Genomic DNA, 57671 nt, shown 5'->3' with positions numbered 1-57671 from the left:
GGCGCCGACATTGCGGAAATGCTGGTCCTTCAGCGCCGCCTTGTCCGAGACGATCACCCCGACCGTCCGGCCCTCCGGCAGCAGGCTCAGCGCCAGCGGAATCTGCATCAGGCTGGAGGTGGCGATCGGCACCGGGCTGTGGCGCTTTAACTCCGGGTGGACGGCGGCGAGGAAGCCGCAGCTCGTGGTGATGCCGTCCACCCCCATCGCGACGAGGTCGTCGATCGCCTCAAAGAAGCGTGCCAGCATGGCGGAGGGGTCACCCTCGATCACATCCTGCGGGCGCACGCCGCGCACGACGCGGAACTGTACCGGGAACGGCCAGGTCGCGGCGTTGGCGATGTCGCCCGGCAGCCGCTCGAAGCGGGTGTCGAGCACCATGATGCCGATCATGGTGCCGTGGACCGGCCGGACGCGCGGCGTGGGGGAAGCGGTCATCGGCGCCCTCACGGGGTCTCGGCGCGGCGCGCGCTCGCCATGCCGGTCCAACGGTGGCAGGCGCCGCTGTCGATGCCGAACAGGTCGAGGGCGCGGCTCACCGAATGGTCGACCATCTCGGCGAGCGTATTGGGCAGGGCGTAGAAGGCCGGCACCGGCGGCATGACGATGGCGCCCATCTCGGTCAGCGCGGTCATGGTGCGCAGATGGCCGAGATGCAGCGGCGTCTCGCGCACCATCAGCACGAGCTTGCGGCGCTCCTTCAGCACCACGTCGGCGGCGCGGCTCATCAGGCTGGAGGTCACGCCGGTGGCGATCTCCGACATGGAGCGCACCGAGCAGGGCGCGATCAGCATGCCGAGCGTGCGGAACGAGCCGCTGGAGATCGAGGCCCCGACATCCGCCACATTGTGGACGACGCTCGCCTTCTCGGCGAGCGCGGCGGGGCTGAGGCCGAGCTCCTGCGAGATGGTGAGGTGCGCCGAGCGGGTGACGATGAGATGCGTCTCCACCCCGGCGGCTTCCAGCATCTCGATCGCGCGCACGCCGTAGACGGCGCCGGAGGCGCCGCTGATGCCGACGACGATGCGCGGACGCTCCGGCTTGTCCATCTGCCTCTCCACGGGTCAGGCGTTCGCGAACCAGTCGGCAAGGTTCACCTTGTCGGCGAGGCGGATCTTCTTGCGCTCGAACTCGGCCTTCCGGTGGAACGGCTTGGTGGCGTCGATCAGCAGCCGCCCCCAATGGTCCTTCTGCTCGTCGCGATAGAAGGACGGCGTCTCGGGGATGATGATCATGTCCTTGTCCGGCCGGCAGCGCGTGAGGATCGCCCACATCACGTCGTCCATGCTGTAGATGTCGACGTCCTCGTCGACGACCGTGATCACCTTGGCCCAGATCGGCTCGGCGCCGATGGTCGCCAGCATCACCTGCCGGGCATGCCCCTCGAATTGCGGGTCGATCTTGACGATGGCGTGGGTGACGAAGGGCTGGCAGGTCACGTCGAGGATGCCGGGCAGCGCGGCGCTGAGGCGCTGGTAGATGTTGGCGGAGACCGACAGCTCCAGCGTCAGCACCTCTTCCGCCGAGCCGCACAGGATGGAGTGGAACACCGCATCCTTGCGCACGGTGACGCCGAGCACCTCGAACACAGCGTTCGGCCCTTCGGGCACGTAATAGCCCATGAACTCGCCGAACGGGCCTTCCGGCCGGCGCTCATTGGGCAGGAAGCGCCCTTCGATGACGATCTCGGTGTCGGCCGGGACCTCCAGGTCGATATGTTTGCACTTGCGCATGGCGATCGGGCTGCCCTTCAGCCGCGCGGCGACCTCCAGCTCGTCGACGTCGTAGGGCAGGGGGGCGGCAGCGGTGAGGAAGGAGGTCGCCGGCGCGCCGATCAGCATCGCCGCCTCCAGCGGCTTGCCCATCTTCTCCGCCTTCTCGTGATAGATGGTCAGGTGATGGCGCGGGGCGAGGCGGCAGCGCAGCTCGTTGTCGCTCACATACATGGAGCGGTGATAGGAGAGGTTGCCCACCCCGGTCTCCGGGTCCTTGGCGATGAACATCGCCGAGGTGAAATAAGGCGCGGCGTCGCGGTCGGAATAGGTGATCAGCGGCAGCTCGGAGAGCTTCACCTCGGTCAGCCCGTCATCCTCGACGGCAACGAAGGGATCGCCCGATCCCTTGCCGAGACTGGCGAGGTTGCTCCACTGCCGGCAGAAGTCCTTGGCGTCGATGCCGATCACCTCGGCTAGCCGGTCGCGCGAACCGTAGACATTGGTGACCACCGGAAAGCGGGTGCCCTTCACCTTGTTGAACAGGATCGGCTTACCCCAGCGCTTCTGCGCGGCATGGGTGACCGCCGCGAGCTCATGGAACGGATCGATCTCCTTGTCGACCACCAGCAGGTCGCCGCGCTCGCGCAGGCGGGAGATATAGTCGCGCATAGGTCAGAACTCCGAAAAAGGGCAGGCCACTGGCGCGGCTTCAGCGCTTGCGCTGCGAGGGGCGCCAGGTGAGGAAGGCATTCTCGAACAGGGACACGGCGCCGATGCCGAGCGTCGTGAACAGGGTGATCGACAGCAGCGTCGCGAAGACGAGCGGCGTATCGAGGTTGAACTGGCCGGACAGGATCAGGTGCCCGATACCGCTATTGCCGCCGATGAACTCGCCGACGATCGAGCCGACCAGCGCCAGCGGGAACGCCACCTTCACCGCGTCGGTAATGTAGGGCACCGCGTTCATCAGCCGGACCTTGGTGAAGATCCGCCATTTCGAGCCGCCGGCGAGCGTCGACAGGTCGATGAGGTCGGCCTCGATCTCGCCGAGGCCGGTCACCGAATTCACGAAGATCGGGAACAGCGCCAGCAGGAAGGCGAGCAGCACCTTGGATTCGTAGCCAAGCCCGAACCAGATGACGAAGAGCGGCGCGATGGCGATCTTCGGGATGGAGTTGAAGGCGGCCAGAAGCGGCGTGACGATCGAGCCCAGCACCGGCACATAGATGATGAGCAGCGCCAGGAGCACGCCCACCACCAGCGCCAGCGCGAGGCCGGCAAGCGTGGTGAAGGCCGTCATCGCCAGACCGTGCATCTGCACGCTGAAGGTCTCGGCGAAACGCTGCCCGATGGCGCTCGGCAGCGGCAGCACATAGGGCGGTATGCCGGCCAGCGGCGCGCCATATTCCCAGACGAGCAGCAGCAGCGCGAAGCCGAGCAGGGGCTTCAGCACGGCGCCGAGGCGTTGGGCGAGGGTCTCGGTCATGGCGTCATTCCACCCATTGCGCCTCGATGCCGTCGCGCACGCGTTCCGACAGCTCAAGGAAACGCGGATCGCGCAGCGTGTCGGCATGGCGCGGCCGCGGCAGGTCGATCGGCACGACGTCGCGGATGCGGCCGGGACGCGGGGTCATCACCACCACCGTGTCGGACAGCAGCACCGCCTCGGTGATGGAGTGGGTGACGAACAGCACCGTGTTGCGGCTCTCGTTCCACAAGGTCTGCAGCGCGAAGCCCATGCGCTCGCGGGTGATGACGTCGAGCGCGCCGAACGGCTCGTCCATCAGGATCAGCGGCGGCTTCAGCAGCATGGCGCGGCAGATCGAGGCGCGCTGCTGCATGCCGCCGGAGAGCTCGTGCGGGTAGCTCTGCTCGAAGCCGGACAGGCCGGCGAGCTGCATCAGCTCCAGCGCCCTCTCGCGCCAGAGCGCGGGCTTGCGCCCGCCCATCTCGGCGACGAACAGAATGTTGTCGAGCGTGCGCCGCCACGGCAGCAGCACCGGCGACTGGAACACCATGCCGATGTCGCGGACCGGCCCCTTCACCGGCGCGCCGCGCACCGCGATGCTGCCCCCGGTCGGCGGCATCAGACCGGCGACGAGGCGCAGCAGGGTCGACTTGCCGCAACCGCTCGGCCCGACGATCGAGACGAAGCTGCCGTCCCCCAGCGTCAGCGACGCGTCCTCGACCGCGAGGGTGGTGCGGAAGCTTTTCGAGACGTTGCGGATTTCAACGGACATTGACGGCTCGCATCAGCGTGCGGCGCGACTGGGCTGCCGCGCCGCCGGTCGGGACGGGAGGCTCATTTGCCGAGCTGCACGAAGACCTGCGCCGGCGTCACGTCGGCCGTGAGCTTCAGCGCCGTCTTCACGAGGTCGATGGAGTGCTTCAGCCGCTCGTCGGTGGCGACGCCGTAGCCGTTCTTCGCGACATAGGGCGTCTGCATGGCCTGCAGCGCGCCGGCGAGCTGCGCCTTCACCGTGTCGAGCGACATGGTCGGGTTGTACTTGACCATGATCGCCGCTGCCTCGTCCGGATGGGCGATCGAGTACTCGACGGCCTTTTTCGTCGCGGCGGCGAAGCCAGCGGCTTCGGCCGGGTTCTTCTCGACCGCGTCGCGCGAACCGAGCAGCACGAAGCCGAACACGTCGTAACCCCATGCAGCGAAAGAAGCGAAACTTACCTTCTTGCCCTGCTGGTCAGCCGCCTTGACCAGCGCCGGCACGTCGCCGTCCGAGGTCGCGGTGAACATGTCGACCTGACCGGAGAGCAGCAGCGAGAAATAGACGCTCGGATCGGCCGCCTGCCACTCGATCTTCGCCGGGTCGAGCTTATGGGCGTCGAAGATAATGGGCAGGATGACGCGCACGCTATCGGTCTGCCCGGCGGCGAGCTTCTTGCCGATCACGTCGGCCGGGGTGGGCACCGGCGAGAGCGAGGCGAGGCCGTTGGTGGTGATGTCGGTGTAGACCGAGAAGGCCTTGACCTTGGCGCCCTTGGCGACGCCCTGCGTGACCGAGCCGAAGTCGGCCATGCCGAAATCGGCCTTGCCGCTGTCGACCGCGGTGATGACGAAGCCGCTGCCGGTCGCCGGCGCGATCGCCACATCGAGGCCGGCTTCCTTGTAGAAGCCCTTTTCGACACCGACAAAGAACGGAGCGTGGCGCCCGTTGAAGACGTAGTTCGTCAGGAAGGTCACCTTCTTCGGCTCAGCCGCCTGCGCACCCGCCGACGTCGCTCCCCACAGAACCGCCACGGCCGCCAGCGCGGCACCGAAATGCCTGATGTTCTTCATCTGTTTCTCCGTTCCCCGTCGGCGCCGTTTCCCGGTCGCTGCCCAATGAGTTGCGCAATGCGCAACAGTGTTCCAACTATTAGGCTTCAGTTGACTTCAATCCTTGTCAAGCTGAAATAGCGGTCGCCGGTCGGGGGGAATGCTTTGGATAACGGCACGATACAGAACCGGACCGAGCCGCTTTCGCCCGCCGAGGCCCCGCCGCGCTCGGGCACGATCGGCTCGGTGGAACACGCGATAGAGCTGCTGCGCTGCGTGGCGGAGGCCGGCGCCCCCCTGGGCACCAACGACCTCGCCCGCCGCATCGGACTGCACAAGAGCTCGACCTCGCGCCTCGCCGCGACGCTGGAGAAGGCGCGGCTGCTGCGGCGGGATCCCGCCACCGGCCGTTTCCTGCTGGGGCTCGGCCTGCTGGCGCTCGCCGCGCCGCTGTTCGCCGATTTCGCGGTGGCGGACGCGGTCGAGCCGATCCTCGCGCAGCTCGCCGCCCGCACCGGCGAGACCTGCAGCTTCAATGTCTGGGACGGCCGGGATTCGGTCTCGATCGCCCAGGTTCCGGGCTCGAATTCCGTGCGCGCCTTCTCGCTTCCCGGGCGCCGCAAGCCGGGCCACGCCACGGCGACCGGCAAGATCCTGCTCGCCCATCTCGGCGAGGAGGCGCTTTCGGCCTATTGCAGCGCGCCGCTCCACCGCTACACCGACGCCACCATCACCGACCCGAAGGCGCTCGCCGAGGATCTCGTCCGCGCGCGCCGGCAGCACTACGCCGTCAATGTAGGCGAATATGAAAGCGATGTTGGCGGCATTGCCGCGGCCGTGTTCGACGCCTCGGGCCGCCTGCTCGGCTGCGTCACCGCGACCGTGCCGCTCTATCGTTTCCCGCCCGAGCGGCGCGCGGCGCTTGGCGAGGCGGTGATCGCCTGCGCCGGTGAGATCGCCGGCCATCTCAGCATCCATCGCAAGGCATTCTGACAGCCGCCGCTGCGGCCCGGCCCGTCATCGGATGCGCCTCGGCGGCAGGCCGGGCGAGCGAACGGACGGCGCCGCCGTGGTGGTGGCCTCGTGCGAGCTGCGCAGGCGATAGCGGTCGCCCGGATAGAGGAAACGGCTGCGCGTCACCGGGGTATCGCCGCGCCAGGTCCGGCGGTCGAGCAGCAGGCAGGGCTGGCTCGCATCGATCTGCAGCAGGGCGCGGCTTTCCTCGTCCGGGCGGATGGCGCGGATGGTGTTGTCGACGAAGGTGACCTCGGTCTCGCGCAGCAGATAGGTGTGCGGGGTGATCCGGGTGAAGTCCTGATCGAGATAGGCCGGCGCCTCGTCCGCATTGACGAAGCGGTCCTCGAGCTGGATCGGCGTGCCGTCCTCCTTGTGCAGGATGCGCGAGTGGAAGACCGTGCCGCCTTCGGGCAGGGGCAGCAGGTTGGCGAGCGGGCTTCCGGGCTCCAGCGCGCAAAGTGATATCACTTCGCTCATATGCACGCCGCCGCCGTCCTCGATTTCCTCCGACACGTCGGGGAGCTCGAACACCGCGCATTGCATCTTCGGGCCGATGACAAAGGTGCCGCGCCCCTGAACCCGGATCAGCATTCCCTCGGTCTGAAGCTCGCGCAGCGCCCGCCGGACGGTGAGCCGGGATGCGCCGAACTCTTCCGCCAGCTCCTCCTCGCGCGGGACCTGGAAATCCGCCGGCCATTCCTCGGCGCGGATGCGCTTCTCGATCGCCGACTTGATCTGTCCGTACAGGGGCTGCGCAACGACGCCGGTCTCGCTCATGTGCCCTCGGGAGTCATGAAATGAATATCACTTTCCGAACGATATGCCGGTTCGAGCTGAGCTGTCCAGTCGCTGGAGGTCGAGATTGCTCCCGAAATGCGCTTGACAGCCCCTCATAATGATATCATTTTTCACGAAATAGATATCATTTTGCTGCCGAAAGACAGGTATTATGTACCAGCCACAGATGGTGGCTGGTGGCCGTCGTGTGGTTGCAGGGGTTGTGGGGAGAGTGTGTATGACACCGGGTACGGGCGCGCTGCCGAAGCTCGACATGTATATCGGCGGTGAACGGGTCGCGCCGGCGTCTGGCGAGTATTTCGAGACGGTCGATCCGTTCACGGCCAAGCCGTGGGCCCTGGTCGCCCGCGGCAGCGCCGCCGACGCCGACCGCGCCGTGCGCGTCGCCCATAAGGCCTTCGCCGAGGGTCCGTGGCGCCGGATGCATGCCTCAAAGCGCGGACGGATCATTCACCGTTTCGGCGAGCTGATCGAACAACACGCCGACGAACTCGCCGAGATCGAGGTGCGCGACAATGGTCGCCTGCTCGCCGAGATGCGCCACCAGATCCGCTACATCCCGAACTGGTACTACTATTACGCCGGACTCGCCGACAAGATCGAAGGCGCCGTGCATCCTTGCGACAAGCCGGCGCTCAGCTTTTCGCGCCACGAGCCGCTCGGCGTCTGCGTCGGCATCGTGCCGTGGAACGCGCCGCTGTTCCTGCTCTCGCTGAAGCTTCCGGCGGCGCTGGCGGCCGGCAACACTGTGGTGCTGAAGCCGGCCGAGCACACCTCCGCCACCGCGCTGAAGCTGATGGAGCTGGTCGAGAAGGCCGGCTTCCCGCCAGGGGTCATCAACGTCGTGACCGGCTACGGCAAGGAGGTCGGCGAGCCGCTGGTCACCCATCCGCTCACCCGCCATGTCGGCTTCACCGGCTCGACGGCGACCGGCGCGCATCTCTATTCGCTGGCGGCGAAGGACGTGAAGCGCGTCAGCCTGGAACTCGGCGGCAAGTCACCGAACATCGTCTTCGACGACGCCAATCTCGACAATGCGGTGCGCGGCGTGGTGGGCGGCATCTTCGGCGCGGTCGGCCAGACCTGCATCGCCGGCTCGCGCCTGCTGGTGCAGCGCAAGGTGCATGACGAATTCGTCGAGAAGCTCGCCACCTTCAGCACGTCGGCGCGCATTGGCGACCCGCGCAACGCGGCGACCCAGATCGGCCCGATCGCCAACCGCATGCAGTACGACAAGGTGCTCGGCTATATCGACATCGCCCGGCAGGAAGGCGCCGAGCTGGTCATCGGCGGCAAGCGGCCGGATGGCGCCGAGTGCTCCGAGGGCTTCTTCGTCGAGCCGACCATCTTCGCCGGCGTGAACAACGACATGCGGATCGCCCGCGAGGAGGTGTTCGGCCCGGTGCTCTCCACCATCGTCTTCGACGAGATGGAGGAGGCGGTTGCGATCGCCAACGACACCGAGTTCGGCCTCGCTGCCGGCCTGTGGACCGCCGACATGCGGCGCGCATTGCGCATGTCGGAGCTGCTCGAGGCGGGCAGCGTGTGGGTGAACACCTATCGCGACGTGTCCTACACGACCCCCTTCGGCGGCTACAAGAAGAGCGGCATCGGCCGCGAGAACGGTATCGAGGGCATCCGCGAATATCTGCAGACCAAGGCCGTGTGGCTCTCCACCGCCGAGGAAATCGCCAATCCGTTCGTCATCGGCTGAACGAGGCGCCGGACGGTCCTCCGTCCGCGCAGGGATCATGAGGCCAGCACATGGTGAGACGCTCATGTTGGTGAAGCGCAAGGGCGCCGAGATTCTTGCCGACGAGCTGGCGCTCAACGGCACGGACATCGTCTATCACGTGCCGGGCGAGAGCTTTCTCTACGCGCTCGACGCGCTGGCGGTGCGCCATCCCGGCATCCGCGCCATCTCCTGCCGCCACGAGAACGGCGCGGCGCAGATGGCCGAGGCCTACGGCAAGCTCACCGGCCGACCCGGTATCGCTTTCGTCACCCGCAGCCCCGGCGCCACCAATGCGGTGAACGGCGTCCATACGGCCTATCAGGACTCCTCGCCGATGATCCTGATCGTCGGCCAGGTGAAGCGCGCGCTGATGGAGCGCGAGGCCTTCATGGCCTACGACTTCCGCACCATGTTCGCGCCCACCACCAAATGGGTGGCGCAGATCGACGATGCGGCGCGCATTCCGGAGTTTGTGCAGCGCGCCTACCAGACCGCGATGACCGGCCGCATGGGCCCGGTGGTGCTGGTCGTCCCCGAGGACGTGCTGGAGGAGGAGGCGAGCGTGCCGGTGGGCAAGCGCTCGGTGCCCGCCCATGCCGGCGCGCCGTCGGCGGAGGACGTCGAGAGCATCTTCGCCATGCTCGCGAGCGCCGAGCGGCCGCTGCTCATCGTCGGCGGCTCGGGCTGGAGCGAGGCCGCGCGCGACGACATCCAGGCCTTCGCGGCCGCCAGCAACGTGCCGGTGGTCACCACCTTCCGCCGGCGCGACATCATCGACCACCGGCTGCCCTGCTATGTCGGCGAGATCGGCATCGGCTCCAATCCGGCCCTGCTCGCGCATATCAGGGACGCCGATTTCGTCCTCATGTGCAACGACGCGCTGAGCGACGTGAACACGATCGGCGCCGGCTACATGGAGGGCTTCACGCTCTTCAGCATCCCGGTGCCGAAGCAGAAATTCGTGCATGTCGCCAATAGCTTCGGCGAGCTCAACCGGGTCTTCCAGGTCGACCTCGCGCTGCTCGCCGACAATGGCGCCTTCTGCCGGGCGCTCGCCGCCCATGCGCCGGTGGAACATGCCGCCCGCGCCGGCTGGACGGCGGCGCTGCGCGCGACCTTCGAGGCCGAGACCCGCCCCGGCCCCTGTCCGGGCTCGATCGACTTGCCGAAGGTTATGAAATGGCTGCGTGAGCGGCTGCCGGAGGATGCCATCGTCACCAATGGCGTCGGTGCCTATGCCACTTGGAGCCAGCGCTATTTCGCTCATTACCGGCTGCACACCCAGCTCGGGCCGATCAGCGGCTCGATGGGCTACAGCCTGCCGGCGGCGATCTCCGCCAAGCTCGTGCATCCCGACCGGGTGGTGGTCGACTTCGTCGGCGACGGCTGCTTCCAGATGAGCTCGGAGGAGCTGATCACCGCCGTCCAGTACGAAGCCAACATCATCGTCGTGCTGTTCAACAACAACATGTACGGCACCATCCGCATCCATGAGGAGAACCGCCTCGATGGGCGGGTGAACGGCACCCAGTTGGTCAACCCGGACTTCTACGCGCTGGCGAAAGCCTATGGCGCGCATGCCGAGCGGGTGACCACCACCGAGGAGTTCGCCCCGGCCTTCGAGCGCTCGCTTGCCGCCGGCAGGCCGGCGCTGATCGAGCTGACCGTCGATCAGGAGGCGATCCACTCCCGCTATTCGCTGACCGACCTGCGCAATCGCCGCGAGGCGAGACGCTGAACGCCCCGGCAGAGGGCGGCAGGCCGGCAGCCGGATCAGCAGCAGTCTTCCCGCGAGAAGGGAGACGCCAATGCCGAGGGAAGAACCGTCCAAAGAGACATCCAAAGGGGAACGGATATGAAAACATCACTGCCAGCCTTGCTCCTCACCGGAGCGCTCGTCGCCTTCGCCGCGCCGGTTCACGCGCAGGACTGCACGCTCCGCGTCACCACCTGGGGCGGCAACTACCAGAAGACCTATGAGGCGGTCGCCAAGGGCTTCGAGGAAGCCAACAAGTGCAAGATCGAATGGGTGGTGGGCTCAAGCCCGGACCATCTGATCAAGTCGCGCCTCGGCCAGGTCGACGTGACCACCAACACCCTGCTCAATTCGATCGCCGGCGAGAAGGAAGGCCTGTGGCTCGAGCTCGACAAGAGCAAGATCCCGAACATGGCCAACCTCTATCCCAACGCCGTCTATTCGCCCTACACGATCTTCGCGAATGTCGGCGACTACGTGCTCGCCTACAACTCCGACAAGGTGAAGACCGCGCCGACCAGTTGGGAGGAGCTGTGGAAGCCGGAGTACAAGAACCATGTCGTCATCTACGGCATGCAGCACATTCCGACGCTCAGCCTGACGGTGCTCGAAGCCAACCAGAACGGCGGCAGCATCGACAATATCGAGCCCGGCCTGAAGAAGATGGCGGAGCTGTTCAAGAGCGGCAATCTGATCGGCGCGCTCGACGTCGAGAGTCAGATGGTCTCGCTGTTCCAGACCGAGGATGCGTGGATCGGCATGCTGGCCACCGGCCGCATGAAGGACCTGCTCGACAAGGGCGTGAAGAACGTCGCCTTCGCCCGGCCGCAGGAGGGCACCTTCCCGCTGATCACCAGCGTCAACGTGCCGAAGACCGCCAAGGACCCGGCGATGGCCTTCGCCTTCGTGAACTACATCCTCAGCCCCGAGGTGCAGCAGGCCTTCGCCACGCGCAACCTCTATGCGCCGACGGTGCAGAACGCCAAGATCCCGGATGACTTCGCCTACAAGGCCCTGCTGGTGCAGAACGAGCAGTTCAAGCGCCTCTTCCTCCCCGATCAGGAGAAGATCACCGCCAACAAGGCGAAGTGGCAGGAAGAGCTGAACAAGCTGACCAGCAAGTGAGACGACCGGTGGGCCAGGAGGTGGTGTCGACCTCCCGGCCCACCAGCCCAGATCTCGGGCCGGTATCACGGGCCGACTCGTCCGCGGACGCGTCTTCCGTGCGCCGCCGTCCGTGCCTGACTTTCCTGGAGACTCCTCGACGATGAACGATCCTGCCGGCAAAGCCATCGACGTCGAAGGCGTCTGCAAGCGATACGGCCATGCCAGCGCCGTGAACGACGTGTCCTTCGACGTGCGCCACGGCGAGTTCGTCTCGCTGCTCGGTCCCAGCGGCTGCGGCAAGACCACGACGCTGCGGATGATCGCCGGCTTCGTGATGGCCTCCGAAGGGCGCATCCGTATCAACGGGCGCGACGTCACCTATCTGCCGCCGGAAAAGCGCGAGGTCGGCTTCGTCTTCCAGAACTACGCGCTGTGGCCGCATATGACGGTGGCCGAGAACGTTGCCTTCGGCCTGAAGCTGCGCAAGCGCGACAAGGCGTTCATCCGCAACAAGGTGGAGGAGACGCTCGCCGTCACCGGCCTGTCCGGCTATGGCGGTCGGCTGCCGCGCCAGCTCTCCGGCGGGCAGCAGCAGCGCGTGGCGCTCGCCCGCGCGCTGGCGCTCGAGCCGCAATTGCTGCTCATGGACGAGCCGCTGAGCAATCTCGACCGCGCCTTGCGCGTCGCCATGCGCCGCGAGCTGAAGAAGCTGCAGCAGCGGCTCGACATGACGACGCTCTACGTGACCCACGACCAGGAGGAAGCCCTGTCCATGTCGGACCGGGTGGTGATCATGAGCGGGGGCGAGATCGCGCGCATCGCGCGTCCGTTCGAGATCTACGAGGACCCCCAGTCGGAGTTCGTCGCCGATTTCGTCGGCACCACCAATTTCTTCGACGGCGTGGTGAGCGAGGTCACCGACGGCGAGGCGACGGTGCGGGTCGGCGAGGCTCTAAGCTTGCGCGTCGGCAACCGGATCGCCGCCGCGCGCGGCAGCGCGGTGCGGGTGCTGTTGCGCCCGGAGCGCATCCGCATCCTTCCCGAGCGGCGCGAGGGTGCCAATATCCTCTCGGCGCGGGTCGACTTCATCGAATATTTCGGCCCTACCATGCGCTACACGGTGGTGCTGCCCGGCGGCGAGAGCCTCTATGTCGAGGCGCACGACATCCACGGCTCGGCCAGCATCGGCGAGACGGTGTGGCTCAGCATCGAGCCGGACCATTTCCGCCTCATCGACCGCAAGGGAGCGCCGGGGTCATGAGGTCGCGCAGCGCCGCCCTCCTTCTCGCGCCCGCGGTCGTGGCGCTGACGATCTTCGTGCTGTTCCCGCTGATGTGGGTGGTACGCACCAGCTTCAACCACACGATGGACGGCGCCTATATGGTGTCGGCCTTCACCTTCGAGAACTATGTCCGCTTCTTCGGCTCGGGCTGGTACCTGATCAACACGCTGTGGTTCTCGATCCGCGTCGCGGTCGTGACCATCCTGATCTCGGTGCTGCTCGGCTATCCGGTGGCGCTCTACATCGCCGGCACGCGCGGCCTGCAGCGCAGCGCGCTGGTGACCATGGTGCTCTCGCCGCTGCTGATCGGTCTCGTCACCCTCGTCTATGGCTGGATCGTCATCTTCCGCGGCGGCGGCCTGCTCAACTCGCTGATGATCGCGCTGCGCGTCTATGACGAGCCGGTCCGCTACATGTGGGACCTCAAGGGCGTCGTCATCCTGCTGGTCTATATCGGCATGCCCTATATCGTGCTGTCGCTGCTCGACAGCATCGAGCGCATCAACCCATCCTTCGTGGAGGCGGCGCGCAATGTGGGTGCCAGCCGCTGGCGCGCCTTCTGGAGCGTGACGTTCCCGCTGACGATGCCCGGCCTCTATGCCGGGCTGGTCATCGTCTTCACGCTGAACTTTTCCGCCTTCGCCGTGCCGCTGATGGTGGGCGCTACCGACACCCAGATGATCGGCCTCGTCATCTATCGCGAGGCTCTGCTCAACAACGACTTGCCCTTCGCCTCCAGCCTCTCGGTGATCATGATCGCCGCCAATGCGACGATCCTCATCGGCATGTCCTTCCTGTTCGGCAGGCTGATCCTCAACCGGCTGGAAGCGAAGAGATGAGGGCGCCCGCCATGCAACGTCTCGACCTCGGCACCGCGGGCCTCAGGCTGTTCACCTATGCGGCGATGGCCTTCCTGTTCTTCCCGATCCTCATCACCCTCGTGGTGTCGGTGAATCCGCGCGAATTCATCCTGCCGCCCTCCGGCTTCACGCTGGAGTGGTTCAGGGCGGCCTGGACGTCGGAGACCTTCGTGCGGGGCATGGGCGTGAGCCTGACGCTGGGCGTCGTCGCCTCGCTGATCGCCAATCTCCTCGCTCTGCTCGCGGTGCTGGCGATGGTGCGCTACGACTTCCGCGGCAAGGCGCTGATCAACCTGCTGATCATGTCTCCGCTCTTGATCCCGACGACGATCTTCAGCCTAGCGCTCTACGTCTATTTCGTGCAGCTCGGCTTCGGTGGCGGCATCCCGGCGCTGGTCATCGGCCATGCCATCCATGTGTTGCCCTTCGCCGCCCGCATCCTCACCGCCAGCATGCAGAACTTCGACACCTCGCTGGAAGAGGCGGCGCGCAATGTCGGCGCCGGGCCGGTGCGCACCATGGTCTCGATCACCCTGCCGGTGATGAAGACCGGCCTCATCTCCAGCTTCGTGCTGTGCTTCGTACTCTCCTGGAACGACTTCCCGATCTCGGTGTTCCTCGCCCCGCCGGGCTGGACGCCGCTGCCGGTCGAGCTGTTCACCTACATCAAGTTCCAGTACGACGCGGTGGGCGCCGCGCTCGCCTCCTCGCTGATCCTGATCTCCGGCGCGGCGATGGTCATCATCGACCGGATGGCGGGGCTGCGGCGGGTGCTCAAGGGCTGAGCCGTCGCACGGCGTCAGGCCGCCAGCGGAAGCTGGATCAGGATGCGTCCGCCCGCGCCGGAATCGGGCGGGCCGAGGCCGATCTCGCCCCGATGCGCCTGCACGATGGACCGGCACATGGCGAGGCCGAGCCCCATGCCGTGCGGCTTGGTGGTGAAGAACGGATCGAAGGCGCGTTCGGCGGCGTCCCCGGAGAAGCCCGGGCCGGTGTCGGTCACCTCGATGGCGACGCCGCCCTCTTTCCGGAAGGTGCGCACCGACAGCCGGCGCTCGCCCGGCGCCGCCTGCATGGCCTGGATCGCGTTGTTCATGACGTTGATGAGTACCTGCTGAAGCAGGATGCGATCGCCCTCGATACGGGCGTCCGGAGCGTCCAGCGATGCCGTCAGCCTGACGCCGTGGCTGACGATCTCGCCGTTCACCATGCGCAGCGCATCCGCGACGAGCGGGTCGAGCGCCAGCACCGCACGCTCGGGCTCGACCTTGGCGAGCAGCGTGCGGACGCGGCGCACCACCTCGGAGGCGCGGTGCGCCGAGGCCGCCGCCTCGTTCAGCGACGCGCGCACCTCGTCGAGATCGGGCGGATCGCGGTCCATCCAGCGTTGCGCGGCGGCGGCGTGCGTCGTGATGGCGGCGAGCGGCTGGTTGATCTCGTGGGCGATCGAGGCCGAAACCTCGCCGACCGTTGCGGCGCGCAGCGCATGGTCGAGCTGCGCGCGCGTGCGGTCCAGCGCCTGCTGGACCTTCACGCGCTCGGAGATATCCAGCACGCTCGCCTGCACGCGGTCCAGCGAATCCTCGGGCGGGAAATTGAAGGCGACGATCACCCGCAGCGTCTCGCCCTTGAGCGTGCGGATCGTCGCTTCGTTCTGATAGCTCGGCGCTCCGCTGGCGAGGGCGATTAGGAATTCGCTGAAACCGTTGTCGCTTTCCAGAAGGAACTCGTCGAGCCGGGTGAAGAAGGCCTCCTTCGACGGCGCGCCCATGAGCTTCAGCGCGGTGCGGTTGACGTCTGTGACGTGGATCATGCCGCGCATCCGGCGGACGAACTCAGGATGCTCCGCCAGGTAGGTCTCGACGTTGATGCCGCGCCCCGCCAGTTCGTCGAGCGCTGCCTTCACGGGCCGCAGATCATGCTCCCAGATGGCGACCGCCAGCGTCTCGAAGATGGTCCGGAATCGCCCTTCGCTCTGCCGCAGCGCCCGGTTCGAGGCCCGGCGCGACAGGGTCAGGAAGGTCGTCGCGAGGATCGCGGCCAGGCTGAAGGTGAGCCGCAGCGTGGACTCGATGTGCCAGCCCGTGCCGTGGACGTAGACATAGCTGAGGACGGTGAGCGCGACGCAGCCCAGCGCGCAGACCCGGATCATCCGCTCGGACGCGATGTCGCCGATGATGATGAGCACCAGCACGTAGAGCACCGCGACGGCGCTTCCGAGCATGGTGAAGCTATCGACGGCGAAGATCGCCACGGTCAGCAAGGCGGCCGCGAGGTAGCGGTATTTTAGGGCAAGGGCCATGTGTGCCGGCATCGCAGCGTCTTCTTCCGTTCCATCGGCTTGGGAGCCGCGAAGATAGAGAGAGGAGACAGCGTATGCCATTAGCGCAAGGTCAAGGTGATGAGGAGATCGCCGGTGTTCACGAGAGGGTAGCGTCGCGAGGCGTCTTCGCCGGCCGGGCCGCCCGGATGGCGAAGACGCGCCGGTTCCGTTCGGCTCCGGCTTGCGCGGGTCCGCTTCAGTGGTTCGAGCGGGTCGCCTCGTAGAGGAACCAACTGCGCCGCTCCGCCTCGTCGATCCACACCTCGATGAGGCTGGTCGACGCGACGTCGTTGTATTGCTCGCACACGCCATGCGCGGCGCGCAGGAAGCCGGTGAGCCGGCGGTTGTCCTCGGCGAGCTCAGCGAGCATGTCGGGCGCAGTCACATAGTCGGCGTCGTTGTCGGCGAGGCGCTGAAGACGCGAGATGTGGCCGATCGAGCGCAGCGTCGTGCCGCCCACCTTGCGCGCCCGCTCGGCGATGGCGTCGGTGGTGGCGAAGATCTGGTCGCCCTGCTCGTCGAGCATGAGGTGATAGTCGCGGAAATGCGGCCCGGAGAGGTGCCAGTGGAAATTCTTCGTCTTCAGATACAGCGCGAACATGTCGGCCAGCAGCCCGGTCAGCGCCGCGGCGATGTCGCGGGTGGCGTCGGCGCCGAGGTCGGTGGGGGTGCGCAGCGGTGCGGTCCGGCGCGCCTCGGGCGAAGATGTGGTCATGGCAGCCTGCTCCGTGGAGGTTTCAGTGGCACGGCGGCTGTGCCGGCACGCCGGCCGCCGCTTCGCGAAGCACGTTAGGGCGCCGCGCGCCGCCGCCCCATCGTCCGTTGGGCTGCCGAACTCATACTTGCGTGTGTAGGCAGATCGCTCACGCGATGCCGCCGAGGGCGGCGTCGAGGCAGGCGATCATCGCCTGGCCGTCGAAGGGCTTGCTCAGGAAGCCGACGGCCCCGCCGGCGGTGGCCTGCCGACGCACATGCTCTTCCGGAAAGGCGGTGATGAAGATCAGCGGCGTCCGGCAGCCGCCGGCGCGCAGCCGCGCCTGCAGCTCGAGCCCGCTCATGCCCGGCATCTGTACATCCGTAATGATGCAGTCGGCATCGAGCCGTCGCGGGGAGTGCAAAAACTCCTCGGCGGAAGCGAAGCTGCTGGTCTTGAGACCGAGCGATCGCACGAGGCTCGCCGTCGCGGTACGGACGGCGTCGTCATCGTCGATGATCGCGACCATCGCGTGGTGGCGCACGTCCTGAAACCCTTTCGCGGGAGCCGGGGCGCGCCGGGCGCGCGCCGCACTGTCCCGGGCTCCTGTATCGCTCCGCCGGCGCGCGGGCGGAATCATATCAAGGTTTGCTGCGTCTATCTTTTCGGCGCGCTGACGCCGAGCAGCTCGGCCATGCGCACCAGATCGGCCAGCGAACGGGCGCCCATCTTCCGCATGACGTGGCCGCGATGGATCTTCACGGTGATCTCGCTCAGGCCGATCTCGGCGGCCACCTGCTTGTTCATCAAACCGGAGGTGACAAGCGCCATCACCTCCTTCTCGCGGCCGGTGAGCGACTGGTGGCGCTCCTGTACGCCGGAGATCGCCTTGGCGGCCTCGCGCCGGGCGCGATCCTGCTCGACCGCGTTGGAGACCGCGTCGAGCAGGTCCTGGTCGCGGAACGGCTTGGTCAGGAAATCCACCGCACCCGCCTTCATCGCGCGCACGGACATCGGGATGTCGCCATAGCCGGTCATGAAGATGATCGGCATGTCGAGGTCGGAGCGGGCGAGCTGCGACTGGAAGTCGAGGCCGCTGACGCCGGGCAGCCTGATGTCCAGCACCATGCAGCGCGGCGCATCCGGCACCCTGGCCGCCAGCAGCTCGGACGCCGAGCCGAACAGAGCCACGTTGAGGCCGACCGAGCGGAACAGACTTGAGAGCGCCTCGCGCAGCGCGGCGTCGTCGTCGACGACGATGACGAGCGGCTGCAACGGTTCGGCGGGGGCGGCGGTGCGGCGCGTCGTCATGGTTGCGTTCACGGCATCGGTTCCTTCGCGGCGAGGTAAGTGGCGCGCCGGCGCGCTCGTCCCTCCCGGTTGCAGATGTCTCCAGACCGGGTGGCGGAAAGGCCGATGATAATGCGCCGAAGCGAAAGTCCCAGCCCCGGCCCTTCAGCCGCAGGCCGCGCCGGATTGCAGGCCGATGCGGCCGGTCGGGTGTGTGTAGATCGCTGGGCCATGGCGGTCTGCCGGTGGTTGGTATTCCGCATGTGGGATGCCGGACCTTAGCAATCGACCGGACGCCCGTGACGTATACGAAGGTATGGCGGAACCCAGATGAAGAGATGGGCCTGCCGGTGCCCAGTTCAGTTGCGCAGAGTGTGTCCCGGCTAAGCCCGCCAGAGGCGGAGCGCGGCGCGCAGCCGCCGCCACAGCCGCGCCGCCTCCTTCCTGAAGCCGTCGAGGCCCAGCCAGGCGACGACGCTACGGCGTACCGAGCTCGCGGTCTCGATCAGCCACGCCATCCACGCAATGGTCATGAGCTTCGCCTTGCCGGCCGAGAAGATGCGCTCGATCAGCACGAAGCTCACGAGATGCGCGACCACGAACAGCACCGTTCCGCCGCGCACCGATCCGCCGGCGATCCACACCAGCGCGACGAATTTCAGCGGCTCGACCACCGCGTAGGGCACCACAAGCAGCACCAGAACCGCATAGGCGGGCAGCCCCCCGACCCAGTGCTCGAACATCTGCATCAGCCGCAGCGCCGCGATGCGCCGGATCAGTGGGCGATAGAGCGGGCGTACCAGCTCGTCGAGCAGAATGACCAGCGCGCACAGGAGGCGGAAGGCGAAGCGCAGCGTGGCACGAAACGGATTGTGCCGGGGCGCGCCGGCGTGTCGGCTGGTCATGGGAACGGCGTCACTCCTTGCCTCCGTAGCTGATGGCGGCGGGCGGCGAATACCGATATGGGACGCATGGATCAATCATGCACTGCGGCACCCGCGCGCTCGGCGACCGGGCGCAGCGACAGCGAGGCGTTTCATGGAGTTCGCATCGGACAACACGGCGATGGTCCATCCAGCCATTCTCGCCGCCCTGAATGCGGCCAACGCCGGCACCGCCGCGTCCTACGGCGCCGACGATTGGACGCGGCGCGCGATGGCCCGCCTCGAAGAGGTGTTCGAGACGCGCATCCGTGGGTTCTTCGTCGGCACCGGCACCGCCGCCAATGCGCTCGCGCTTTCGGCGATCGCCTCGCCGGTCGGCACCGTGCTTTGCCATGGCGAGGCGCATATCAACACGGATGAGTGCGGTGCGCCCGAGCTCCTCACCGGCGGAGCGAAGCTCACGCCGGTCGAAGGCACCGGCTGCAAGGTCGATGTCGACACGCTCGACGGGGCGCTGCGTCCCTTCGTCCGGGGCTTCCACCAGCAGGCGCCGCAGGCGGTCTCGATCACCCAGGCGACCGAGCTCGGCATGGTCTACGAGGCGGAGGAGGTGGCGGCGATCGGCGCCTTCTGCCGCGCGCGTGGGCTGCGGCTGCACATGGACGGCGCGCGCTTCGCCAATGCGCTGGTCTCCACCGGCGCGAGCGCCGCCGATCTCACCTGGAAGGCCGGCGTCGACGTCATGTCGTTCGGTGCGACCAAGAACGGCGCCATGGGTGTCGAGGCCGTGGTCTTCTTCGACACGGCGCTCGCGGAGGCGTTCGAATACCGCGTCAAGCGCTCCGGCCACGTCGTCTCCAAGGGGCGCTTCCTCGGCGCGCAGATGCTGGCCTATCTCGAGGGCGATCTCTGGCTCGCCAATGCGCACCACGCCAATGCGATGGCGGACCGGCTCGCCGGCGGGCTTGTAGCCGTGGCCGGGGTCCGCCTCGCCCTTCCGGTGCAGGCGAACGAGGTGTTCGCGATCTTCCCCGCCGGGCTGCATGCCCGGCTCCAGGCCGCGGGCGCGCATTATTACGACTGGCCCGGCGAGCGGATCGGCGACGATGGACCGCGCGCGGGCGAGGTTCTGGTGCGTCTCGTCACCTCCTTCGCCACCCGGCCGGAGGAGATCGACAACCTGCTCGCCCATGCACGGGCGGAAGCCGCCTGATCCAGCGCATCAGTCGCTGCGGAACAGAGGATTGCGCTTCTCGATGAGGAAGCGCGCCATCTCCGCATCGAAATCCCAGCCGCCGGTCGGCGGGTAGGGTTTCATCATGTCCGGCGCGGCGAGATAGCTCTTCATGTAGAGCGCCACGGCGCCGGAATAGCGCTGGTAGTCGGCGCGGTGTCGCGTGAAGGCCGTGCCGTAGCCGTAGACCGCCATGACGAAGGCCCCGACGATGACGGCGAGCGGCAGCATCTCGGCGCGCCGGCGCTTCGGCAGGGCGTAAGCGACACCGTAGGCTCCGCAGATGGCGGGTAGCGCGTATTGCAGATGCCAGTTGGCAAGATATTCGCGCGACATGGCGATGGCGGCCACGGCACCGATTCCGAACAGGAAGAGCGCGAGCGGCAGGGCCACCGAGGCGAGCTGCCCGTTGCGGGCGGCCATGCCGGCGGCGACCAGCGCCGGCACCGCGATGAGCGCGCCGAGGAGGCTGCGGGGGTTGACGCCGAATTCGTAGATGGCGATCGGCGCGCTGACGATGGCTGTCCCGAGGGCGTCGAGCACATAGAAGGCGGTGCGGATTGGGTCGAGGATGCGTCCGGCGCCTCCCGAGAAGGCGGCGACCGCCACGACGAAGAGCGCGAGGCTGATGACGGCGAGCAGGAGCCGCTCGCGGCGCGGCAGTCGGTCGGAGGCGAGGAACATGACCGCGGCGGCCGGTAGTGCGAAGGCGGCGCCGGCGGACGAGCCGATGCCGAGGCCGATCAGCGCGAAGCCGCCCGACAGGCGAACCCATTGCCGCAGCGCTAGACCGCGCGCCGAATGCAGCACGGCGAGCCCCATCACGGCGAAGGCGACGGAAAAGCCCAGCGTGAACTGGAAGCCCCAGAGCAGCGGCACATAGACGGCGGGGCTGAACAGGACGACCGCGACCGGGAAGGCCGACGCCGTCGAGCGGGTGATGGTCAGCCGGAAGACCACGAGCACGGCGAAAAGCGCGAGCAGCGTCAGCGCGATGGTGGCACGGCTGTCGTAGTTGAACACCTCGGCGACCGGCAGATAGACCAGCGCCGGCACGAGGATGGGGTGGTCGTAGATGCGAAACGACATCGCCCCGAGGGCGCCGGACAGGCTATCGGACCGCTGCAGGATCATGGCGTTGCGCAGCAACAGCCATTCGTCGCTGGTCGGGTTGGGCAGGGCGTAGAGATAGACGAAGATCGCCGCCACCACGGCGGGGGCGACCAGCACGGCGTCGCGCGGTCCGAGTTTCATGAATGCGGCGCCGATAGGTGTTTTCGTGCGGCGCGCAATGTCGTCACAGAGGCTCTCATCCGTTGGCACGTCCCGGGAAATTGCAGGACGTGGATCGGAATGGAGCCGGTGCCGAGCGTCAAGTCTTCCCGGCTCGTTCCACACGGCAAACGAACGAACCGGCCCGACGGAGAACCGCCGGGCCGGAGCCTCGTCGAGGCGAGCTAGTGCTGGCCGCCTTTGCGGCCGGCCTCACGTGCACGGTCGGGATCGTTCTTGAAATTACCGGAGCCGCCGCGCTCGCCGCCGCCCTGCTGGCGGTTGTCACCACCGCTCTGGCTGTGCTGCGGCTGGTGGCTGTGTTCGCCACCCTTGCGGCCGGCTTCCCGGGCGCGTTCGCGGTCTTCGGCAAAATTGCCGGATCCGCCACGGTGCTCGTTCTGATTGGCCATATCGGATCTCCTCTTTGTCTCGCCCCCTAGAGTGAACGGCCGGCCGCCCGAACCGTTCCCGAGAAAATCCGCCTTGATCATCATGACCTTAGGTCATGGAAAAAGATGGGCCGGCATCGCAAGTTTCTCTCCGATGCCGGCCCCGGTCGTCAGTTGAACGCGCGCTTCACCTGCTGGGTCGGCGCGTTCTTGCCCTTGTAGAGCGGGTGGAAGATCGGTTCGAACAGCGAGTGGCCGGAATTCTGGCGCACCTGCTGGCGGCGGACCTTCTCATGCTCGATGCTGTCGCGGCGTTCGACGCTCGCGCCGAACTTCTTGTCGATCGGCGAGGCTGGCGACTGGGCGAATGCCACCGGGACCGAGGTGACGAGAATGGCTGCGGCGAGCGCCATGGAAAGAGACTTGCGGATCATAGTCGATCTCCCTGCGTTCATATGCACTTCAACGCCGCAGGGGCGATTTCGTTGCGTCAGATGCGGTCGCCGGTGCTTTTTTCGATCGGCGGCATGGGCCGGCCGCCCACCCGCACGGGGGAACGAACGGCGCCGGCCGGCATTGGTCGCAGACCTCATCCGGCCTTCAGGCCAATCGAGAAAGGCCCCTTCCATGCGTGATCCGCGACAGCTCGACCAGAACCCGGTGGTGATCGACCCCGCCAATGTCGATGCGGTTCTCAACGACCGACCGACGCCGGTGACCAGCCCGCGCAAGCCGCCGCTCGACGACATCGACGATGAGGATAGCCCGCGTCAGGATGGGGATGGGAACCCTGCGCCGGCCGGCGACGTACCCACCTTCGACGAGGCCGAAGCACCCGAACGGGTCGTCGACGAGATACCGGACGAGCCGGAACTCGATATTCCTTACGACGACGAAGAGAACTGACGGTCTGAACCAAAGCCGCTCATGCGCCCCGCCGCTTCATGGCTTCGGCCAGGGCGGCGCCGAGCGTGCCCTGCGCCGGCTCGTCGCGCCGTGCCGTCCTCGCCGGAGCCGCGGAGGACGCGGGCTTCGCTGCGCGCTCCTCGCGTGCCGGACGCGCGCCGGCATCCTTGCGCATGGATAGGGCAATGCGCTTGCGCGCGACATCGACCTCCAGCACCCGCACCTTCACCACGTCGCCGGCCTTCACGACCTCGTGCGCGTCCTTGATGAAGCGGTCGGCGAGCTGGGAGACGTGCACCAGCCCGTCCTGATGCACGCCGATGTCGACGAAGGCGCCGAAGGCCGCGACATTGGTCACCGTGCCTTCCAGCAGCATGCCGACCTTGAGCTGCTTGATGTCGTGCACCTCGTCGTTGAACGTGGCGGTGCGGAACTCCGGGCGCGGATCGCGGCCGGGCTTTTCCAGCTCGGCGATGATGTCGCGCACGGTCGGCAGGCCGAAGCGCTCGTCGACGAAGACGCGCGGATCGAGTGCCTTCAGCGCCGCGCTGTCACCCATCAGCGTGCGCAGGTCGCGGCCGCAGGCGGCGACGATCTTGGCCGCCACGCCATAGGCTTCCGGATGCACGGATGAGGCGTCGAGCGGTTCGGCGCCGTCGGGGATGCGCAGAAAGCCGGCGCATTGCTCGAAGGTCTTCGGCCCGAGTCGCGCCACCTTCAGGAGTTCCCGGCGCGAGGCGAAGCGGCCATTGGCGTCGCGATGGGCGATGATCGCCTCGGCGAGCGAGGTGCCGAGGCCGGAGACGCGGGCGAGCAGAGCGGCCGAGGCGGTGTTGAGATCGACGCCCACCGCGTTCACCGCGTCCTCGACTACCGCGTCGAGGGCGCGGGCGAGGCGGTACTGGTCGACATCGTGCTGGTATTGCCCGACGCCGATCGACTTCGGCTCGATCTTCACCAGTTCGGCGAGCGGGTCCTGCAGGCGACGGGCGATCGACACCGCGCCGCGCAGCGAGACGTCGAGGTTGGGGAACTCGGTGGCGGCGGTCTCGGAGGCCGAATAGACCGAGGCGCCGGCCTCGCTGACCACGACCTTGATCGGGCGCGCCTCCGCCGGCAGGGCGGCGATCAGTTCCGCCGACAGCCGGTCGGTCTCACGGCTCGCCGTCCCATTGCCGATGGCGATGAGCTCGACCCTGTGCCGGGCGACCAGCGCCCGCAGTACGGCGAGCGCGCCCTGAACATCGTTCTTCGGCTGGAAGGGATAGACTGTGGCGGTGTCGAGCAGCTTGCCGGTGGCGTCCACCACCGCCACCTTCACTCCCGTGCGGATGCCGGGATCGAGCCCCATGGTGGCGCGCGAGCCGGCCGGGGCGGCGAGCAGCAGGTCCTTCAGATTGCGGGCGAAGACGCGGATCGCTTCCTCCTCGGCGCGCTCGCGCAGCTCGGTCATCAGGTCGACCGAGAGGTTGAGCGAGAGACGCACCCGCCAGGCCCAGCGGGCGACCTCCATCAGCCAGGCGTCGCCCGGCCCGCCGGCGGCGCTGATAGCGTAGGCTTCCGCTATGATCCGCTCGACCGGCTTAACCGGGGCGGGATTGTCGGCGTCGACCTCGATGTCGACGGTCAGCACGTCCTCGTTGCGCCCGCGCAGCATGGCGAGCGCGCGGTGGCTCGGGGTGCCGGACCAGCGTTCCGTATGGTCGAAATAATCGGCGAACTTTGCGCCGGCCTCCCGCTTGCCGTCGACGACGCGGGCGCGGAGCATGGCGTGCTCCTTCATATAGGCGCGCAGCTTGCCGAGCAGGTCGGCATTCTCGGCAAAGCTCTCGACGAGGATGTCGCGGGCGCCGTCGAGCGCCGTCTTCGCGTCCGGCACCTCGTCGGAAAGATAAGCCGCCGCAAGCTCCTGCGGGGAGGCGCGACGGTCGGCGAGGATCGCCTCGGCGAGCGGCCCGAGGCCACGCTCGCGGGCGATCTCGGCACGGGTGCGGCGCTTCGGCTTGAAGGGCAGGTAGATATCCTCGAGCTCCGCCTTTGTGGTGACGGCGAGAATCTTGGCCTCCAGCTCGTCGGTGAGCTTGTCCTGCGAGCGGATCGATTCCAGCACAGCGGCGCGTCGCGCCTCCAGCTCGCGCAGATAGACGAGGCGCTCTTCCAGCCGGCGGAGCTGGGTGTCGTCGAGGCCGCCGGTCACTTCCTTGCGGTAGCGCGCGATGAAGGGCACGGTCGCGCCCTCGTCGAGAAGCTCAACCGCGGCAATGACTTGTGCCGGCCGGGCGGCGATCTCGGCGGCGATGATGCCGGCGATGGCGGCGTTCTTCTGCGCGTCGGCGGTGGCCATTCCAGCCTCGGGAATCGTTGCGGGGCGGCGACCTTAAGGGCATGCCGGCAGGCTGCCAACGCCACCATGGCGGCGCATCGACAGGTACTTGAAAGATCAGACGATTTTTATCGAAGGGGAGCCCGCAACGGCGCGTCCGACTACCGTGGCGGCGGGAAAGCCGGCCGTTCTGATCTCATCGACGAGGCGCTCCGCCGCCTCGGGCGCGCAGGCGACGAGCAGCCCGCCCGAGGTCTGCGGATCGGTGAGAAGATGCCGCTGCCAGTCCGGCAGGCCGTCCGGCAGGGTGACCGCCTCACCATAGCTCGCCCAGTTGCGGTGCGAGGCGCCGGTGACGAAACCGGCCTGCGCCAGCTCGGCGGCGCGCGAGAGGAAGGGCAGGCGGTCGAGGTCGAGCTCGATCGCCAGGCCGGATCCGCGCGCGACCTCAAGGCCATGGCCGAGAATGCCGAAGCCGGTGACGTCGGTCACAGCGTGCACCTCGGGGTTCTTGCCGAGGGCGGTGCCAACGCGGTTGAGCAGGGTCATGGAGCCGACCATCTCTGCATAGGCGCCCTCGGGAAGCGCCTCCTTCTTGAAGGCGGCGGAATAGACACCTACCCCCAGTGCCTTGGTCAGGATCAGCGCATCGCCGGGGCGGGCCTCGCTGTTCTTCCGGATGTTCTCGGATCTTGCGGTGCCGATGACGGCGAGGCCGTACACCGGCTCGGGACAGTCGATGGAATGGCCGCCCGCCACCGGAATGCCGGCCTCGGCGCAGATCGAAGCGCCGCCTTTGAGGATCTCGCGCACCATGGATGTCTCGATGCGACCCAGCGGCATGCCGAGGATCGCCAGCGCCATCAGCGGCCTGCCGCCCATGGCGTAGACGTCCGAGATGGCGTTGGTGGCGGCGATGCGGCCGAAGTCGAAGGCATCGTCCACCATCGGCATGAAGAAGTCGGTGGTGGCGATGATGCAGGTCTCCTCGTCGAGCTGCCAGACGGCGGCGTCGTCGCCGGTCTCGGTGCCGACCAGAAGGCGCTCGAACGGACCGCCGGGCGGTTGTTCCGCAAGGAGCTCCCGCAGCACGGAGGGCGCCAGCTTGCAGCCGCAGCCGCCGCCATGGGCAAGGCTGGTGAGGCGGAAGGGCGCGGCGTCGTTCGGCTTGTCGAGCATGGCAGGGGTCCTTGTACAAGCGTCATCCCGGAGGGCCCCGAGGACGCTCCGGGATAACCAAGAGGCGATACCGCCGTTCAGGCGGTGATCTCCGCCGACTTGATCACGTATTTGAAGGTGTCGGGATCGAGGCAGTCGAGCCGCGCCGCCGCCACCTCGGCCTGCGGATACATCAGGAAGCCGAGCTTCGGTCCCGAAGAGCCGGGCAGGGCGATGTCGTGGCCGTCATTGTAGGCGAGCCAGTTGCCTTCCCACGCGCCGAACAGCGCCTTGCGGGCCGCGATCACCTTGGCGTCGTCGATGGCGAGCTTGCCCGGCGGCTCCTCCAGCACGACCTTGCGCACGTCGGCCGGGTCGACCGGCACCCAACCATGGGCTTCCAGCCAGACCTCGGCGCGGCAGTGCTGCGCCTTGCTTACCACCTGCGCGTTGGCGCCGAGGCTCTTGTAGCCGAACTTCGAGGGAGCGACGCGCAGGCCGTAGAGGTCGCGGGCCGGGATGCCGGCGGCGCGGGCGAGGCCGACATAGAGCGCGTTGAGATCGGCGCATTTGCCGCCGAGATTGCCGCTGTTGAGCAGCGAGGCGATGTCGCCGGTGCCGCAGCCCCGCGTGGCGGCGTTGCGATAGGTGTTCTCGACCACCCATTCATAGATGGCGCGGGCCTTCTCCACGTCTGTGGTCTTGCCGGCGACGATCTTGTCGGAGGTCGTCTTCACGATGCCGTCGACCGGGATGAGGTCGGTTGCCTTGAGGAACAGCGCGCGCTCGGCGGCGGAGAGCGGCGCGACCGTGCCGGGCTTGGCGAAATCGGTCGCGCGGTCGCGGGTGGCGAATTTCGAGGTGATCTCGACGACCGGGGCGGCCTCGCCGTCCTTCCAGGTCACATGCAGCATCTCGGCGCCGTAATGCGGGTCGCGCACCACCTCGGCGTTCGCCGCATTGGTGGTCCATGTCGAGCCGGCCGGCTTGAACCAGTCGTCGGCGCGGAAGGCGGGGAGCGGCACCCAGGCCTGGGCCGGGCCGGACTTGCCAGCGGGCGGTGCCACCTCGAGGCGCGTGACCACCTCGAAATTGCGCCAGGGGCCTGGCTTGGGGGCGAAGACCACGGCGCCGTCCGCGGCGCCGGCGGCCGCTTGCGCGAAGGCGTGGTGCGGCACGGCGAGGGCGGCGGCAAAGGCAGCGCCGGCTTTGAGAACGTCGCGTCGGCTGGTCATTGTGGCTGGCTCCCGGTCTCGGTGTGTTCAGGCGGCAGGACATCGTTGGAGGCGGGCGCCGCGCCGTCCATGAGGCGCCCGAGGATGCGGTCGACGGCCGGATCGTCCCAGTCGACGGGGCCGGCTGCGAAGAGGCGAATGGCATGGGTGCCGTCGAGCACGAAGGTCGAGGGGAAGGCGTCGACCTTCCACGCCTTCATGGCGGCGCGGCTCTCGTCCAGCAGGATGGGGAAGGGCACCGGGGCGGCCTCGAAGAAGCGCCGCACCCGCACCTCCACCTCGCCGACATCGATGGCGAGGATGGCGAATCGGCGCCCTTCCATGCGGCGGCTGAGACGCGACAGGCCCGCCATCTCGTCCCGGCACGGCTCGCACCATGTCGCGAAGAAGTGAACCACGACGACGCGGCCGGCGGCGTCCGCGAGGCTCCTCGCGCCGTGATCGAGCGTCGGCAGGGCTATGGCAGGAGCCGGAGTGCCGGCCGGAAAGGGCGGGTCGATCGCGCCGCGCGCGGTCTTCACGTCGGCCAGAAGCACAGCGGACAGCGCGGCTAGGCCGGCAGAACCCGCCAGAATCGTTCGGAATCGGTCGCCGGGGCCCCGTCCCGCGGGAGCCGTCCATGTATCCACGCGTCGATTGTTGGATCGGTCTTCCCGCCACGTCAATCCGGCCAAATCTTCCCTAAAGTAAGCTCGCTGTATCCATGTGGGAATAGCGCCTCGAATCTTGTGCGCTGCAACAGCAGAAGCGATTGGAAATTCAAGAATTTTTGCGCGCAATCATGCTTTCGTTTGTTTGACATTGGAGGACCTAAAAAATAGCCTTCCGGAATGACCGTCCCCCGTGCGGGGCACCCATTCATCGAGCGTTCTCGGGAGGAACTGGGATGAACATGGAGCTCTCGCGCCGCGCATTCCTGCGCGTGTCGGGAGCAGGTATCGCGGGCACCAGTCTCGGAGCCATGGGCTTCGGCGATGTGGAAGAGGCGCAAGCCGCCGCCATCAAGCCGTTCCGCCTCGTGAACACCACCGAGACCCGCAACACCTGCACCTATTGCTCGGTCGCGTGCGGCATCATCATCTATTCGAAGGGCGACCTGAAGAAGGGTGAGAAGGCCGACATCGTCCATATCGAGGGCGACAGCGACCATCCGACGAATCGCGGCACGCTGTGCCCGAAGGGCGCAGCCCTCCTCGACATCGTGAAGGCGAAGACCCGCCTGACCGAGCCGATGGTCCGCCGCGCTGGCTCCGACACGTTCGAGCCGATCTCCTGGGACGAGGCGATGGACAAGATCGCCCGCGCCATGAAGGCGGATCGCGATGCGAACTTCGTCGCCGCCAACAAGGACGGCACGCCGGTGAACCGGTGGACCACCACCGGCTTCTTGGCCGCCTCCGCAACGACGAATGAGACCGCGTGGTGCACGTACAAGGTCGTGCGCTCCACCGGCATGTTGGTGTTCGACAACCAAGCGCGTGTCTGACACGGCCCCACGGTGTCCAGTTTGGGCCCAACATTCGGCCGTGGCGCGATGACCAACTCGTGGACCGATATTCGGAACACGGACCTTGTCGTCATCATGGGTGGAAACGCCGCCGAGGCGCACCCGTGCGGATTCAAATGGGTCACGGAGGCGAAGGCCAACCGTGGCGCGAAGCTCGTCGTCGTCGATCCGCGCTTCACGCGGTCCGCGGCGGTGGCGGATTATTACGCGCCGATCCGGCAGGGCACCGACATCGCCTTCCTCAACGGCGTGATCAATTACTGCATCCAGAACAACAAGGTGCAGTGGGACTATGTGAAGGCGTTCACCAACGCCGCCTACATCGTCAAGGAGGGCTTCGCCTACAAGGACGGGCTGTTCACCGGCTATGACGAGACCAAGCGGGACTATGACCGCTCGACGTGGGACTACGTGATCGGCGAGGACGGCTTCGCGGTCGTCGACCCGACCTTCGAGAACCCGCGCTGCGTCTGGAACCTGCTCAAGGAACACGTCTCGATCTACACGCCCGAGATGGTCTCGCGCATCACCGGCACGCCGAAGGACAAGTTCCTGAAGGTGTGCGAGATGATCGCCGAGTGCTCGTCGCCGACCAAGACGATGACGTCCATGTACGCGCTCGGATGGACCCAGCACTCCAAGGGGTCGCAGAACATCCGCACCATGGCGATGCTGCAGCTCATCCTCGGCAATATCGGGGTGCGCGGCGGCGGCATGAACGCGCTGCGCGGGCATTCCAACATCCAGGGACTGACCGACATCGGCCTGATGTCGAACCTGATCCCCGGCTACATGAACATCCCGACCGAGCGGGAGAAGGACTTCACCACCTACATGTCGACCCGCGGCTTCAAGCCGCTGCGGCCGAACCAGATGAGCTACTGGCAGAACTACCGGAAGTTCTTCGTCAGCTTCATGAAGCAGATGTGGGGCCCCGCCGCCACCAAGGAGAACGACTGGGCCTACGCCTATCTGCCGAAGCTGGACGTTCCTTCCTATGACGTCCTGCGTGCGTTCGAGCTGATGCACCAGGGCAAGATGAACGTCTATTTCTGCCAGGGCTTCAACCCGCTGCAGGCCTTCCCGAACAAGGCGAAGCTCGCCGAATCGCTGGCCAAGCTGAAGCTGCTCGTCATCATGGATCCGCTCCAGACCGAGACGGCGCGCTTCTGGGAGAACCACGGCGTCTACAACCAGGCCGATCCGTCCACCATCCAGACGGAAGTGATCCAGCTACCCACCACCTGCTTCGCGGAGGACGAGGGCTCGCTGGTCAATTCCGGACGCTGGCTGCAGTGGCACTGGGCGGCGGGCTCGCCTCCCGGCACGGCGAAGACCGACGTGTGGATCATGTCGCAGATCCACCTCCGGCTGAAGGAGCTCTACCGCAAGGAGGGCGGGGCGTTCCCCGACCCGATCCTCAACCTGAACTGGAGCTACAAGGACCCGCACGAGCCCTCGCCGGCCGAGCTGGCGAAGGAGATGAACGGTTCGGCACTCACCGACGTGTTCGATCCCAACGATCCGACCAAGAAGGTGCTGGAGGCCGGCAAGCAGCTCGCCGGCTTCGCGGCGCTGCGTGATGACGGCACCACCGCGTGCGGGAACTGGATCTATTCCGGCTCCTTTACCGAGGCCGGCAACATGATGGCGCGGCGGGACAATTCGGACCCGGACGACACCGGGGCCTATCCGAAGTGGACCTGGGCATGGCCGGCCAACCGGCGCATCCTCTACAACCGCGCCTCCTGCGACATCGACGGCAAGCCGTGGGACCCCACGCGCAAGCTGATCGAGTGGGACGGGTCGAAATGGGCCGGCTACGACGTGCCGGACATCGCCCCCACCGCCAAGCCGCAGGATGTCGGGCCGTTCATCATGAACCCCGAGGGCGTCTCCCGCCTGTTCGCCCGCGGCATGATGCGCGAGGGGCCGTTCCCGGTGCATTACGAGCCGTTCGAGAGCCCGGTCGCCAACGTCATCGCCCCGAAGATCAAGGGCAATCCGGTGGCGCGCGTGTTCAAGGACGACCTCGCGCAGTTCGCCGAGACGGCGTCGCCCGAGTTCCCCTATCCGGCGACCTCGTACCGGCTGACCGAGCACTTCCACTACTGGACCAAGAACAACCACGTGAACGCGGTGCTGCAGCCCGAGTTCTTCGTCGAGCTCTCCGAGGAGCTGGCGAAGGAGAAGGGCATCGCGAACGGTGGCTGGGTCCGGGTGTGGTCGAAGCGCGGCTCGGTGTTCGCCAAGGCGATGGTGACGAAGCGCATCCGGCCGATGACGGTGGACGGCAAGACCGTCCACGTGATCGGCATCCCCATCCATTGGGGCTTCATCGGTGCCGCCAAGAAGGGCTTCGGCGCCAATGTGCTGACGCCCTATGTCGGCGACGCCAACATCGAGACGCCTGAATACAAGGCGTTCCTGGTCAATATCGAGCCCTCGACCGGGCCGGTGGCATAGGAGGAGATGGACCCATGTTTCCTCCCATTCCCAACCCTCCGGTCACGCCGACCCCGCCGAAATTCGGCGAGGCCGACCTCATCCGGCGCTCGGCATCGAGCGTCCCGCAGCCGGCGCAGCACCTCACCGAGGTGGCGAAGCTCATCGACGTGTCGAAGTGCATCGGCTGCAAGGCCTGCCAGGCCGCGTGCCTGGAATGGAACCAACTGCACGAGGAGATCGGCATCAATGTCGGGTCCTACACCAATCCGCCGGACCTGACGGAGAACACCTTCACCCTGATGCGCTTCACCGAGTGGGTGAACCCCGAGACCGACAATCTCGAATGGCTCATCCGCAAGGACGGCTGCATGCATTGCGCCGATCCGGGCTGCCTCAAGGCCTGCCCGTCACCCGGCGCCATCGTGCAGTATTCCAACGGCATCGTGGATTTCGTCCACGAGAACTGCATCGGCTGCGGCTACTGCATCAAGGGCTGCCCGTTCAACATCCCGCGCATCTCCAAGGTCGACCACACCGCCTACAAGTGCACGCTCTGCTCCGACCGCGTCGCGGTCGGTCAGGGCCCGGCCTGCCAGAAGGCCTGCCCGACCCAGGCGATCGTGTTCGGCACCAAGGAGGAGATGAAGGGCTGGGCCGACGGGCGCATCAAGGACCTGAAGTCGCGCGGCTATGCCAATGCGGGGCTCTACGATCCGCCGGGGGTGGGCGGCACGCACGTCATGTATGTGCTGCAGCACGCCGACAAGCCGTCGATCTATGCCGGCCTGCCGGACAATCCGCGGATCTCGCCGATCGTCGAGACCTGGAAGGGCGTGACCAAATATGTCGGTCTCGCCGTCATGGGTTTCGCGGCGGCGGCAGGCTTCGTCCACTACCTCGTCGCCGGCCCGAACAAGGTCACCGAGGAGGATGAGGAGAACGCCGAGCGGCTGACGGAAGGCACGGCGCCGCCGCCCGCCGACCCGGCGCAACCGCAGGGGCATGCGTGATGACCCGTGGGATCGCCAGGATGGTCCTTGTCAGGATGATCGCCGGGGGGCCGGCGCGCGCGTTCCGCCGCGCCGGCGCGCAACGTCGAAACACGGGAGGCCGCCATGTGTCCTTCTGACGACAGAGAGGCCCTGCCCGAAGACATCGAGCCGGGCGACGAGGTACACCCCGGCAAGCCAGTCATCGTCGATCGCTACACCGTCGGCGCGCGGATCAACCACTGGATCACCGCGACCAGCCTCGTGCTGCTCGCGCTGTCCGGCCTCGCGCTGTTCACGCCCTACCTGTTCTTCCTCACCGGGCTGTTCGGCGGCGGACAATGGACACGGGCGATCCATCCGTGGATCGGCGTCGTGCTGTTCTTCTCCTTCTCCGGCCTGTTCTTCCGCTTCTGGCGGGCAAACCTGCCGGCGCGGGAGGACGCGACCTGGGTGGCGCATTCGGCCGACCTTCTGGCCGGCCGCGAGGAGAAGATGCCGGAGGTCGGCAAGTACAATGCCGGCCAGAAGGGCGTCTTCTGGGGCATGTCGATCCTGATCATCATCCTGATCGCCAGCGGCGTGGTGATGTGGGACCAGTATTTCTACCCCTACACCTCGATCGAGCAGAAGCGCATCGCCATCCTCGTGCATTCGGTGGCGGCGGTGGTGATCATCTGCGTGTGGATCATCCACGTCTATGCGGCGATCTGGGTGAAGGGCACGATCGGCGCCATGACCCGCGGCCAGGTGACCGGCGGCTGGGCGTGGCGGCACCACCGCAAATGGTTGCGCGAGCTGGTGCACCGCCCGAAGCGCCACACGCCGGCGGAGTGAGCCGGCGCGGTGTCGCAGTGGACGCCGCCTGAAAACGGTCATGGCCGGGCTTGACCCGGCCATCCACGTCTTGCCCGCCTGGTGAAGGCGTGGATGCCCGGCACAGGGCCGGGCATGACATTGCCGGAGCGCCTAAGGACGATCCCGGCCCTGCACGCTTGCGCGCTGCGGCCGGGATGACGATGTGAACAGAGCGTGCGTCCCGGTTCCTTTGAGTCCACGTGGCCCGTGCGGTTCGTGAGGTGAATGATGTCGAGCAGTCCTCTTCCCGACCCCAGCATGATCGGCGGCGTGACCACCCCGCCCTTCGTGCGGCTTCCCGATCCCCCCACCCTGTTCGAGGCCCGCGCCCGGCGGCTGGAGGAGCTCGCCGCCGCCAGCGAGATGGGGCCGTATCTCCATTTCCTCGCCGGCCTCGTGCGCGCTCAGCACGCGATACTCGGCGAGCTTCCCGGGCCGGAACTGCCGGACGCGGAGACGCTGGAGCGTGCCCGCACGCATGAGATGCCGCCGCTCGACCGCTCGCGCTTCTCCTCCGACGAGGTAGTCGAGACCACGCTGGACCGGCTGTTCGAGGCGGCGAAGGCGGTGCCGAAGCCGGCCATGGCGGGGGCCGCGCTGGCCCGGGTCGCGACGGCGGATGCGGCGGTGCGCGCCGAGATGGTGGCTAACGTGCTCGCCAATGCGCTGCCCGTCGAGGTGCTGGCCGAGCACGTCTATGTCGCCGCCGCGCTGCAGGTGCATTTCGCCCGCCTTGCGGCGCGGCTCGACGGCGGCCGGCTGGTGTCGGTCGGCGACGGCGTCTGCCCGGCCTGCGGCGGCCCGCCGGTGGCCTCGCTGATCGTCGAATGGCCGAACGCGCATGGCAGCCGCTACTGCGCCTGCGCGCTGTGCGGCACGCTGTGGAACTTTGTGCGCATACGCTGCGTCTCCTGCGGCTCCACCAAGGGCATCGGCTATCAGGAGGTCGAGGGCGGTGCCGGCACCATCAAGGCCGAGACCTGCGACGAGTGCCGCACCTATGTGAAGGTGCTCTACCAGAACAAGGACATGCGACTGGAGCCGGTGGCCGACGATGTCGGCAGCCTCGGCCTCGATCTGAAGATGGCCGAGGGGCCGTACCGGCGCGCCGCCTTCGATCCGTTCCTGCTCGGCTATTGAGGGCGTCATGAACGAGGACGCCGCGCAGGCGCTGCGAGCGCTGCCTTCCGTCGATCAGGTGATGAAGACCGCGCCCGCTGCGCTGGCCGCTGAGCGGCACGGCCGTACCGAGGCGACGCGGGCGGTGCGCGAGGCGCTCGCCGAGATGCGGGCGCGGGTGCGCGCCGGTGCCGCGCCGCCGGCCGCCGAGGAGATCGGCCGTGCCGCGTTGAGCGCGCTCGATGCGGCGTCGCGCTCCAGCCTGCGGCCGGTCTTCAATCTCACCGGCACGGTGCTGCACACCAATCTCGGCCGCGCGCTACTGGCGCAGGAGGCGGTCGAGGCGGCGGTGGCGGCGATGCGTTCCGCGGTGGCACTGGAGTTCGATCTCTCCACCGGAAAGCGCGGCGAGCGCGACGACCATGTGCGCGAACTGCTGGTCGAGCTGACCGGGGCCGAGGACGCCACCGTCGTCAACAACAACGCCGCCGCCGTGCTGCTGGTGCTCAACACGCTCGGCGCCGGCCGTGAGGCCATCGTCTCGCGCGGCGAGCTGATCGAGATCGGCGGCGCCTTCCGCATGCCGGACATCATGGCGCGGGCCGGGGTGAAGCTCGTCGAGGTCGGCACCACCAACCGCACCCATCCGAAGGACTATCAGGGCGCCTTGAGGGACGAGACGGGGCTCGTGCTGAAGGTGCATACCTCGAATTACCGCATCCAGGGCTTCACAAAGGAAGTGCCGGCGCGCGAGCTGGCCGCCATCGCCCATGAGAAGGGCGTGCCGCTGGTGAACGACCTCGGCTCCGGCACGCTGGCCGACCTCGCCCGCCATGGCCTCGCCCACGAGCCGACGGTGCGCGAGACGGTGGCGGAGGGCGCCGACATTGTGACCTTCTCGGGCGACAAACTTCTCGGCGGGCCGCAGACCGGCTTCATCGTAGGGCGCGCCGACCTCATCGCGGCGATCAACCGGAACCCGATGAAGCGGGCGTTGCGGGTCGACAAGATCCGCCTCGCCGCGCTGGAGGCGACACTGCGGCTCTATCGCGATCCGGATCGCCTTGCCGAGCGGCTGCCGACGCTTCGTCTCCTCGCCCGTAAGGCCGACGACATCGCCGATCAGGCGCGCGCGCTCGCTCCCGCCGTCTCCGAGGTGCTGGGCGAGGGCTTCGCCGTCGAGGTGGTGGCCTGCAACAGCCAGATCGGTTCGGGCGCGCTCCCCCTCGACGACATCGCCAGCGCCGGCCTGGCCATCCGTCCCGTCAACGGTCAGGGCGGCCGGCTAAACACCCTTGCCGACGTGCTGCGGATGCTGCCCATGCCGGTGATCGGCCGCATCGAGGACGGCGCGCTGATCCTCGACCTGCGCTGCCTCGAGGACGAGGAAGGCTTCCTCGCCAGCCTCGCCGCGCTCGATCGCGCGGCATTGGAGGCGCCATGATCATCGGCACCGCCGGCCATATCGACCACGGCAAGACCGCGCTGATCGGCGCGCTGACCGGCGTCGACACCGACCGGCTGAAGGAGGAGAAGGCGCGCGGCATCTCCATCGATCTCGGCTTCGCCTATATGCCGACCGAGGCCGGCATCCTCGGCTTCATCGACGTGCCGGGCCATGAGCGCTTCATCCACACCATGCTGGCGGGGGCCTCCGGCATCGATTTCGCGCTGCTGGTGGTCGCCGCCGATGACGGGGTGATGCCGCAGACCCGCGAGCATATCGCTATTCTCGGCCTGCTCGGGCTGACGCATGGCGTCGTCGCGCTGTCGAAGGCTGACCTCGCCGACGCGGAGCGGCGGGCGGAGGTGGAGGCGCAGATCCTCGCCGCGCTCGACGGGACGGGGCTCGCGGGCGCCGACATCCTACCCGTCTCGACCGTCACCGGCGAGGGCATCGATGCGCTGCGGACGCGGCTGGTCGCCGAGGCGGCGGGTTTTTCGGCGCGCAGCGCGGCGGGGCGCTTCCGCCTCGCGGTCGACCGCAGCTTCACGCTTTCCGGCGCCGGCACGGTGGTCACCGGCACGGTGCTTTCCGGGCAGGTGAGCGTTGGTGACCGGGTGAGCGTGAGCCCGTCCGGGCTGTCGGCGCGCGTGCGCTCGATCCATGCGCAGAACCGCAAGGCCGAGCACGGCGTGGCGGGCGAGCGCTGCGCGCTGAACCTTGCCGGCGAGGGCGTGACGCAGGAGGCGATCCGGCGCGGCGACGTGGTGCTCGACCCCGCTCTCCACGCCCCGACCGAGCGCATCGACGCCATGCTCGACGTGCTCCCCAGCGAGGCGAAGGCGATCGGCACCTGGTTCCCGGCGCATTTCCATCACGCCTCGACCGAGGTCGGCGCGCGCATCGTGCCGCTGACCGAGGCGCCGATCCCGCCCGGCGGGCGTGCGCCGGTGCAGATCGTGCTCGACCGGCCGGTCGCCGCGGCGGTCGGCGACCGCTTCGTGCTGCGCGACACCTCGGCCCAGCGCACCATCGGCGGCGGGCGGCTGGTCGATCTGCGCCCGCCGGCCCGTAAGCGCCGCACCCCGGAGCGCCTCGCGCAGATTGCGGCGCTGGCCATCCACGATGCGGGGGAGGCGCTGGCCGCCCTGCTCGAGATCGCGCCGTTCCACGCCGACCTTTCCGCCTTCGCCCGCGATCGCGCGCTCGGGCCGGCGCAGGTCGAGGCGCTGCGGGCCGGCGACCTCGCTCTCTTCGAGACCGCCGAGGGCGCGACGGTGATGGGCCGGGCGCATTGGGAGGCGTTCCGCGTGGCGCTGCTCGCCGCGCTGGAGGCCTTCCACACTGATAATCCCGACCTGCCCGGCATGGGGGCGGAGAAGCTGCGCCTGCAGCTCGTCCCGCGCCTGCCGAAACCGGTCTTCGCGGTGGCGCTGCAGGGCCTCGCGCGCGAGGGGCTGGTCGCGCTCGACGGCGCCTGGGTGCGGCTCGCCGGTCACGAGGTGCGCCTCACCCCGCGGGACGAGGCGCTGTGGACGGCGATCGCGCCGCTGATCGCGGGCGAGGAGCGCTACCGCCCGCCGCGCGTGCGCGACATCGCCGGCGTGCTGGAGGAACCGGAGCCGGAGATCCGCCGGCTGATGAAGCTGCTCTCCCGCATGGGCAAGGTCGACGAGGTGGCGCACGACCATTTCTTCGAGCGCGCCACGGTGGCCGAGATGGTCGGCATGGCGCGGGAGCTGGCGGCGGCCGGGCCGAAAGGCGAGTTCACCGCCGGCCAGTTCCGCGACCGCATCGAGAACGGCGTGCACGGGGTCGGCCGCAAGGTCGCGATCCAGATCCTCGAATTCTTCGACCGCCACGGCGTGACGCTGCGACGCGGCGACCTGCGCCGCATCAACCCGCACCGGCTGGACCTGTTCGGCGCGCCCGTGCAGGATCGCACCGATGCGCCGCCTTCGGGCGGCGACGAGACTGGAAGAGACACGTCCCTGGTGGGGCGTCCGGACTTCAAATCCGGGAGGGGCCGCGAGCCGGTCCCTGGTGGGTTCGACTCCCACTCTCTTCCGCCACTCTCCCGCCAGCGCTCGTGACGAGCGGCCAGCCGGACAGTCCCGTCCGCTTGCAAGCCACGCCATCCTGAGGTGCCCTGCACCAGCAGGGCCTCGAAGGAGGGGCCACCTGGCCCGCACGGAAATCCATCCTTCGAGGCTCGGGCACTGCCCGAGCGCCTCAGGATGACGGTGTACCGGAGAGAAGCTGCAATGCGGCCGGGCTGCCGGCGTCGCTCAGTACTTGTTCTTCTTGGTGAAATCGAGGATGGCGGTCAGGCCGCTCTGCGCCTCGGTGTTGCCGGTCGCCGCCAGCGCCTTGAAGATGCGCTCGGCCGACTGCAGGTCGCGGATGTGGAAATAGGCCCAGGCCCGCAGCATCATCAGGCCCTGATCCTCCGGCACCAGCCGGGCGCGCTCATCAAGTGCGACGATCACCTCGACATAGCGCTGGTCCTTGTAGGAGGCCAGCGCGCGCTGCAGCAGGATGTCGGTGGTGAGCTGGGCGGAGCGGCGCGCATTCTGCGGCGCCTCGACGGCGGCGACCTGCGCGGCGCTGGTCATGCCCTTGCGCAGATAGGCGAGCGATTTGCCATAGGCGGCGTCCTGCGCGGTCTTCTCGTCGCCGTTCTTTATGGCGAGATCGAAAGCGGCGACCGCCTCGATGGGGCGCTCCAGCTCCATCAGGCACCAGCCGCGCGCGGCGGCCTCGGCGCCGGAGAGCCGGCCCGAGCGGAAGCCTGCATCGGTAAGCGTCACGCAGCGGCCGAAGCGCTTGCCCTGCAACGCGGAGGCGGCACCGCCGCCTGAGCCGCCCGTCGGACCCTTGCCCGAATAGGCGGCGAAATCCTCTTCCGGGGTGAGGCGGCGGGCCGTGGTGCCGGTGGTCGCGACCGCTCCGGTGTCGTCGCGATCCGTCTGCGCGCGCGAGATGGCGGTCCCGACCGAGGGCTCCAGCGGCGTGACCGGGCGGCCATAGGCCGGCGGCACGGCCGCGGTGGTCCCTTCCAGTGCCGCCTTGCGCTCCAGCCGCCGGCGGGCTTCCGGCGAGACCAGCGCGAGAATGCGCTCGGAGGAATTGCGCCAGCGCGCGACCAACTGGGCGAGGGCGCGCTGCTCGCGCAGGCGCAGCAGCGTGACGGCGAGACCGTAGGCGGAGGCCTCGTCGTCCGGCGCCCAGGAGACGGCGGTCTGGAACCAGTCGAGCGCGGTGCGGACCTGTCCGGTGTTGTAGGCGTACCAGCCCAGCGCCTGCGCGCCCGAGACGTATTTGTCCTTCATCACGACCGGGCTGAAATGGGTCAGCACCTCCGGCGCCAGCTTCGGCGGCGGGTCCGCGGTGAGCAGGCTCACCACGACGTCGAGATAGGCCTTGCGGTTCTCCGGGCTCGAATCGCGCCACTGATAGGCGATCGGCTCGGCCTCCAGCGCCCGCCCGGCGGAGACCAGCGTGAGCACGTAGCCTTCCGCCGCCTTGGCGCCGCCATTGCGGTCCACCGCGATCTTGAACCAGTCGAGCGCCTTGGCGGGCTCGCCATGGCGGTAGAGATACCAGCCGAGCAGCAGGGCGTCGCCGGCCTCGGAGCCCTCGCGCGCCGACTTCTCGAGCAGCGCGACGTCCTCGGGCGAGACGCTGAGCGAGGGATCGTCGGCGGCGCGGCCTACGCGGCGGCGGGCGAGATCATTGTTGAGCGCGGCGAACTCGCCCTGTCCGTCGGCACCGCGCCGCTCCAGCTTCAGAAGCTGGGCGAGGCGGGCGTCGTCGAGCAGGCCCATCGCCTTCTGCACGGTGGCGACGCGCTCGCCGGTGTCGTCGCAATTGTTCAGCACATAGCCGTAGGCGTCCTGCCCGCGCTGCGGGTTGTCGGTCTTGATGAAGGCCTCGGCGACGCGCCAGAGCACGTCGACATTGGCGCAGGTAAGCAGGGCCGGGGTCTCGGTGGCGACCCGGAGCACGGTCGCCCACTGGCCGTTATCGGAGGCGTTGATGAGCTGCCGGCGCGCTTCCGCCTCGTTCAGCCGGGCGATCAGCTCCGGCGGCGGCGTCCAGGAGGGGTCGGCGGCCTGCCGGGCGGCGATGGCGCTGCGCGCGTCACTGACCTTGCCCTCGGCGTAGAGCTGCCACATGCGTTGCAGTTCGGTGTCGGTCTGCGCGGCGGCGCCGAACAGGTCGGTCGGCGGTGTCCAGTCGGGATAGAGCGCCTTGAGCCGCGCCATCTCCGCCTCGAGCCGGCGGGTGTTGCCCTGCTGGGCGAAATAGCGCAGCGCGCTCTCGTCGACATTGGGGCGCGGCTTGGCCGGCGCGGCCGCCGTGGCACCGGGCTGGGTCGCAGCAGGATTGTTGGTGGCGGCGGGCGGGGTTGGCGTCGCCAGCCCGGCGGGGGTGCCGGGCGGAAGCTCCATCTGCTGGCCGATCGCGGGGACGATCGCGCCCCCGAAGACGACCAGAAGCAGAGCTTTCTTCAAAGACATTTAGGATATCTCTCGACCACCATCGCCATGCTCAAGAGGTACAAGGTCGACGGATAGTAGAGAGTCGGCTCGAAAGTCCGGAGATCCTGTGGGATCGCGGTACTGTTCAGAGCGCAGGCCAGGATCGCGCCGAGCATGCGATAGCCCGGCTCGGTCAGTCTGGTCAGCGTCTGCCCGCTCTTGATGTCGACGATCCCGGGGACGCCCCCGTTCCTGACGATCCAGTTCCGGTTAAAGGTTTCGAGACTGCCCGTGTCCTTGATACCTGCTCGCAAAAGGTAAAGAACTATCCTTAATGAATTGTAACCGAAGACGGCGGGGAAGCCGTCGGCCGGCGCCGCGCCGCGCGCCAGCGACACCCAGTCCGGCTGCAGCCGGGCCGGGCCGAGCTGGGTCGCCGCGAGCATGGCGAGACCCGAGCGCGACAGGCCGATCCAGTCGGTGTCCGGCGCGATCTGGGCGAAGAGCGGGAACGCCTCGAAGATCCAGTAGGACGGGTTGATCACCGGGCCGTCCGGCCGGTCGGCGGCGGAAAAGCCGGTGGCGCCCGGCATAAGCAGCAGCTTGCCGCCGACATTGCGCACCGTGACCTTGCCTACCGCGCTGGCGATGCGGCGCGCGAAGGCGAGATAGGCCGGCTCGTTCCACGCCCGGCCGGCGCGCGCCAGCGCATAGGCGATGAGGATGTCGCCGTCGCTGGCGGCGTTGATGTCGGTGACGTGCGGGGTGCGCTTGGGGTCCCAGCGCCAGGCGGCGAGGCCGTCGTCGCGGATCAGCAGCTCGGTGCGGGTGAAGCTCCAGATGCGCTCGAAGCCGGCCCGGTCGCCGGCCAGGAAGGCGAGCAGCATGCCGTAGCCCTGGCCCTCCGAATGGCTGATGCCGCCATTGGCGTCGTCGATCACCCGGCCCGAGGGGTCGACGAAGCGGTCGACATAGGTTTTCCAGTCGTTCGGCGAGACCATCGGCGTCCCCGTCTGGGCGCGCGCCGTCGCGAGGCCGACGCCGCCGATCAGCATGGCGGCGATGAGAAGGCGCAGCAGATGCCTCATTTGGTGCGCCCCAGCCGCCGCAGCAGCATGGCGGTGGAGATGCCGAGCGCGACGCCGCACAGCACCAGCATCAGCGCGTAGGGCAGGATGTTCACGGAAAGCCAGTTGGCGGCGATCATCCGGAAGTTCCTGAAGTTCAGCGGCTCGGTGAGGATGAACCGGTAGGCGCCGGTCGGCTGGGTGTCGAGGCGGTCGGCGGAGGCCTGATAGGCGGCCGCCTGCCCGCCGACGCGGTCCCAGACCTGCCGGGCGTTGAACTGGGCAAGGCCGGTGGCGAGCGCCTCCGGGTTGCGGCCGGCGACGAGGGTCCAGGTCGCGTTGTTGCCCGGGTTCGAGGCCTGCGCGATCAGCACGCTGGTCTGCGGCGAAGGCTCGAACATGTTGAGCTGGCTCTGGCCGATGGCGAAGGACGCCCAGGAAATGCCGAAGGTGCGCCGCATCCAGTTCTCGACCGAGGTGAGCACGCCGCTGATGCCGCCAGGCGAGACGTTCTCGCGCCAGCGCTCATAGATGTCGGTGGTCTCTGGCGAACTCTCGGGCTGGTCGGTGGGGGCGGGGGGCTGGGCGGTCTGCTGGCGGTTGCGGAAGCGCTGCACGATGTCGTCATAGGCCGCGTCGGCGTCCGGCGCCGGGGTGCTCAGATCGGGCAGCGCGGCCATCCAGTTGGTGCGCGAGGTCTCGGCGATGCGCACCTGGGCGAGCACGCCGTTGGCGATCTGGCCGATGCCGCCGACGAAGATGGCCGGGCGGTTGTCGAGCGCGGCGGTGGTCGCGGGGATGTCGAAGGCCAGCGCCTGGCCCTTGGCCTGCGCCAGCCGGGCGAGCAGCGTGCCGGCGGAGCCGATGGCGGTGGCGTCCGGCTGCGGCAGCACCAGCGCCAGCGGGCCGCGGTCGAGCGTATAGGGGAAGGCGTTGGCGGACAGCGCCGCGAGATCGGGCGTGCGGCCGATCCGGGCGAAGTTGTCCATCACGAACTCGGTCGAGTTGAACAGCACGAAGCGCTCGTCGCCCGGCAGCGTGGCGCCCGGCAGGCAGCGCTCGTCCGTCGCGGTGTCGAGCATGACCTCGACCCAGATGTGGTTGAGACCGGGGCGGAAATTGGTCAGCGGGATCTTCATCGGCTCGCGGCGGAACAGGCCGCCGCCGCGCGTGGTGATCGGCAGGTTCGAGGCGATGTGCCCGTTGACGTAGAAGTCGATGTGGCTCGAGGGGCGGACCTCGCCGGTGTAGGCGGCGTCGATCAGCAGCCGGGCCTCGCCATAGGCGGCGGCGTAGAAGTCGGGCGGCAGGGCGATCTCGAAGCGCGTGCGGAAGCGCCGGCCGGAGAATTCCTGCGTGGTGATGCCGAGGTCCGACAGCCGGATCGAGCGCGCCGCCTCGAACAGCGGCGCATCCGGCGCGGAGCGCGTCGCGGTGTCGATGACGTCGCGCGGCGCGGCGTTGAGGGTGCCGAGCCGGCTGATCACGCCGTTCACCTCGTCGGGCGTCGGGGCCGAGATCACCAGCACCGGCCCGCCGAGCCGCGCGTCGGTCACGAAGCGCACCACCTGCTGCTGGCGCGCCTCGGGCGGCGGAGAGGCCATCAGTGCGGGGAGCTCGGCGGCCGTGCCGACCACCACGGTGGCGGTGCCGGGCGGTGTCGGCGTGGCATTGGCCGGCACAACGGTGACCACGGGCGCCGGCAGCAGTCCGCGCAGCGCGATGCCCTGCGCCGCCCGCAGCATGCGGGCGCTGGTGCCGTTGTCGAGAGCCGTGCGGGTGACGAAGCGCAGGGTGGTGGCGCCCTTGTCGTCGATGCCGATGGCGGGCATATCCTCGATGCCGCCGATGAGAGCCGGACGCCCGCCCGAGAAGCTCAGGCCGGTCTGCGCGTTCTCGATCTCGGTCCAGAGCTCGTAGGTGGCGGCGATGGTGCAGTCGGTGCGGTGACGCTGCACGGCCTCGACGCGGAACTGGTTGGCGCCCGGCCGCAGTATGCCGGGGCGCACCGCCGCGGACAGCACCGCATGGGTCTGCGAGGAGGCGATCGGCGCCTCGATGACCATCTGGCCGTTGATCGAGACCCGGAGGCGGGAGGCCTCGGGCATCACCACCACGGCATTGATGTAGCTGATCTGGAAGGTGGCGGGGCGGTTGGCCTCCTCGCGGGTCAGGTAGGTGACCCAGGAGCGTGAGTCCTGCTCGCCCTCGAGCGTGAGGCGGGTGGCCGGCACCACGTAGCGGTCGGGCCGCCTGGGGGCGGCCGGTGCCGGTGCCGCCGTCGCCGCCGGAGCCTGGACGGTCGGCAATGGCGCGGGCTTGCCGGGCTGCATCTGGAACGGCGCCGGCGCGGCGTCGGCGGGCTGCTGCACGTTGGCCGCGGGCGCGGGGGTCGCCGGCGGTGGGGGAGGGAAGCCCTGGCCTGTCGTGGCGGGCGGCGCGGCCGGCGCCGGGCCCATGTTCAGCGGCGCCACGACGCGCGGGGCGGTTTGCGGCGCCGCGCCGGCGGCCGGCAGGCCGGGCGTCATGGTGAAGGGCGGCGGCGCGGTGCCCTGCGCCGGGGGGGCGGGCGTCGTCGTCTGCGACGACGAGCCATTCATGTCGAAGGCGGGCGACTGCGCGCCGGCCGCGCCGAGCAGCAGGCCGAGGATCGCGGATGCGGCGATGAGCGTCGGAACCCGCATCGGTCGGTCAGGCCTTGTTGGTGGAGACGGTGGAGCGGCTGGCGGCGCGCTGCAGCCGGTGCAGTTGCATCATGTAGGAGAGGCCGCGGGCCGTCTGGTAGATGGCGATGCCGATGAACTGCAGCGTTCCCTTCAGGACGCCGGGATTGTGGCGCCGGGAATACTGGAATTTCTGCCATTCGTCGGCATTGGCGAAGATCAGGTCGGCGATCAGCCGGTGGTGCAGCGGGATTTCCGGGTGGAACTCGCAGCCCAAAAGGTGCTCGGCGCCCTCGCGCTTCACATTGCGGATGGCGAGCGGCAGCGTGTCGATGCCGATGTCGGATTGCGGCTTGAAGCGGATCGAGGCGATCTGGCCGCGATCGATCTTCGGCAGATTCCCTGCCGCTGTGCGGATGCCGGCGCCGCCGATCGAGACATCCTCGATGATCGCCGGATAGGCGACGTCGTTGACGATGAGCTGGCACCGCCGGGACAGGTTGACGCGATGGGTGCGGCGGCGGTTGGCGCGCTCGGAGACGACGCCGAGGGCGCAGCCCGAGATCATCAGGTTGAGCAGGTTCCAGCCGCCGACGACCAGCGTCACGTCGGCGGTGTAGGGCTCGGTCATGATGCGCCAGATGGTGATCAGGGCGGCCACGATCTGCAGCGCGAAGATGATGAAGAACGGCTTGCCGATCTCCGAGACGTGGCTTTCGGACAGCGTCTCGCCCTTGGCCGTCACCTTGAAGGTGGGCTTGCGGGGATTGAGGATGACGGAGATCAGCGCCGGCAGCAGATAGACCGACTGGATGTATTCGTAGAGCTCGGAAATCCACGGCCAGCGATAGCGGCCATAGAGGTAGTTCTGCATCAGCAGGTTCACGAGCATGTAGGTCGAGGTATAGGCGAGGAACTCGGCGCCCGACGCGTTGAAGATCTCCAGCGAGAAGCCGAGATAGAAGATCGGCGAGATCAGGAAGATCATGCGCGAGAAGGGGAAGAACCAGAAGAACGTGCTCGACATGTAGCAGAGGCGCTGCGGGATCGAGAGGCCGCGCTTGCCGGGCGGGAAGCGGAAGCGCAGGATCTGATACATGCCCTGCGCCCAGCGCGAGCGCTGGCCGATGAAGCTCGCGAAGGTCTCCGGCTGCAAGCCGGCGATGAGTGGCTTGTCGACATAGACGCTGTGCCAGCCGCGCCCGTGCAGTTCGAGCGCGGTCTCGCAGTCCTCGGTGATGGAGATGCCCGAGAAGCCCTTGGTCTCCATCAGCGCTTCGCGCCGCAGCACTGCCGCCGAGCCGCAGAAGAAGGCGGCGTCCCACTTGTCGAGGCCGCGCTGGATGATGCCGTAGAACATCTCGTTCTCGGACGGCATGCGGTCGAAGGTGTCGAGGTTGCGCTCCAGCGGGTCGGGATTGATGAAGAAGTGCGGTGTCTGCACCAGGAACAGCCGCGGGTCCTGGCTGAAATAGCCGACCGTCTCCTTCAGGAAGCTGCGGGCCGGAGCGTGGTCGGCGTCGAACACCGCCACGAGGTCGCCGGTGGAGTGCTCGAGGCCGTTGTTCAGGTTGCCGGCCTTGGCGTGCTCGTTGCGCCGGCGCGTGAGGTAGCGGCAGCCAAGGCCCTCGCACAGCGCGGTGAGCTCGGCGCGGCGCTCCTGCGCCTGCTGCGCGGCGAGCGGGTCGTCCTGCTCGCATTTCTGGTCGGTGCCGCCATCGTCGAGCAGCCAGACGGTGAACTTGTCGGCCGGATAGTCGATCGCCTTGGCGGCGGCGAGCGTCGAGGCGAGCAGCGTCGCCTCCTCGTTGTAGGTCGGCACGAAGATGTCGACATGCGGCGTGTTGTCGACAGGCACCGGCGGGGCGACGCGCTGGGGTAGCGGCATCGAGACCACGAACAGGCTCAGCCCCAGCATGCCGACGCTGTACATCTCGGCGAGATAGAGCAGGAAGCCGGGGATGAAGTCCTCGAGCTGGGTGACCGGCGGCAGGGTCGAGGTGGTGCGCCAGTAGACGTAGCGCAGCACGATCGCGGTGCCGAGTGACAGCGCGATGAGCCGGGGCGTGCCCACCGGCGCGAACATCTTCAAAAGGATGATGACAGTGACGACGATGGCGCCGGCCGTCAGGTGCGCCTGAAGGCTGATCGGCAGGGTGATGAGGAACACCACGATGAGCGTTGCCAGGGCCCACAGGCCGGCGATCAGCGCCTTTCGCATCCTTGCTCCGCTTCTGCGCTCAAAGTCCCGGATCGGGAATCCCGCTTCCCAGGCGGGTGATGGCGCCCGGTCAGGAGGGGTTCTCGACGGATGTCCGCCGGCGTGCGGCAGGATTGTTCAAATTTTACGGAATAGTGGTTGAGGAAACGTATCTGTCCTTTCATTCCGCTCCCCGCCTCGATTCCACCCGCCGGACGCGCGGGTTAAAGTCTCGTGAAGGCAAGTGATTCGGCACTTCTGGCGCCGCGGCTCCACTTGAAATCGAACAGCAGGCGGAACAGCGACGAAGCGATGGCTCCAGCCTATCAGGAAACGCACGCCCGCGCCCGCATTCCGGCGGTGGGGCCGCTCGTGGCCGGTGCGCTGGCGGCCTTCCTGCTCTCGGGCGGATGCGCGCCCTATCCCCTGCGCGGCGAGCCTCCCAAGGTCGCGACGATGACCATCGAGGTGCCGACCACCGACGCGCTGGTCCTGCCCGAGCCGGGCGGGCCGACCGTGCTTTCGGTGATCGAGACCCGCTATCTCAACGCGCTGGAGCAGGAAATCGTTCTCGGCACGCGCTCGGCGGCGCCGGGGCAGAATTCCTTCCACGTCGTCTTCTTCGGCCCCGTCGAGGGGCGCACCGGATGGGAGAACATCCGCAACGACGACATGCTTCGCGACGAGGTGCTGGAGACCGAGATGGAGGAGCGCTTCCCCGGCATCGTCATGCGCACCTCCGGCTATTTCGTGCAGAACCGCTACGGACCGTTCGGCTACGCGATCGGCCGGGCCGGTGCCAACGACCTGTGCATCTATGGCTGGCAGCGCATCCAGTCGCAGGTGCCGATGATGGCGTTCATGCGCGACCGCGGTGTGATGGCGGTGCGGCTCAGGCTCTGCCGCACCGGCGCTACCGAGCAGCAATTGCTGCGCGTGATGTATCGCTACAGCATCAACGGCTATTTCCTGCCGCGCTCCTGGCAGCCCTATGGGCGGCCGATGGGCGAGCCCGAGGGCATCGGGCGCATCGGCGGCCCGCTCTCCTATCCCAACGGGGCGATGGGACCGGCCACCGTGCTCGACGGCGCGATGGGGCCGGAGCCGGTCGAGCCAGCGGCGCCGCGCCGCCCGGTGAGCAAGGACACGCCGGTCGCGGCAGAGCAGGAGGTGCCGCTAACGCCGCTGGTCGGTTATCCGACCGTGCCGACGCCCGCCACCGCGCCGCCGCAGGCACCGCGCGGCAATGCGCCGGCGACGTCCTCCTCCTCGGCGCCCGCACCGGTGCCGACGCCATCCGCGACGCAAGTGAATTGAGAAGCTTGAACTGAGGCGCTGGCCGTGCCGTCCGACTCGGGTCAGATCCGCGGGCGATCGCCGGGCGGGGTGAGAAGCTGCGGCATCGGCCCCTGATAGGCCGGCGGCTCGAATACCGGGATCGCCGGCTTCGCCGCGGGCGCGGCGCGGGCCGGCACGGTGCCGATCGAGCCGGTGATTTCCGGCTCGTTGGCGCTGACCGCGATGGTGGCGAGCCGCCAGTTGCCGGCGACCGGGTGGAAGGTGAGGTCGAACTCCACCATCAGCGGCGCGGTCGGGAAATAGCCGGTCAGGCGCAGCGCGCCGTTCGGGCCGACGACCGGCGGGCGCGACAGCTTGGCGTCGAGCAGCAGGATCGCGGCGAAGTCGAGCTTGCGTTCGCGCCACGAGCGGAAACTCTCGGCGAGCACGGCGGTGGAATAGGCTTCGCGAAAGCTCGGCGCGCCGAGGTCACGCAGCACGGAATAATTGCCGGTGATGTTGGCCTGGTTCACCGCGCTCAGCGTGCCGCGCAGCAGCGCCAGCAGCACCGGCGCCGGCGGCACGGCGAGCGGCGGCGCGGCGACCACCGGCTGCGCGGGAGCCGCGCTGGCGGGAGAAGCGGCGTGCGCTGTCCCGGCCATCAGCAAGGCGGGCAAAGCAAGCCAGAAGGCGGCGAGCCGGTTTCGCCCGCGCCTCACCATGCGAGGACGAGCCCCGCCTTGCCGCCATAGGTGCCTTCGTTGAGCCCGACGCCGATGCCGCCGGTGATGAACAGGTCGTCGTCCATCAGCCGCGCGATGCCGGAGAGCGCGAAGGCGTTCTGCCCGCCAAAGGTGCCCCACTGCGCGCTGAATGCGACATTCTTGCCGGTCGGCAGGTTGGGCGTGTCCATCGCCATGGCCATGGCGACGCCTTCCCGGATGCGGTCCATGTCGTTGTAGATGGACGAGAAGTCGACCAGCGAATTGATGTCGGCGCTGGCAAGATTGCCGCCGCTGTCGGTGGTGACCACCTGCAGCGAGCCCGACTGTGCCGCCTTGCTGGCGGCCGAGGTGATGCCCGACATGGTGTAGGTGCTGGAGCTGGTGCCGAACGCCATCTGGTTGGCACGCGTCGCGCTGGCGCCGGCGCCGATGGCGGTCGAGTTCTCGTAGGAGGCGTTGGCCCCGTTGCCGATGGCGGTGCCGTTCGCCGCCGAGGCATTGGCGTTCTGGCCGATCGCCGTCGAGCCGCTGAAGGCGGCGATCGATCCCTGCCCGACGGCGGTCGATCCGGCGCCGTTGGCGGTGGCGTTCATGCCGAGCGCCGTCGAGTTGACCGCGTTCGCCGCCGCCGTCTGGCCGAGCGCGGTCGCGCCGCTGGCGTTGGCGGTGGCGTTCTGGCCGAGCGCCGTGGCATTGGCGCCGTTGGCGATCGCGTTCTGGCCAAGCGCGGTGGATGCGGTGCCGTTGGCGGCGGCTCCCTGTCCGATGGCAGTCGCCTGTGCCTGCGCGGCGCTGGCGCCTTGCCCCAGCGCGGTGGATTGCATGCCGTTGGCGGTGGCGTTCTGACCGACGGCGGTGGCGTATTCGCCATTGGCGATCGCCTCCTGCCCCAAGGCCGTCGAGGCGACCGCGTTCGCCCGCGCGCCCTGTCCGACGGCGGTGGTCTGGTCGGCGCTGGCGGTGGCGTCCTGGCCGAGGGCGGTCGAATCGAGGCCGTTGGTGGCGGCGTTCTGTCCGACGGCGGTCGAGTTCGCGCCATTGGCGACCGCCTGCTGGCCGAGCGCCGTGGCGTAGTCGCCATTGGCGGTGGCGGCCTGGCCGAAAGCCGAGGCGTTCAGCCCCTGCGCGGCGGAATTCGCGCCGACCGCGGTCGTGTAGTCGAGATTGGCGATGGCGTTCTGGCCGATGGCGCTGGACGATGTGCCGTTGGCGGTGGCGAACTGGCCGACCGCCGTCGCGCTGGCGCCATTGGCCGTCGAGCTCTGGCCCACCGCCGTCGAGGACACCCCGTTGGCGACCGAGAGCTGGCCGAAGGCGCTGGCGTTCTCGGCGAAGGCCTTGGCGGACTGGCCGACCGCCGTGCTGCCGGGCTGGGTCGCCTCCGCCTCGTCGCCGATGGCGGTCGACTGGGTTCCGGTGGCGTCACCGGCGCAGCTCAGCGCCTGCGCGGTGAGATCGCATGAGATGTCGGCCGCCGCCACCGGAAAGGCGGCGAGCACCAACGCGGAAGCGGCGGCGAGCAGTGCCGCTCGCGTTCCAGTGCCGTTGGCGCTCCCCCGAGACATTCCCGCTCCCTGCCGCGCGCGGATTTCTGGCCAAGCGGGTGCGCGCAAGGCTGATTCCGGCTCTCCGGAGCATCGGGCGGGCATGGTTAATTGCCAGTTAACCATAAGGCTCCGGCCGCGCGCCCATCGGTCCGTGTCGAGCCGGTTACAAATTCGTTCTCAGACCAAGAGCCGCTTGCGTCCTGCGCACGGCGCGCCGCATTCTCAGCATGGGCGCAACCGGAAGACGCCAGCCGGAGACGAGCGATGCGTGCAGCACGGAATGGAAGCGGTGGTGACCTCACGGCGCTGGCCGCGCTGGAGCGCAAGGTGTCTTGGCTCTCGGCCTGGACCATCCACCACGCCAACCATGTGCGGCCGAATGGCGACGGGCTGAAGGTGGGCGGCCATCAGGCCTCCTCCGCCTCGCTGTCGACCATCCTCTGCGCGCTCTATTTCGCGGTGCTGCGGCCGCAGGACCGGGTGGCGGTGAAGCCCCATGCGAGCCCGATCTTCCACGCCATCCAGTATCTGCTCGGCAACCAGACGCGCGCGAAGCTGGAGGCCTATCGCGGCTACAAGGGCGCGCAGTCCTATCCCTCGCGCACCAAGGACATCGACGACGTCGATTTCTCCACCGGCTCGGTCGGGCTCGGCGTCGCGCAGACGCTGTTCGCCTCGCTGGTGCAGGACTATGTGCGCGCCCACAAGCTCTCCGGCGACTGGCCGGAGGGGCGGATGATCGCTCTCGTCGGCGACGCCGAGATGGACGAGGGCAACATCTACGAGGCGCTGCTGGAGGGCTGGAAGCAGGGCCTCCGGAACTGCTGGTGGATCCTCGACTACAACCGCCAGAGCCTCGACGCGGTGATCCGCGAGGGGCTGCCGGCGCGGCTGGAGGCGCTGTTTCGCGCCTTCGGCTGGGAGGTGGTCACGCTGAAATATGGCGCGCGGCTGATGGAGGCCTTCGCCGAGCCGGGCGGCGAGAGGCTGCGCGACTGGATCGACCGCGCGCCGAACCAGCTCTATTCGGCGCTGACCTTCCAGGGCGGCGCGGCGTGGCGCAAGCGCCTCAACGACGACCTCGGCGATCAGGGGCCGGTGACCGCGCTGATCGAGAAGCGCTCCGACGAGGAGCTGGCGCTGCTCATGACCAATCTCGGCGGCCATGACCTGCCCTCGCTTATCGAGGCCTTCGAGCGTATCGACCACGACCGGCCGGTGCTGTTCATCACCTACACCATCAAGGGTTACGGCCTGCCGCTCGCCGGCCACAAGGACAACCATGCCGGGCTGATGACGCCCAACCAGATGGAGGGCTTCCGTCAGTCGATGAATGTCCGCCCCGGCCATGAATGGGACCCGTTCGAGGGGCTCGACGTGCCGGCGGTGGAGCTGCAGCGCGTGCTCGACGCGGTGCCGTTCAACGCGCGCGGACCGCGCCGGCTGGAGGCGCCCGCGCTGGAGGTGCCGGCGGCGCTGCCGGTGCCGAAGCAGGCCGAGCTCTCCACCCAGCAGGGTTTCGGCCTCCTGATGGCGGAGATCGCCCGGCTCGGCGGGCCGCTGGCGGACCGCATCGTTACCACCTCGCCGGACGTTACCGTCTCGACCAATCTCGGCGGCTGGGTGAACCGGCGCGGGCTGTTCGCCCATGAGGCGATGGCCGACCTGTTCCGGCAGGAGCGCATTCCCTCGACCTTCGACTGGACCTTCTCGCCCAAGGGCCAACACATGGAGCTCGGCATCGCCGAGATGAACCTGTTCATCCTGCTCGGCGCGCTGGGGCTCTCGCATTCGCTGTTCGGGGCGCGGCTGATCCCGGTCGGCACGCTCTACGACCCGTTCATCCAGCGCGGTCTCGATGCGCTGAACTATGCCTGCTACCAGGACGCCCGCTTCATCCTCGTGGCCACGCCCTCGGGGCTGACGCTGGCGCCGGAGGGCGGCGCGCACCAGTCGATCGGCACGCCGCTGATCGGCATGGCGCAGGACGGCCTCGCCGCCTTCGAGCCGGCCTATGTCGACGAGCTGGCGGTGATCCTGCGCTGGGCCTTCGACTATCTGCAGCGCGAGGGCGGCACGGCGGCGGGCGGGGATCCGGAGGAGCAGAGCTGGCTGCGCGACGAGAGCGGTGGCTCTGTCTATCTGCGCCTGTCCACCCGCACGCTCACCCAGCCCGGACGCACCATGACGCCGGGGCTGGAGCGCGACATCATCGACGGCGCCTATTGGGTGCGCCGGCCGGGGCCGAACGCCGAGGTTGTAGTGGTCTATTCCGGCGTGGTGGCGCCGGAGGCCATCGAGGCGGTCGGGCTGATGGCCGAGGACCGCAAGGATGTCGGCCTGCTCGCCGTCACCTCGGCGGACCGGCTGAACGCCGGCTGGACCGCCTCCGCCCGCGCCCGCGAGCGCGGCCTCGTCAAGGCGCGCAGCCATATCGAGCGACTGCTCGCGGAGGTGCCGCGCGACTGTGGCCTCGTCACCGTGCTGGACGGGCACCCGACGACGCTGGGCTGGCTCGGCGCGGTGGCCGGCCATCGCACCCGGGCGCTGGGCGTCGAGCATTTCGGCCAGACTGGCACCATCGCCGATCTCTACAAGCATCACGGCATCGACGCGAACGCCATCATCGCCGCGGCGCAGACCATCACGCCCGGCCGGCCGATCCGGCATTTGAGGGCTCTGGAAGGGTAGGGGCGGCGCTCGCCATCCTGCCCCCTTCGAGTTGGGGAGAGGGTGGGGCGAGGGGGCTTTCCGCGCCGCAGCCGTGTTCCCCCTCACCGACCCGCTTCGCGGGCCACCTCTCCCCGACGGGGAGAGGGAACGGTCCGGGAAATCCATCGGACGGCCCCTCTCCCGTCGTGGAGAGGGGTCGTTCCGTTCTCAGCGCCGGGTGCCGGCGGCGCGGCGGGCCGCGGACTTGCGGGCCGGGGCCTTCTTGGCGGGCGCGGCAGCCTTCTTCGCCGTGGCGCGCTTGCGCGCGGCCGGCGCGTCGTCCACCGGCTTCTTCTCGATCGCCTTCTTCTCGATGGTCACGAGGCGCAGCACATTGGTGGTGCCGGGCTTGGCGAAGGGCACGCCGGCGGTGATGGCGAGGCGGTCGCCCTCATGCGCGAAGCCGTGCTCCACGGTGATCTGCGTCGCCTTGGTCGCCATCTCGCCGAAGGTGTGGATGTCCTCCGGCTCGTGCACCACATGCACGCCATAGGACATCACCAGCCGGCGGGCGGTGGAGAGCTTGGCGGCGATGCCGACGATCGGGATGCGCGGGCGCTCGCGGGCGGCGTGCAGCGTCGTTGTGCCGGACAGCGTGTAGGTGACGATGGCGGCGGCGTCGATCGCGTTGGCGGCGTGATAGGCGGCCTGCGTCACCGCGTCGGCGACGCTGTGGCCCGGCTCGGGGCGTTGCGCGTCAATGATGCCGCGATAGCCGGGGTCGTGCTCCACGCTCTTGATGATCTGATCCATCATCGCGACCGCCTCGACCGGATAGGCGCCGGCGGCGCTTTCCGCCGAGAGCATCACCGCATCGGCGCCCTCATAGACGGCGTTGGCGACGTCGGAGACCTCGGCGCGGGTCGGGACCGGCGCGGTGATCATCGATTCCAGCATCTGGGTGGCGATGATGACCGGCTTGCCGAGTCGGCGGCACTCGCGCACCACGCGCTTCTGCAACGCCGGCAGCTCGGGCAGAGACAGCTCGACGCCGAGGTCGCCGCGCGCCACCATGATGCTGTCGGCAAGTTCGGTGAGGCGGGTCAGGTGCTCGATGGCGGCCGGCTTCTCGAGCTTCAGATTGATGGCGGCGCGGTCCTGGATCAGCTCGCGCGCCTCGATCACGTCCTCCGGGCGCTGCACGAAGGACAGCGCGATCCACTCGACGCCCTGGTCGAGCGCGAAGAACAGGTCGGCGCGGTCCTTCTCGGTGAGCGGGGAGACCGGCAGCACCACGTCGGGGACGTTGAAGCCCTTGTTGTTGGAGAGCTTGGTGCCGGCGATCACCTCGGCCTCGATGAAGCCGGTGCCTTTCTTCACCACGCGCACCCGCACCTTGCCGTCGTCGAGCAGCACGGTGGAGCCCTCGTGCAGCGCCTCAATGATCTCGGGATGCGGGATCGGCACGCGCTTCTCGTCGCCCGGCGTCATGTCGGTATCGAAGCGGATGGTGGTGCCGGCGGTCAGGGTGATGGCGTTGTCGACGAAGCGGCCGATGCGCAGCTTCGGGCCCTGCATGTCGGCGAGCACGCCGATCGGGCGTCCGACGTCCTTCTCGGTCTGCCGCACGAGGCCGAGCACCCGGCCGTGGTCGGCCTGGGTGCCGTGGCTGAAGTTCAACCGGAACACGTCGACGCCGGCCTCGTAGAGCGCGCGGATCTTCTCCGGGCTGGACGAGGCGGGGCCGAGGGTCGCCACGATCTTGGTCGCGCGTTCCCGCCTGCTATGCATCATTTCCTCCGTCATTCGCCGCGCGCATGCATGATCGCCGGCATTCGTCGTTGATATGGACCAAAATGCCGGACCTGTCTCGCGCCTGTTATCTTGCACCGCAGCGTGTCAGGCGGGCGACGTCCAGTCTCCGGCGGGCGATCTCGTGGGATTTTGACTCCCCCGGATGCCCGCGCGCAGGCGGTTGCCGCGCTCGTTTCGCGGCCGGACCCCCCCTTGCTGGCATTTAGAATTCTGTATACCAATACAATCCGAAAGGTGAGGATGGTGCGTGCCCGAAGGGGTGCGGTCCGGCGTCGCGGTGCGGCGCATCCTCATCCGATGCGAGGCGACGCAAGATCGCCATCCGCCGGCCGATGCCGGCGTGGACGGAACGAGCCGGGGAGGGAAGCGCATGCGCGTAGCGGTCTTGTCGGAAGCTTCATCGGAGCCACGGGTTGGTGCGTCTGTTGAGACGGTTCGGCGAGTTGTTGGGCTTGGCGGGGAGGTTGTTGTGGCTTCGGGCGCGGGATTGCGCTCGGGGATTTTGGACGGGGAGTACGCGGCGGCGGGGGGCGTGATCGTCGCGGACAATGCGGCGGCGGTTGCGGGCGCGGACGTCGTGCTGGCGGTGCGGCGGCCGGCGGCGGCGGAGCTCTCAGGGGTGAAGCCCGGGGCGCTGGTGATCGCCATTGCGGACCCTTACGGCAACGAGGCGGCGCTCGGTGAGATCGCGCAGACCGGGGTGTCGCTGTTCGCGATGGAGCTGATGCCGCGCATCACCCGGGCGCAGGTGATGGACGTGCTGTCCTCGCAGGCGAACCTTGCCGGCTACCGGGCGGTGATCGACGCCGCCGAGGTGTTCGGGCGGGCGGTGCCGATGATGATGACGGCGGCCGGCACGGTGCCGGCGGCGCGGGTGTTCGTGATGGGCGCGGGCGTGGCGGGGCTTCAGGCGATCGCCACGGCGCGGCGTCTGGGCGCGGTGGTGTCGGCGACCGACGTGCGCCCGGCCGCCAAGGAGCAGGTGGAGAGCCTCGGGGCCAAGTTCATCGCGGTCGAGGACGAGGAGTTCAAGCAGGCGGAGACGGCGGGCGGCTACGCCAAGGCGATGTCGGCGGAGTACCAGGCCAAGCAGGCGGCGCTGGTGGCCGCGCATATCGCCAAGCAGGACATGGTGATCACCACCGCGCTGATCCCCGGACGGCCGGCGCCGAAGCTGGTCTCGGCGGAGATGGTGGCGGCGATGAAGCCGGGCTCGGTGATCGTCGACCTCGCGGTGGAGCGCGGCGGCAATGTCGAGGGAGCGGTGCCGGGCGAGGTGGTGACGACGGCCAACGGGGTGTCGATCGTCGGCTATCTCAACGTGCCGGGGCGCCTCGCGGCGACCGCCTCGCAGCTCTACGCCAAGAACCTCTACGCCTTCCTGGAGACGCTGATCGACAAGGGGTCGAAGAGCCTCGCCGTGAAGTGGGACGACGAGCTGGTGAAGGCGACGCTGCTGACCAGGGACGGGGCGGTGGTGCACCCGAACTTCGGCGGCGCCAAGGCTGCTGGAGACAAGCCTGAGGCGGCGAGCGCGGCGTAGACGCCGACGCGCTACGCCCTTTGCCCGGGCCCGGCCCGGGCATCCGAGGATCCCGGATCGGCCTGCGGCCGCCCGGGACGAGGCTATCCGGAACGACTGAGCAAAAGGGACGGCCGGTGACGGCCGACCCGTCGCAAAGCAAGGACAAGGCGGCGGGCGGCGGGATCGCCGGCCCGGCCAGATAAGGATCGGGGAGAGGACCATGGCGACAGCGGGAACACCGAGCGCCGATCAGGCGGCGGAAGGGGCGCGGGCGGCGGCCGAAGTGGCGCGGCAGGCGGCCGAGGCCGCGGCGGCCTATGCGGATGCGGCGGCCAGCGCGGCGGGCGCGGCGGCGCACGGGCTCACCGGCGGGGCGATCGACCCCTTCGTGTTCCGCCTCGCCATCTTCGTCCTGGCGGTGTTCGTCGGCTATTACGTGGTGTGGTCGGTGACGCCTGCGCTGCACACGCCGCTGATGAGCGTCACCAACGCGATCTCCTCGGTGATCGTGGTCGGCGCGCTGCTGGCGGTCGGCGTGGATACCGTGGCCGAGGGGACGGGCTGGGCGCGGGGCTTCGGCTTCGTCGGGCTGATCCTGGCATCGGTGAACATCTTCGGCGGCTTCCTGGTGACCAGCCGGATGCTCGCCATGTACGCCAAGAAGAAGTGAGGGCGCGGGGACCATGAACGCCAACCTTGTGGCCCTTCTGTACCTCGTCTCCGGGGTGCTGTTCATCCTCGCGCTGCGCGGGCTCTCCAGCCCGGTGACCTCGCGCCGGGGCAATCTGTTCGGCATGGCCGGCATGGGGATCGCCATCCTCACCACGCTGGCGGCCTCGCCGCCGGCGGGGATCGGCGCCTTCGCGCTGGTGGTCGGCGGCCTCGCCATCGGCGGCGGGGCGGGCGCCTATATCGCCAAGAACATCGCGATGACGCAGATGCCGCAGCTGGTGGCGGCGTTCCACTCGCTGGTCGGCCTTGCCGCGGTGATGGTGGCGGCGGCCGCGCTCTATGCGCCGGAAGCCTTCGGCATCGGCGAACCGGGCGCCATCCACGGCCAGGCGCTGATCGAGATGAGCCTCGGCGTCGCCATCGGCGCCATCACCTTCACCGGCTCGGTGATCGCCTTCGCCAAGCTCAACGGCAATATGAGCGGCAAGCCGATCCTGCTCCCCGCTCGCCATGTCATCAACGCCGCCCTGGCGGCGCTCATCGTGGTGCTGATCGGCGTGCTCACCGCCACCGAGAGCCACACCGTGTTCTGGCTGATCGTGATCGCCAGCCTCATCTTCGGCGGGCTCTTGATCATCCCGATCGGCGGCGCCGACATGCCGGTGGTGGTGTCGATGCTGAACAGCTACTCCGGCTGGGCGGCGGCGGGCATCGGCTTCACGCTGGGCAACACCGCGCTGATCATCACCGGGGCGCTGGTCGGCTCGTCGGGCGCGATCCTGTCCTACATCATGTGCAAGGGGATGAACCGTTCCTTCATCTCGGTGATCCTCGGCGGCTTCGGCGGCGACGCCGCTGCCGCCGGCGCCGGCGGAGCGGTCGAGACGCGCCCGGTCAAGCAGGGCTCGGCGGAGGATGCCGCCTTCATCATGAAGAACGCCTCCAAGGTGATCATCGTGCCGGGCTACGGCATGGCGGTCGCCCAGGCCCAGCACGCGCTGCGCGAGATGGCGGACCGGCTGAAGGCCGAAGGCGTCGAGGTGAAATACGCCATCCACCCGGTCGCCGGGCGCATGCCCGGCCACATGAACGTGCTGCTCGCCGAGGCCAACGTTCCTTACGACGAGGTGTTCGAGCTCGAGGACATCAACTCGGAGTTCGCTCAAGCCGACGTGGCCTTCGTGATCGGCGCCAACGACGTCACCAACCCGGCGGCCAAGACCGACCCGCAGAGCCCGATCTTCGGCATGCCGATCCTCGACGTCGAGAAGGCCAAGACCGTGCTGTTCATCAAGCGCGGCATGGCGGCCGGCTATGCCGGCGTCGAGAACGAGCTGTTCTTCCGCGACAACACCATGATGCTCTTCGCCGACGCCAAGAAAATGGTCGAGGACATCGTCAAAAACCTCGCACACTGACAGGG

At 68.4% G+C, this 57671-nt stretch carries 45 protein-coding genes, 1 tRNA gene and 1 pseudogene (1 of these 47 running past the window's edge); 21 read left to right on the top strand and 26 right to left on the bottom strand.

The features are described from left to right. From U742_RS0115200 to U742_RS0115175, 6 genes are all read right to left on the bottom strand, one after another. A protein-coding gene (locus U742_RS0115200; RefSeq protein WP_029354497.1) for an aspartate/glutamate racemase family protein crosses the window boundary here: on the bottom strand, positions 1–438 show its 5' portion. The gene continues 303 nt to the left of window position 1, outside the view; the window shows 438 of its 741 coding nt (coding positions 1–438); its start codon is at positions 436–438; the stop codon falls past the left edge of the window. Positions 439–446: 8 nt separating this feature from the next. Then, on the bottom strand, positions 447–1049 hold the full coding sequence (locus U742_RS0115195) for a UbiX family flavin prenyltransferase (RefSeq protein WP_029354495.1): 603 nt from the start codon (positions 1047–1049) through the stop codon (positions 447–449). 15 nt (positions 1050–1064) lie between these two features. Then, a complete protein-coding gene (locus U742_RS0115190; protein WP_029354493.1) occupies positions 1065–2384 on the bottom strand; it encodes a UbiD family decarboxylase in 1320 nt (439 codons plus the stop codon). A 40-nt stretch (positions 2385–2424) separates the two neighbouring features. After that, on the bottom strand, positions 2425–3201 hold the full coding sequence (locus tag U742_RS0115185) for an ABC transporter permease (RefSeq protein ID WP_051661222.1): 777 nt from the start codon (positions 3199–3201) through the stop codon (positions 2425–2427). A gap of 4 nt (positions 3202–3205) precedes the next feature. Then, positions 3206–3955 carry an ABC transporter ATP-binding protein gene (locus U742_RS0115180; protein ID WP_029354490.1) on the bottom strand — a complete coding sequence of 250 codons (750 nt, stop codon included), beginning with the start codon at positions 3953–3955 and terminating at the stop codon, positions 3206–3208. A gap of 62 nt (positions 3956–4017) precedes the next feature. Then, complete coding sequence (locus U742_RS0115175; protein ID WP_029354488.1) at positions 4018–5010, bottom strand: ABC transporter substrate-binding protein; 993 nt, start codon at positions 5008–5010, stop codon at positions 4018–4020. 225 nt (positions 5011–5235) lie between these two features. Here U742_RS0115175 and U742_RS0115170 point away from each other — a divergent pair, with 225 nt between their 5' ends. Then, positions 5236–5982 (top strand): IclR family transcriptional regulator, encoded by a 747-nt coding sequence (locus U742_RS0115170; protein ID WP_197028271.1) that lies wholly within the window; start codon positions 5236–5238, stop codon positions 5980–5982. Between the two features lie 24 nt (positions 5983–6006). Here the strand turns inward: U742_RS0115170 and hutC are convergent, their stop codons facing one another. Then, positions 6007–6783 carry a histidine utilization repressor gene (hutC, locus tag U742_RS0115165; protein ID WP_029354484.1) on the bottom strand — a complete coding sequence of 259 codons (777 nt, stop codon included), beginning with the start codon at positions 6781–6783 and terminating at the stop codon, positions 6007–6009. A gap of 238 nt (positions 6784–7021) precedes the next feature. On the opposite strand from hutC, the gene U742_RS0115160 reads away from it, so the two are divergent. The 6 genes from U742_RS0115160 (at position 7022) to U742_RS0115135 (ending at position 14329) form a co-directional block, all read left to right on the top strand. After that, on the top strand, positions 7022–8518 hold the full coding sequence (locus U742_RS0115160; RefSeq protein ID WP_029354481.1) for an aldehyde dehydrogenase: 1497 nt from the start codon (positions 7022–7024) through the stop codon (positions 8516–8518). Between the two features lie 64 nt (positions 8519–8582). Continuing rightward, complete coding sequence (locus U742_RS0115155; protein WP_029354479.1) at positions 8583–10277, top strand: thiamine pyrophosphate-binding protein; 1695 nt, start codon at positions 8583–8585, stop codon at positions 10275–10277. Between the two features lie 117 nt (positions 10278–10394). Continuing rightward, positions 10395–11420: an ABC transporter substrate-binding protein gene (locus tag U742_RS0115150; RefSeq protein WP_029354477.1), complete on the top strand. Its 1026-nt coding sequence runs from the start codon at positions 10395–10397 to the stop codon at positions 11418–11420. A 142-nt stretch (positions 11421–11562) separates the two neighbouring features. Continuing rightward, the gene (locus U742_RS0115145) at positions 11563–12663 is read left to right on the top strand and encodes an ABC transporter ATP-binding protein (protein WP_029354475.1); all 1101 of its coding nucleotides are present in this window, start codon (positions 11563–11565) and stop codon (positions 12661–12663) included. Continuing rightward, positions 12660–13523, top strand: a complete 864-nt coding sequence (locus U742_RS0115140; RefSeq protein ID WP_029354473.1) for an ABC transporter permease — start codon at positions 12660–12662, stop codon at positions 13521–13523. The genes U742_RS0115145 and U742_RS0115140 overlap by 4 nt, the downstream gene beginning before the upstream one ends. A gap of 11 nt (positions 13524–13534) precedes the next feature. Continuing rightward, complete coding sequence (locus tag U742_RS0115135) at positions 13535–14329, top strand: ABC transporter permease (RefSeq protein ID WP_029354470.1); 795 nt, start codon at positions 13535–13537, stop codon at positions 14327–14329. Between the two features lie 14 nt (positions 14330–14343). Here U742_RS0115135 and U742_RS0115130 read toward each other — a convergent pair whose 3' ends face one another. The 5 genes from U742_RS0115130 to U742_RS0115110 all read right to left on the bottom strand — a co-directional run bounded on the left by U742_RS0115130 (position 14344) and on the right by U742_RS0115110 (position 18756). Further along, positions 14344–15846 (bottom strand): PAS domain-containing sensor histidine kinase, encoded by a 1503-nt coding sequence (locus U742_RS0115130; protein ID WP_029354469.1) that lies wholly within the window; start codon positions 15844–15846, stop codon positions 14344–14346. Positions 15847–16063: 217 nt separating this feature from the next. Beyond that, on the bottom strand, positions 16064–16582 hold the full coding sequence (locus U742_RS0115125; protein ID WP_029354467.1) for a Dps family protein: 519 nt from the start codon (positions 16580–16582) through the stop codon (positions 16064–16066). A 148-nt stretch (positions 16583–16730) separates the two neighbouring features. Beyond that, on the bottom strand, positions 16731–17201 hold the full coding sequence (locus tag U742_RS0115120) for a response regulator transcription factor (protein ID WP_348981015.1): 471 nt from the start codon (positions 17199–17201) through the stop codon (positions 16731–16733). Positions 17202–17218: 17 nt separating this feature from the next. After that, a complete protein-coding gene (locus tag U742_RS0115115) occupies positions 17219–17872 on the bottom strand; it encodes a response regulator transcription factor (RefSeq protein ID WP_029354462.1) in 654 nt (217 codons plus the stop codon). Positions 17873–18234: 362 nt separating this feature from the next. Continuing rightward, positions 18235–18756: a hypothetical protein gene (locus U742_RS0115110; protein WP_197028270.1), complete on the bottom strand. Its 522-nt coding sequence runs from the start codon at positions 18754–18756 to the stop codon at positions 18235–18237. Positions 18757–18889: 133 nt separating this feature from the next. Between U742_RS0115110 and U742_RS0115105 the strand changes: the two genes are divergently transcribed. Beyond that, positions 18890–19948, top strand: a complete 1059-nt coding sequence (locus U742_RS0115105; protein ID WP_029354459.1) for a threonine aldolase family protein — start codon at positions 18890–18892, stop codon at positions 19946–19948. Between the two features lie 9 nt (positions 19949–19957). On the opposite strand, the gene U742_RS0115100 is transcribed toward U742_RS0115105, so the two are convergent. The 3 genes from U742_RS0115100 to U742_RS0115090 all read right to left on the bottom strand — a co-directional run bounded on the left by U742_RS0115100 (position 19958) and on the right by U742_RS0115090 (position 22067). Next, complete coding sequence (locus tag U742_RS0115100) at positions 19958–21223, bottom strand: hypothetical protein (RefSeq protein WP_029354457.1); 1266 nt, start codon at positions 21221–21223, stop codon at positions 19958–19960. Positions 21224–21426: 203 nt separating this feature from the next. Further along, positions 21427–21654 (bottom strand): con-10 family general stress protein, encoded by a 228-nt coding sequence (locus tag U742_RS0115095; protein ID WP_029354455.1) that lies wholly within the window; start codon positions 21652–21654, stop codon positions 21427–21429. Between the two features lie 149 nt (positions 21655–21803). After that, on the bottom strand, positions 21804–22067 hold the full coding sequence (locus U742_RS0115090; protein ID WP_029354453.1) for a hypothetical protein: 264 nt from the start codon (positions 22065–22067) through the stop codon (positions 21804–21806). A 193-nt stretch (positions 22068–22260) separates the two neighbouring features. Here U742_RS0115090 and U742_RS22605 point away from each other — a divergent pair, with 193 nt between their 5' ends. Next, positions 22261–22539, top strand: coding sequence for a hypothetical protein (locus U742_RS22605; protein ID WP_051661221.1), 279 nt, complete (start codon positions 22261–22263; stop codon positions 22537–22539). 19 nt (positions 22540–22558) lie between these two features. Here U742_RS22605 and U742_RS0115075 read toward each other — a convergent pair whose 3' ends face one another. The 4 genes from U742_RS0115075 to U742_RS22130 form a co-directional block, all read right to left on the bottom strand. After that, a complete protein-coding gene (locus U742_RS0115075) occupies positions 22559–24883 on the bottom strand; it encodes a Tex family protein (protein ID WP_029354448.1) in 2325 nt (774 codons plus the stop codon). A gap of 96 nt (positions 24884–24979) precedes the next feature. Next, a complete protein-coding gene (gene selD, locus U742_RS0115070; RefSeq protein WP_029354444.1) occupies positions 24980–26041 on the bottom strand; it encodes a selenide, water dikinase SelD in 1062 nt (353 codons plus the stop codon). 77 nt (positions 26042–26118) lie between these two features. Beyond that, positions 26119–27255: a transglutaminase-like domain-containing protein gene (locus tag U742_RS0115065; protein ID WP_029354442.1), complete on the bottom strand. Its 1137-nt coding sequence runs from the start codon at positions 27253–27255 to the stop codon at positions 26119–26121. Beyond that, the gene (locus U742_RS22130) at positions 27252–27791 is read right to left on the bottom strand and encodes a TlpA family protein disulfide reductase (protein WP_051661220.1); all 540 of its coding nucleotides are present in this window, start codon (positions 27789–27791) and stop codon (positions 27252–27254) included. Before U742_RS22130 ends, U742_RS0115065 begins: the two co-directional genes overlap by 4 nt. 350 nt (positions 27792–28141) lie before the next feature. Here U742_RS22130 and fdnG point away from each other — a divergent pair, with 350 nt between their 5' ends. The 7 genes and pseudogenes from fdnG (at position 28142) to U742_RS23235 (ending at position 37692) form a co-directional block, all read left to right on the top strand. Continuing rightward, positions 28142–31228, top strand: a complete 3087-nt coding sequence (fdnG, locus tag U742_RS0115050; RefSeq protein ID WP_081853029.1) for a formate dehydrogenase-N subunit alpha — start codon at positions 28142–28144, stop codon at positions 31226–31228. A gap of 14 nt (positions 31229–31242) precedes the next feature. After that, positions 31243–32220 carry a formate dehydrogenase subunit beta gene (fdxH, locus tag U742_RS0115045; protein ID WP_029354432.1) on the top strand — a complete coding sequence of 326 codons (978 nt, stop codon included), beginning with the start codon at positions 31243–31245 and terminating at the stop codon, positions 32218–32220. 105 nt (positions 32221–32325) lie between these two features. Continuing rightward, entirely contained in the window at positions 32326–33036 is a 711-nt protein-coding gene (locus U742_RS0115040) for a formate dehydrogenase subunit gamma (RefSeq protein WP_081853028.1), read from the top strand. A gap of 249 nt (positions 33037–33285) precedes the next feature. After that, positions 33286–34197 (top strand): formate dehydrogenase accessory protein FdhE, encoded by a 912-nt coding sequence (gene fdhE / locus U742_RS0115035; RefSeq protein ID WP_029354428.1) that lies wholly within the window; start codon positions 33286–33288, stop codon positions 34195–34197. Between the two features lie 7 nt (positions 34198–34204). Next, the gene (selA, locus tag U742_RS0115030) at positions 34205–35620 is read left to right on the top strand and encodes an L-seryl-tRNA(Sec) selenium transferase (RefSeq protein ID WP_029354426.1); all 1416 of its coding nucleotides are present in this window, start codon (positions 34205–34207) and stop codon (positions 35618–35620) included. Beyond that, positions 35617–37455, top strand: a pseudogene (gene selB, locus U742_RS0115025) (selenocysteine-specific translation elongation factor); the annotation flags it as partial. The gene selA and the pseudogene selB, both read left to right, overlap by 4 nt. A gap of 141 nt (positions 37456–37596) precedes the next feature. Further along, a tRNA-Sec gene (locus U742_RS23235) sits at positions 37597–37692 on the top strand. A 216-nt stretch (positions 37693–37908) separates the two neighbouring features. On the opposite strand, the gene U742_RS0115020 is transcribed toward U742_RS23235, so the two are convergent. From U742_RS0115020 to bcsA, 4 genes are read right to left on the bottom strand one after another with little or no spacing between them, the layout of a single operon-like run. Then, complete coding sequence (locus U742_RS0115020) at positions 37909–40143, bottom strand: hypothetical protein (RefSeq protein WP_029354422.1); 2235 nt, start codon at positions 40141–40143, stop codon at positions 37909–37911. Then, positions 40134–41192 carry a glycosyl hydrolase family 8 gene (locus U742_RS0115015; protein WP_029354420.1) on the bottom strand — a complete coding sequence of 353 codons (1059 nt, stop codon included), beginning with the start codon at positions 41190–41192 and terminating at the stop codon, positions 40134–40136. The genes U742_RS0115020 and U742_RS0115015 overlap by 10 nt, the downstream gene beginning before the upstream one ends. Then, entirely contained in the window at positions 41189–43855 is a 2667-nt protein-coding gene (locus U742_RS22125; RefSeq protein WP_051661219.1) for a cellulose biosynthesis cyclic di-GMP-binding regulatory protein BcsB, read from the bottom strand. Before U742_RS22125 ends, U742_RS0115015 begins: the two co-directional genes overlap by 4 nt. Before the next feature lie 7 nt (positions 43856–43862). Continuing rightward, positions 43863–46055: a UDP-forming cellulose synthase catalytic subunit gene (gene bcsA, locus U742_RS0115005; RefSeq protein WP_029354417.1), complete on the bottom strand. Its 2193-nt coding sequence runs from the start codon at positions 46053–46055 to the stop codon at positions 43863–43865. Positions 46056–46346: 291 nt separating this feature from the next. On the opposite strand from bcsA, the gene bcsN reads away from it, so the two are divergent. Continuing rightward, positions 46347–47351 carry a cellulose biosynthesis protein BcsN gene (gene bcsN, locus U742_RS22600; protein ID WP_051661218.1) on the top strand — a complete coding sequence of 335 codons (1005 nt, stop codon included), beginning with the start codon at positions 46347–46349 and terminating at the stop codon, positions 47349–47351. Positions 47352–47392: 41 nt separating this feature from the next. On the opposite strand, the gene U742_RS22595 is transcribed toward bcsN, so the two are convergent. Next, the gene (locus U742_RS22595) at positions 47393–47974 is read right to left on the bottom strand and encodes a hypothetical protein (RefSeq protein ID WP_156034238.1); all 582 of its coding nucleotides are present in this window, start codon (positions 47972–47974) and stop codon (positions 47393–47395) included. A gap of 53 nt (positions 47975–48027) precedes the next feature. Beyond that, entirely contained in the window at positions 48028–49602 is a 1575-nt protein-coding gene (locus U742_RS22110; RefSeq protein ID WP_081853026.1) for a hypothetical protein, read from the bottom strand. Positions 49603–49848: 246 nt separating this feature from the next. Between U742_RS22110 and U742_RS0114980 the strand changes: the two genes are divergently transcribed. Then, positions 49849–52275 (top strand): transketolase, encoded by a 2427-nt coding sequence (locus tag U742_RS0114980; RefSeq protein WP_051661216.1) that lies wholly within the window; start codon positions 49849–49851, stop codon positions 52273–52275. 189 nt (positions 52276–52464) lie between these two features. Here the strand turns inward: U742_RS0114980 and pyk are convergent, their stop codons facing one another. Beyond that, entirely contained in the window at positions 52465–54027 is a 1563-nt protein-coding gene (gene pyk, locus U742_RS0114975; RefSeq protein ID WP_081853059.1) for a pyruvate kinase, read from the bottom strand. Positions 54028–54421: 394 nt separating this feature from the next. Here pyk and U742_RS0114970 point away from each other — a divergent pair, with 394 nt between their 5' ends. From U742_RS0114970 to U742_RS0114960, 3 genes are all read left to right on the top strand, one after another. Then, complete coding sequence (locus U742_RS0114970; protein WP_029354410.1) at positions 54422–55594, top strand: Re/Si-specific NAD(P)(+) transhydrogenase subunit alpha; 1173 nt, start codon at positions 54422–54424, stop codon at positions 55592–55594. A gap of 202 nt (positions 55595–55796) precedes the next feature. Next, complete coding sequence (locus U742_RS0114965; protein WP_029349539.1) at positions 55797–56246, top strand: proton-translocating transhydrogenase family protein; 450 nt, start codon at positions 55797–55799, stop codon at positions 56244–56246. Between the two features lie 13 nt (positions 56247–56259). Further along, complete coding sequence (locus U742_RS0114960) at positions 56260–57666, top strand: NAD(P)(+) transhydrogenase (Re/Si-specific) subunit beta (RefSeq protein WP_029349537.1); 1407 nt, start codon at positions 56260–56262, stop codon at positions 57664–57666. Positions 57667–57671: the final 5 nt, after the last annotated feature.

This window comes from Allobosea sp. 117, assembly GCF_000702305.1.
GTDB lineage: Bacteria > Pseudomonadota > Alphaproteobacteria > Rhizobiales > Xanthobacteraceae > Ancylobacter.
This window is presented reverse-complemented; position numbering and strand designations above follow the sequence as displayed.

What these genes read in the sequence shown, in the direction of transcription:
- U742_RS0115195 (WP_029354495.1), bottom strand. Translation starts at nt 1,049, where the DNA reads ATGGACAAGCCGGAGCGTCCGCGCATCGTCGTCGGCATCAGCGGCGCC.
- U742_RS0115190 (WP_029354493.1), bottom strand. Translation starts at nt 2,384, where the DNA reads ATGCGCGACTATATCTCCCGCCTGCGCGAGCGCGGCGACCTGCTGGTG.
- U742_RS0115185 (WP_051661222.1), bottom strand. Translation starts at nt 3,201, where the DNA reads ATGACCGAGACCCTCGCCCAACGCCTCGGCGCCGTGCTGAAGCCCCTG.
- U742_RS0115180 (WP_029354490.1), bottom strand. Translation starts at nt 3,955, where the DNA reads ATGTCCGTTGAAATCCGCAACGTCTCGAAAAGCTTCCGCACCACCCTC.
- U742_RS0115175 (WP_029354488.1), bottom strand. Translation starts at nt 5,010, where the DNA reads ATGAAGAACATCAGGCATTTCGGTGCCGCGCTGGCGGCCGTGGCGGTT.
- hutC (WP_029354484.1), bottom strand. Translation starts at nt 6,783, where the DNA reads ATGAGCGAGACCGGCGTCGTTGCGCAGCCCCTGTACGGACAGATCAAG.
- U742_RS0115160 (WP_029354481.1), top strand. Translation starts at nt 7,022, where the DNA reads ATGACACCGGGTACGGGCGCGCTGCCGAAGCTCGACATGTATATCGGC.
- U742_RS0115155 (WP_029354479.1), top strand. Translation starts at nt 8,583, where the DNA reads ATGTTGGTGAAGCGCAAGGGCGCCGAGATTCTTGCCGACGAGCTGGCG.
- U742_RS0115150 (WP_029354477.1), top strand. Translation starts at nt 10,395, where the DNA reads ATGAAAACATCACTGCCAGCCTTGCTCCTCACCGGAGCGCTCGTCGCC.
- U742_RS0115145 (WP_029354475.1), top strand. Translation starts at nt 11,563, where the DNA reads ATGAACGATCCTGCCGGCAAAGCCATCGACGTCGAAGGCGTCTGCAAG.
- U742_RS0115140 (WP_029354473.1), top strand. Translation starts at nt 12,660, where the DNA reads ATGAGGTCGCGCAGCGCCGCCCTCCTTCTCGCGCCCGCGGTCGTGGCG.
- U742_RS0115135 (WP_029354470.1), top strand. Translation starts at nt 13,535, where the DNA reads ATGCAACGTCTCGACCTCGGCACCGCGGGCCTCAGGCTGTTCACCTAT.
- U742_RS0115130 (WP_029354469.1), bottom strand. Translation starts at nt 15,846, where the DNA reads ATGGCCCTTGCCCTAAAATACCGCTACCTCGCGGCCGCCTTGCTGACC.
- U742_RS0115125 (WP_029354467.1), bottom strand. Translation starts at nt 16,582, where the DNA reads ATGACCACATCTTCGCCCGAGGCGCGCCGGACCGCACCGCTGCGCACC.
- U742_RS0115120 (WP_348981015.1), bottom strand. Translation starts at nt 17,201, where the DNA reads ATGATTCCGCCCGCGCGCCGGCGGAGCGATACAGGAGCCCGGGACAGT.
- U742_RS0115115 (WP_029354462.1), bottom strand. Translation starts at nt 17,872, where the DNA reads ATGACGACGCGCCGCACCGCCGCCCCCGCCGAACCGTTGCAGCCGCTC.
- U742_RS0115110 (WP_197028270.1), bottom strand. Translation starts at nt 18,756, where the DNA reads ATGACCAGCCGACACGCCGGCGCGCCCCGGCACAATCCGTTTCGTGCC.
- U742_RS0115105 (WP_029354459.1), top strand. Translation starts at nt 18,890, where the DNA reads ATGGAGTTCGCATCGGACAACACGGCGATGGTCCATCCAGCCATTCTC.
- U742_RS0115100 (WP_029354457.1), bottom strand. Translation starts at nt 21,223, where the DNA reads ATGAAACTCGGACCGCGCGACGCCGTGCTGGTCGCCCCCGCCGTGGTG.
- U742_RS0115095 (WP_029354455.1), bottom strand. Translation starts at nt 21,654, where the DNA reads ATGGCCAATCAGAACGAGCACCGTGGCGGATCCGGCAATTTTGCCGAA.
- U742_RS0115090 (WP_029354453.1), bottom strand. Translation starts at nt 22,067, where the DNA reads ATGATCCGCAAGTCTCTTTCCATGGCGCTCGCCGCAGCCATTCTCGTC.
- U742_RS22605 (WP_051661221.1), top strand. Translation starts at nt 22,261, where the DNA reads ATGCGTGATCCGCGACAGCTCGACCAGAACCCGGTGGTGATCGACCCC.
- U742_RS0115075 (WP_029354448.1), bottom strand. Translation starts at nt 24,883, where the DNA reads ATGGCCACCGCCGACGCGCAGAAGAACGCCGCCATCGCCGGCATCATC.
- selD (WP_029354444.1), bottom strand. Translation starts at nt 26,041, where the DNA reads ATGCTCGACAAGCCGAACGACGCCGCGCCCTTCCGCCTCACCAGCCTT.
- U742_RS0115065 (WP_029354442.1), bottom strand. Translation starts at nt 27,255, where the DNA reads ATGACCAGCCGACGCGACGTTCTCAAAGCCGGCGCTGCCTTTGCCGCC.
- fdxH (WP_029354432.1), top strand. Translation starts at nt 31,243, where the DNA reads ATGTTTCCTCCCATTCCCAACCCTCCGGTCACGCCGACCCCGCCGAAA.
- U742_RS0115040 (WP_081853028.1), top strand. Translation starts at nt 32,326, where the DNA reads ATGTGTCCTTCTGACGACAGAGAGGCCCTGCCCGAAGACATCGAGCCG.
- fdhE (WP_029354428.1), top strand. Translation starts at nt 33,286, where the DNA reads ATGTCGAGCAGTCCTCTTCCCGACCCCAGCATGATCGGCGGCGTGACC.
- selA (WP_029354426.1), top strand. Translation starts at nt 34,205, where the DNA reads ATGAACGAGGACGCCGCGCAGGCGCTGCGAGCGCTGCCTTCCGTCGAT.
- U742_RS0115020 (WP_029354422.1), bottom strand. Translation starts at nt 40,143, where the DNA reads ATGTCTTTGAAGAAAGCTCTGCTTCTGGTCGTCTTCGGGGGCGCGATC.
- U742_RS0115015 (WP_029354420.1), bottom strand. Translation starts at nt 41,192, where the DNA reads ATGAGGCATCTGCTGCGCCTTCTCATCGCCGCCATGCTGATCGGCGGC.
- U742_RS22125 (WP_051661219.1), bottom strand. Translation starts at nt 43,855, where the DNA reads ATGCGGGTTCCGACGCTCATCGCCGCATCCGCGATCCTCGGCCTGCTG.
- bcsA (WP_029354417.1), bottom strand. Translation starts at nt 46,055, where the DNA reads ATGCGAAAGGCGCTGATCGCCGGCCTGTGGGCCCTGGCAACGCTCATC.
- bcsN (WP_051661218.1), top strand. Translation starts at nt 46,347, where the DNA reads ATGGCTCCAGCCTATCAGGAAACGCACGCCCGCGCCCGCATTCCGGCG.
- U742_RS22595 (WP_156034238.1), bottom strand. Translation starts at nt 47,974, where the DNA reads ATGGCCGGGACAGCGCACGCCGCTTCTCCCGCCAGCGCGGCTCCCGCG.
- U742_RS22110 (WP_081853026.1), bottom strand. Translation starts at nt 49,602, where the DNA reads ATGTCTCGGGGGAGCGCCAACGGCACTGGAACGCGAGCGGCACTGCTC.
- U742_RS0114980 (WP_051661216.1), top strand. Translation starts at nt 49,849, where the DNA reads ATGCGTGCAGCACGGAATGGAAGCGGTGGTGACCTCACGGCGCTGGCC.
- pyk (WP_081853059.1), bottom strand. Translation starts at nt 54,027, where the DNA reads ATGCATAGCAGGCGGGAACGCGCGACCAAGATCGTGGCGACCCTCGGC.
- U742_RS0114970 (WP_029354410.1), top strand. Translation starts at nt 54,422, where the DNA reads ATGCGCGTAGCGGTCTTGTCGGAAGCTTCATCGGAGCCACGGGTTGGT.
- U742_RS0114965 (WP_029349539.1), top strand. Translation starts at nt 55,797, where the DNA reads ATGGCGACAGCGGGAACACCGAGCGCCGATCAGGCGGCGGAAGGGGCG.
- U742_RS0114960 (WP_029349537.1), top strand. Translation starts at nt 56,260, where the DNA reads ATGAACGCCAACCTTGTGGCCCTTCTGTACCTCGTCTCCGGGGTGCTG.